50 protein-coding genes and 1 riboswitch (2 of these 51 cut by a window edge) are annotated in these 57,671 nt (G+C 69.6%); of the genes, 16 read left to right on the top strand and 34 right to left on the bottom strand.

All coding sequences use genetic code 11. The annotated features are described in order from the left end of the window. The 10 genes from tatC to ACYVDG_RS01725 form a co-directional block, all read right to left on the bottom strand. Window positions 1-305 carry the 5' portion of a twin-arginine translocase subunit TatC gene (gene tatC / locus ACYVDG_RS01770; RefSeq protein ID WP_460746259.1) on the bottom strand. It extends 535 nt beyond the left edge of the window, so only the first 305 of its 840 coding nucleotides appear in the window; the start codon lies at window positions 303-305; its stop codon lies beyond the left edge, outside the window. A 153-nt stretch (window positions 306-458) separates the two neighbouring features. Beyond that, on the bottom strand, window positions 459-794 hold the full coding sequence (gene tatA, locus ACYVDG_RS01765) for a Sec-independent protein translocase subunit TatA (RefSeq protein ID WP_460746163.1): 336 nt from the start codon (window positions 792-794) through the stop codon (window positions 459-461). A gap of 66 nt (window positions 795-860) precedes the next feature. Beyond that, window positions 861-1,046, bottom strand: coding sequence for a hypothetical protein (locus ACYVDG_RS01760; protein WP_460746161.1), 186 nt, complete (start codon window positions 1,044-1,046; stop codon window positions 861-863). 60 nt (window positions 1,047-1,106) lie between these two features. Continuing rightward, a complete protein-coding gene (locus ACYVDG_RS01755) occupies window positions 1,107-3,158 on the bottom strand; it encodes a helix-turn-helix transcriptional regulator (protein ID WP_460746158.1) in 2,052 nt (683 codons plus the stop codon). A gap of 101 nt (window positions 3,159-3,259) precedes the next feature. After that, on the bottom strand, window positions 3,260-4,345 hold the full coding sequence (locus ACYVDG_RS01750; RefSeq protein ID WP_460746156.1) for a methionyl-tRNA formyltransferase: 1,086 nt from the start codon (window positions 4,343-4,345) through the stop codon (window positions 3,260-3,262). Between the two features lie 189 nt (window positions 4,346-4,534). After that, entirely contained in the window at window positions 4,535-5,647 is a 1,113-nt protein-coding gene (locus tag ACYVDG_RS01745; RefSeq protein ID WP_460746153.1) for an FKBP-type peptidyl-prolyl cis-trans isomerase, read from the bottom strand. Between the two features lie 150 nt (window positions 5,648-5,797). Next, window positions 5,798-7,156 (bottom strand): Pup--protein ligase, encoded by a 1,359-nt coding sequence (gene pafA / locus ACYVDG_RS01740; RefSeq protein ID WP_460746150.1) that lies wholly within the window; start codon window positions 7,154-7,156, stop codon window positions 5,798-5,800. A gap of 109 nt (window positions 7,157-7,265) precedes the next feature. Beyond that, on the bottom strand, window positions 7,266-8,024 hold the full coding sequence (gene prcA, locus ACYVDG_RS01735) for a proteasome subunit alpha (RefSeq protein ID WP_460746147.1): 759 nt from the start codon (window positions 8,022-8,024) through the stop codon (window positions 7,266-7,268). A 58-nt stretch (window positions 8,025-8,082) separates the two neighbouring features. Continuing rightward, window positions 8,083-8,952: a proteasome subunit beta gene (gene prcB / locus ACYVDG_RS01730; RefSeq protein WP_460746144.1), complete on the bottom strand. Its 870-nt coding sequence runs from the start codon at window positions 8,950-8,952 to the stop codon at window positions 8,083-8,085. 162 nt (window positions 8,953-9,114) lie between these two features. Then, complete coding sequence (locus ACYVDG_RS01725; protein WP_460746143.1) at window positions 9,115-9,318, bottom strand: ubiquitin-like protein Pup; 204 nt, start codon at window positions 9,316-9,318, stop codon at window positions 9,115-9,117. Between the two features lie 676 nt (window positions 9,319-9,994). Here ACYVDG_RS01725 and ACYVDG_RS01720 point away from each other — a divergent pair. The 3 genes from ACYVDG_RS01720 to ACYVDG_RS01710 all read left to right on the top strand — a co-directional run bounded on the left by ACYVDG_RS01720 (window position 9,995) and on the right by ACYVDG_RS01710 (window position 13,639). Beyond that, a complete protein-coding gene (locus tag ACYVDG_RS01720) occupies window positions 9,995-11,146 on the top strand; it encodes a S1 family peptidase (RefSeq protein WP_460746141.1) in 1,152 nt (383 codons plus the stop codon). A gap of 480 nt (window positions 11,147-11,626) precedes the next feature. Beyond that, window positions 11,627-12,787 (top strand): S1 family peptidase, encoded by a 1,161-nt coding sequence (locus ACYVDG_RS01715; RefSeq protein WP_460746138.1) that lies wholly within the window; start codon window positions 11,627-11,629, stop codon window positions 12,785-12,787. A 201-nt stretch (window positions 12,788-12,988) separates the two neighbouring features. Continuing rightward, window positions 12,989-13,639 carry a DUF4352 domain-containing protein gene (locus ACYVDG_RS01710; protein WP_460746134.1) on the top strand — a complete coding sequence of 217 codons (651 nt, stop codon included), beginning with the start codon at window positions 12,989-12,991 and terminating at the stop codon, window positions 13,637-13,639. Window positions 13,640-13,931: 292 nt separating this feature from the next. Here the strand turns inward: ACYVDG_RS01710 and dop are convergent, their stop codons facing one another. The 4 genes from dop to ACYVDG_RS01690 form a co-directional block, all read right to left on the bottom strand. Continuing rightward, complete coding sequence (dop, locus tag ACYVDG_RS01705) at window positions 13,932-15,455, bottom strand: depupylase/deamidase Dop (RefSeq protein ID WP_460746130.1); 1,524 nt, start codon at window positions 15,453-15,455, stop codon at window positions 13,932-13,934. A 286-nt stretch (window positions 15,456-15,741) separates the two neighbouring features. Next, window positions 15,742-17,511: a proteasome ATPase gene (arc, locus tag ACYVDG_RS01700; protein ID WP_460746127.1), complete on the bottom strand. Its 1,770-nt coding sequence runs from the start codon at window positions 17,509-17,511 to the stop codon at window positions 15,742-15,744. A 207-nt stretch (window positions 17,512-17,718) separates the two neighbouring features. After that, on the bottom strand, window positions 17,719-17,949 hold the full coding sequence (locus tag ACYVDG_RS01695) for a helix-turn-helix domain-containing protein (protein ID WP_460746125.1): 231 nt from the start codon (window positions 17,947-17,949) through the stop codon (window positions 17,719-17,721). 7 nt (window positions 17,950-17,956) lie between these two features. Next, complete coding sequence (locus ACYVDG_RS01690) at window positions 17,957-18,625, bottom strand: DUF6597 domain-containing transcriptional factor (protein ID WP_460746123.1); 669 nt, start codon at window positions 18,623-18,625, stop codon at window positions 17,957-17,959. Between the two features lie 100 nt (window positions 18,626-18,725). Between ACYVDG_RS01690 and ACYVDG_RS01685 the strand changes: the two genes are divergently transcribed. After that, entirely contained in the window at window positions 18,726-19,133 is a 408-nt protein-coding gene (locus tag ACYVDG_RS01685) for a DUF1761 domain-containing protein (RefSeq protein ID WP_460746122.1), read from the top strand. An 89-nt stretch (window positions 19,134-19,222) separates the two neighbouring features. Here ACYVDG_RS01685 and ACYVDG_RS01680 read toward each other — a convergent pair whose 3' ends face one another. Further along, window positions 19,223-20,266, bottom strand: coding sequence for a tRNA (adenine-N1)-methyltransferase (locus tag ACYVDG_RS01680; protein ID WP_460746121.1), 1,044 nt, complete (start codon window positions 20,264-20,266; stop codon window positions 19,223-19,225). 196 nt (window positions 20,267-20,462) lie between these two features. Here ACYVDG_RS01680 and ppgK point away from each other — a divergent pair, with 196 nt between their 5' ends. After that, on the top strand, window positions 20,463-21,218 hold the full coding sequence (gene ppgK / locus ACYVDG_RS01675) for a polyphosphate--glucose phosphotransferase (protein ID WP_460746120.1): 756 nt from the start codon (window positions 20,463-20,465) through the stop codon (window positions 21,216-21,218). Window positions 21,219-21,590: 372 nt separating this feature from the next. Here ppgK and ACYVDG_RS01670 read toward each other — a convergent pair whose 3' ends face one another. Then, the gene (locus ACYVDG_RS01670; RefSeq protein WP_460746117.1) at window positions 21,591-22,016 is read right to left on the bottom strand and encodes a hypothetical protein; all 426 of its coding nucleotides are present in this window, start codon (window positions 22,014-22,016) and stop codon (window positions 21,591-21,593) included. 212 nt (window positions 22,017-22,228) lie between these two features. On the opposite strand from ACYVDG_RS01670, the gene ACYVDG_RS01665 reads away from it, so the two are divergent. Continuing rightward, entirely contained in the window at window positions 22,229-23,491 is a 1,263-nt protein-coding gene (locus ACYVDG_RS01665; protein ID WP_460746258.1) for a helix-turn-helix domain-containing protein, read from the top strand. 32 nt (window positions 23,492-23,523) lie between these two features. Further along, window positions 23,524-23,997 carry a hypothetical protein gene (locus ACYVDG_RS01660; protein ID WP_460746114.1) on the top strand — a complete coding sequence of 158 codons (474 nt, stop codon included), beginning with the start codon at window positions 23,524-23,526 and terminating at the stop codon, window positions 23,995-23,997. Between the two features lie 92 nt (window positions 23,998-24,089). Here the strand turns inward: ACYVDG_RS01660 and ACYVDG_RS01655 are convergent, their stop codons facing one another. Then, the gene (locus ACYVDG_RS01655; RefSeq protein ID WP_460746113.1) at window positions 24,090-25,256 is read right to left on the bottom strand and encodes a site-2 protease family protein; all 1,167 of its coding nucleotides are present in this window, start codon (window positions 25,254-25,256) and stop codon (window positions 24,090-24,092) included. A gap of 77 nt (window positions 25,257-25,333) precedes the next feature. On the opposite strand from ACYVDG_RS01655, the gene ACYVDG_RS01650 reads away from it, so the two are divergent. The 4 genes from ACYVDG_RS01650 to ACYVDG_RS01635 all read left to right on the top strand — a co-directional run bounded on the left by ACYVDG_RS01650 (window position 25,334) and on the right by ACYVDG_RS01635 (window position 28,952). After that, window positions 25,334-26,137, top strand: a complete 804-nt coding sequence (locus tag ACYVDG_RS01650) for a RecB family exonuclease (RefSeq protein WP_460746112.1) — start codon at window positions 25,334-25,336, stop codon at window positions 26,135-26,137. Window positions 26,138-26,193: 56 nt separating this feature from the next. Beyond that, the gene (locus ACYVDG_RS01645; RefSeq protein ID WP_460746110.1) at window positions 26,194-26,895 is read left to right on the top strand and encodes a response regulator; all 702 of its coding nucleotides are present in this window, start codon (window positions 26,194-26,196) and stop codon (window positions 26,893-26,895) included. Between the two features lie 231 nt (window positions 26,896-27,126). After that, on the top strand, window positions 27,127-28,560 hold the full coding sequence (locus ACYVDG_RS01640) for a threonine/serine exporter family protein (RefSeq protein WP_460746107.1): 1,434 nt from the start codon (window positions 27,127-27,129) through the stop codon (window positions 28,558-28,560). A 203-nt stretch (window positions 28,561-28,763) separates the two neighbouring features. Then, window positions 28,764-28,952 carry a DUF5999 family protein gene (locus ACYVDG_RS01635; RefSeq protein ID WP_254421345.1) on the top strand — a complete coding sequence of 63 codons (189 nt, stop codon included), beginning with the start codon at window positions 28,764-28,766 and terminating at the stop codon, window positions 28,950-28,952. 108 nt (window positions 28,953-29,060) lie between these two features. Here ACYVDG_RS01635 and ACYVDG_RS01630 read toward each other — a convergent pair whose 3' ends face one another. From ACYVDG_RS01630 to ACYVDG_RS01565, 14 genes are all read right to left on the bottom strand, one after another. Further along, complete coding sequence (locus ACYVDG_RS01630; protein ID WP_460746105.1) at window positions 29,061-30,314, bottom strand: tetratricopeptide repeat protein; 1,254 nt, start codon at window positions 30,312-30,314, stop codon at window positions 29,061-29,063. Window positions 30,315-30,610: 296 nt separating this feature from the next. Then, entirely contained in the window at window positions 30,611-33,508 is a 2,898-nt protein-coding gene (gene gcvP, locus ACYVDG_RS01625; RefSeq protein WP_460746102.1) for an aminomethyl-transferring glycine dehydrogenase, read from the bottom strand. A 91-nt stretch (window positions 33,509-33,599) separates the two neighbouring features. Continuing rightward, window positions 33,600-33,691: riboswitch (glycine riboswitch) on the bottom strand. 285 nt (window positions 33,692-33,976) lie between these two features. Beyond that, a complete protein-coding gene (locus ACYVDG_RS01620; RefSeq protein WP_460746257.1) occupies window positions 33,977-34,465 on the bottom strand; it encodes a MerR family transcriptional regulator in 489 nt (162 codons plus the stop codon). Between the two features lie 463 nt (window positions 34,466-34,928). Beyond that, complete coding sequence (locus ACYVDG_RS01615) at window positions 34,929-35,402, bottom strand: bifunctional nuclease family protein (RefSeq protein ID WP_460746099.1); 474 nt, start codon at window positions 35,400-35,402, stop codon at window positions 34,929-34,931. Window positions 35,403-35,573: 171 nt separating this feature from the next. Then, window positions 35,574-36,116 (bottom strand): FHA domain-containing protein, encoded by a 543-nt coding sequence (locus tag ACYVDG_RS01610; RefSeq protein WP_460746097.1) that lies wholly within the window; start codon window positions 36,114-36,116, stop codon window positions 35,574-35,576. A 614-nt stretch (window positions 36,117-36,730) separates the two neighbouring features. Next, entirely contained in the window at window positions 36,731-39,235 is a 2,505-nt protein-coding gene (locus ACYVDG_RS01605) for a sugar phosphate nucleotidyltransferase (RefSeq protein ID WP_460746255.1), read from the bottom strand. Between the two features lie 207 nt (window positions 39,236-39,442). Further along, window positions 39,443-40,198 carry a CDP-alcohol phosphatidyltransferase family protein gene (locus ACYVDG_RS01600; RefSeq protein ID WP_460746254.1) on the bottom strand — a complete coding sequence of 252 codons (756 nt, stop codon included), beginning with the start codon at window positions 40,196-40,198 and terminating at the stop codon, window positions 39,443-39,445. A gap of 220 nt (window positions 40,199-40,418) precedes the next feature. After that, entirely contained in the window at window positions 40,419-40,754 is a 336-nt protein-coding gene (locus ACYVDG_RS01595) for a DUF2795 domain-containing protein (protein WP_460746094.1), read from the bottom strand. 150 nt (window positions 40,755-40,904) lie between these two features. Next, window positions 40,905-42,290: a flavin monoamine oxidase family protein gene (locus ACYVDG_RS01590; protein WP_460746091.1), complete on the bottom strand. Its 1,386-nt coding sequence runs from the start codon at window positions 42,288-42,290 to the stop codon at window positions 40,905-40,907. A 160-nt stretch (window positions 42,291-42,450) separates the two neighbouring features. Further along, window positions 42,451-43,074, bottom strand: coding sequence for a DUF4352 domain-containing protein (locus tag ACYVDG_RS01585; protein WP_460746087.1), 624 nt, complete (start codon window positions 43,072-43,074; stop codon window positions 42,451-42,453). 423 nt (window positions 43,075-43,497) lie between these two features. After that, on the bottom strand, window positions 43,498-44,142 hold the full coding sequence (locus ACYVDG_RS01580; protein WP_460746083.1) for a DUF4352 domain-containing protein: 645 nt from the start codon (window positions 44,140-44,142) through the stop codon (window positions 43,498-43,500). 496 nt (window positions 44,143-44,638) lie between these two features. Beyond that, window positions 44,639-45,874: a right-handed parallel beta-helix repeat-containing protein gene (locus tag ACYVDG_RS01575; RefSeq protein ID WP_460746080.1), complete on the bottom strand. Its 1,236-nt coding sequence runs from the start codon at window positions 45,872-45,874 to the stop codon at window positions 44,639-44,641. A 157-nt stretch (window positions 45,875-46,031) separates the two neighbouring features. Beyond that, window positions 46,032-47,213 (bottom strand): amidohydrolase, encoded by a 1,182-nt coding sequence (locus ACYVDG_RS01570; protein ID WP_460746078.1) that lies wholly within the window; start codon window positions 47,211-47,213, stop codon window positions 46,032-46,034. A 55-nt stretch (window positions 47,214-47,268) separates the two neighbouring features. Then, window positions 47,269-47,667 (bottom strand): DUF4352 domain-containing protein, encoded by a 399-nt coding sequence (locus ACYVDG_RS01565; RefSeq protein WP_460746074.1) that lies wholly within the window; start codon window positions 47,665-47,667, stop codon window positions 47,269-47,271. A gap of 196 nt (window positions 47,668-47,863) precedes the next feature. On the opposite strand from ACYVDG_RS01565, the gene ACYVDG_RS01560 reads away from it, so the two are divergent. From ACYVDG_RS01560 to ACYVDG_RS01545, 4 genes are all read left to right on the top strand, one after another. Next, complete coding sequence (locus tag ACYVDG_RS01560) at window positions 47,864-48,478, top strand: hypothetical protein (RefSeq protein WP_460746072.1); 615 nt, start codon at window positions 47,864-47,866, stop codon at window positions 48,476-48,478. A 91-nt stretch (window positions 48,479-48,569) separates the two neighbouring features. Continuing rightward, window positions 48,570-48,788, top strand: a complete 219-nt coding sequence (locus ACYVDG_RS01555) for a hypothetical protein (RefSeq protein ID WP_460746069.1) — start codon at window positions 48,570-48,572, stop codon at window positions 48,786-48,788. Then, window positions 48,785-49,345: a DUF6879 family protein gene (locus tag ACYVDG_RS01550; protein WP_460746066.1), complete on the top strand. Its 561-nt coding sequence runs from the start codon at window positions 48,785-48,787 to the stop codon at window positions 49,343-49,345. The genes ACYVDG_RS01555 and ACYVDG_RS01550 overlap by 4 nt, the downstream gene beginning before the upstream one ends. Continuing rightward, complete coding sequence (locus ACYVDG_RS01545) at window positions 49,342-51,444, top strand: ATP-binding protein (RefSeq protein WP_460746065.1); 2,103 nt, start codon at window positions 49,342-49,344, stop codon at window positions 51,442-51,444. The genes ACYVDG_RS01550 and ACYVDG_RS01545 overlap by 4 nt, the downstream gene beginning before the upstream one ends. 95 nt (window positions 51,445-51,539) lie before the next feature. Here ACYVDG_RS01545 and thyX read toward each other — a convergent pair whose 3' ends face one another. The 3 genes from thyX to ACYVDG_RS01530 form a co-directional block, all read right to left on the bottom strand. Then, window positions 51,540-52,337, bottom strand: coding sequence for an FAD-dependent thymidylate synthase (gene thyX, locus ACYVDG_RS01540; RefSeq protein WP_460746063.1), 798 nt, complete (start codon window positions 52,335-52,337; stop codon window positions 51,540-51,542). A gap of 274 nt (window positions 52,338-52,611) precedes the next feature. Then, the gene (locus ACYVDG_RS01535) at window positions 52,612-52,752 is read right to left on the bottom strand and encodes a GPGG-motif small membrane protein (RefSeq protein ID WP_460746060.1); all 141 of its coding nucleotides are present in this window, start codon (window positions 52,750-52,752) and stop codon (window positions 52,612-52,614) included. A gap of 127 nt (window positions 52,753-52,879) precedes the next feature. Further along, window positions 52,880-55,144: an anthranilate synthase component I gene (locus ACYVDG_RS01530; protein WP_460746056.1), complete on the bottom strand. Its 2,265-nt coding sequence runs from the start codon at window positions 55,142-55,144 to the stop codon at window positions 52,880-52,882. A 381-nt stretch (window positions 55,145-55,525) separates the two neighbouring features. Between ACYVDG_RS01530 and ACYVDG_RS01525 the strand changes: the two genes are divergently transcribed. Next, on the top strand, window positions 55,526-57,671 hold the 5' portion of the coding sequence (locus ACYVDG_RS01525; RefSeq protein WP_460746052.1) for a HelD family protein. It continues 209 nt past the right edge of the window; 2,146 of the gene's 2,355 nt are visible here — the first part of the coding sequence; it begins with the start codon at window positions 55,526-55,528; the stop codon falls past the right edge of the window.

The raw sequence follows: 57,671 nt of genomic DNA, 5'->3' as shown, positions 1-57,671 counted from the left end.
CGGCCGTGCAGTGCGGGGGCGACGAAGGCCCACAGCTGGTAGAGCCAGAACGGCCCGGTGACCAGGGCACCGACGAGCAGCCACACCTTGAAGGCGACGAAGAACGCGTCGAAGGGCCCGGTGACGATGAGGGAGCACCCGCCGCCGTCGACGACCTGGGAGGCCGGCAGCGAACAGTAGGGCTCGGTGAGGAAGTCCCACACCTGGTCGTAGAAGATGAAGCCGACCACGGCGCCCAGGCCCAGGATGATCATCACCTTGGCCAACCGGTTGCGCAGCTCGCGCAGGTGGTCCATGAGCGGCATCCGGGCGTCCGGGTTGACCGATCGGCTTCGGGACCTCATGGTGCGGTCACTCTCTTCCCATTCGGGCCCGCGCGGGCGGCGCGGACTCCCGCTGACAACAGCCGTCCGGCGCGGCACCCCTCGGTCGGTACCGCGCCAGTCCACGTGCCAGAGCTAGTTGTTGTAGGTCTGGTTGGTGGGCTCACCGGACTCGTTGACCAGGCGCTGGCCCGCGGGCAGCTGCGGGTAACCCGGCTGCTGGTTGTTTGCGCCCGGCTGCTGCGGCTGGGAGGACGGGGACTGCTGGTCCTGCGGCTGCTCTCCCTGCGCGGCGGCCTCGTCGGAGTCCTTGGCCTCGTTGTCGTCGTCGACCAGGCCCTTGCTCTCGGCCTTGAGGATACGGGCGCTCCGCCCCAGGGAACGGGCCAGGTCCGGGAGTTTCTTGGCTCCGAACAGCAGAATGGCCAGGATCACCAGGATGGCGATGGTAGGTCCGTTGAACGGTCCCATGGTTCTACCTCTCTGTGCGGCGCGACCAAGCGCCTCTGATGGTACGCGTATTCGACCGCGGGTCCTTCATGTACCCGTTCCCGCGCCTCGAATACGCTCACGCAGGTCAGCGCTGCTCGCCTGGTACCCGCCCGCCGCCCGTGTCACCGCTTCGGACAGCACGGAAGCGTCGCGGCGCACCCTCAGGGCGAGGGCGCCGACGACGAGCACTCCGGAGCAAAACATGCCGAACAGGACAGCGAGGGCGATCACGCTCTCACCATATCCCGTTCCGGATGACCTACACCCCGCCCCCAGATGAACAGGTAAGCCTCACTCCGGCGACGAAGTGGTCTCGACCAATTTCTCGGAAGTTTGAGGTGCGCCGTAGTGCGCCAGGGCCTGACGCGCCTCGGACCGCACCTCTTCGGCGAGGTTGCCCGGGGACACCAGGCGCCCCTCCCGCCCCAGAGACAGGGCCAGCCGCGCCACCCAGGCCGGGGCCGGCGTACGCAGCGTCGCCCGCACCCCGCCACCGGGAAGCTCGGCGACCGACTCGCATACGTAGTCCTCGGTGACCCAGCGCGCGGAGGGCTCCAGGACCAGGGTCACCAGGGCATCGCGCTCAGAGCGCTCCAGCACCCCGGCCGACAGGTCGCGGCGGACCACACCCTCGGGCACCTCTGCCGCGTAGGGCAGCACCGTCAGCTCCAGGACCCGGTCCAGGCGGAACAGCCGCACGTCCTCGCGCAGACGGCAGTAACCCTCCAGGAAGGTGTGCCCGTCCTGGACCACCAGCCCCAGCGGGTCGACATCGCGCTCGGTCACCCGGTCCAGGTAGCCCGACAGGTAGCGCAGATGCAGGCGCTGCCCGGCCTCCAACGCCTCCGAACAACGGCGCTGGGTCTGCGTGACCTGCTCGTCCGACTCGACCCGGACCTGGACCGCGTCGGCCAGGTCGCTGACCACCGTGCCGGCGGCGGTACGCAGTTTCTCCCCCACCCGTTTGAGCGCGCTGTCCTCCACCCCCCGCGGTTCGGGCAGCGCCTCCAGCAGGGACAGGCCCACGACCAGGCTGGCCGCCTCGTCAGCGGTCAGCCGCAGAGGCTGGGCCAGGGTGTCGGCGTTGCCGATGATGATCTCGCCGGTCGCCTTGGCCGCGTCCAGGTCGACGTCGATCAGGTCGCCGGGGGTGTAACCCGGCAGCCCGCACATCCACAGCAGCCTGAGGTCGGCCACCACCTGGCGCTCGGTGAGCCCGAAGTGCCGCGCCACCTCGGGCACCCGCACGTCGCGCCCGAGCGCGTACGGAACCAGCATGAGGAGCCGGTGCAGCTGGTCGGCGGAGCGCGGCCCGCGAGCTGGGGCGTCCTCGCCCTCGCTCTCCCCGGTGATTTCGGGGCTGTCCCGCTCGACCGGCGCCTCAGCCGCCCCTTCCAGGTGGGAGACCATGGCCGCGCGCACCCCCTCCGGTTCCACCACGACCGCCCGCGAACCATGGGAGGCCACCTGCCGCACCAGGTCGAGCACGGAGTTGTAGGGCAGCGTGATGGTGTCCCAACCGGAGTCGGCACCCTCACGCTCACCGGGGACCACCCGCACCGCGCCGCGGCGCAGGGCGTGCGCGGCGTCGGTACGCACCCGCAGGGTCGCGGTCCGCTCCGGCTCGGCCCTCTGCTGGGAGACCACCGAACGCAGGTCCACCCCCTCGGGGACGGTCACGTCCGGGCCGGAGCGCTCGACCGTCACCTCACCCTGGATCCGGCCCAGGCGGAAGACCCTCCGTGCGTCCCGCAGCCGGTCATGGCCCACCACGTACCAGTGGCCGCGCAGGTTGACGATGCCCCACGGCTCGATCCCGCGCCGCTGGGCCTCGATCTGGCCGGGCTTGCGGTAGGCGAAGGAGATCGGGCGCCGATCGCGGACCGCCTGCCAGACCGGGCCGAAGGCGGGCTCGTCGGTACGCATCGCGGGGGTGAGTCCCGGTGCCGCTTCGGAGTCCACCGGGACCCCGGCGGAGCGGAGCTTGAACAGGGCGTCAGCGGCGGCCTTGCCCAGTGAGGCGTGCCGCCAGGCGCGGGCGGCCAGGCCCAGTACCACCGCTTCGTCGGGCAGGAGCTCGATCTCAGGCAGCTCGTAGTCCGAGCGGGAGATCCGGTACCCCTCATCGCCGCTGAACGCGTCACCGCCACCCACCTGTATGGGGATGCCGCTGTCGCGCAGCTCCCGCTTGTCGCGCTCGAACATGCGCTTGAAGGCCGACTCGGTCTCCGCCTCCGCGTAACCGTGGACCGTCGCCCGGATCTCCTGAGCGGTGAGGTGGCGCCTCGTCGACAACAGGCAGATGACCAGGTTGAGTTGCCGTTCGGTCTTCCTGCGCGACATGGTCCGCACTCCTCTTGCCCGCTGATGTTGCCCGCTGTGTTCACCCGCAGGGGTGGGTCGACCGGGCGGGGCCGCGAGGGACGCGTCCTCCCACCGCCGGTTCAGCTCCGACGGTACCGTGCCGAGCGCGATCCGACGGCGCTCACCGACGATTCAGGCCGCGCCGTCCGCTGGGCCGGGGCGGCGGGGCGGCGGTGCTCGGCGTCGCCGTTTCCCGGGACGGGGGTGCGCCGGGTGGCGGCCATCATGTGTTCGGAGGGCGGGTCGAAGCGGCTCCCGGGACGGAACATGGCCAGCGAGGCCGGTTCGGCCAGCACGCCCTCGTCCACCCTCAGGGTCTCGGGCACGAACACGCTGCCGTCCCCGCAGGTGACACCCCACTTGCGGCCCGTTCCCGCGGACACGATCTGGCCGGGGTCAGCGCCCTCGACCTCCTCGGACAGCGTTCCCGAGCACAAGGTGATCCGGGCCGCACCGAACATCGCGAAGGCACCCGGGTACGGGGCCGTGAGAGCGCGCACCATCCGGTCCACGTCCCGTCCGGCCGCGGTGAAGTCCAGGTGTCCGTCGCTGGGGCGGCGCCGCGGCCACACCGAGACGTGGCCTGTCTGCGGACGGCGGGGCGCCCGCCCTTCCAGCAGCGCCTCCAGGTTGCGGACGAGGATTTCGGACTGCAGGTGCCCGACCCGCTCGTAGAGGCCGGTCGCGTTGATGTCCGGCGCGATGTCGAACCAGGTCCGGTCCACGATGTCGCCGGCAGTCGGCTCGCTGTCGAGGTGGAAGAGGGTGACGGCGCTGGAGCGCATGTCGCGCAGGATCGTCCACGGGATCGGGGCCCGTCCGCGGCCGACCGGCAGTGGGGAGGGGTGCACGCCGACACCGCCGAGCGGAAGCGACGCCAGCACCTCGTCGTCGACCAGTTGGGACCAGCCCGAGACGACCATCAGGTCGATCCGGTGCTCCGAGAGGGCGCCGCGGACCTCGTCGGTATTGATGTCGGAGGCCCTCAGGTGCGCGATACCGTGCCGCCGGGTGACGGCGTCGAAGTCTGCGTAGCCGGAGCGGTGCGCCAGCTCTGCGGGGTAGGAGACCACCAGGCTCGGCGGCAGTCCTTGGGCGCAGAGCTCCTCGAGCGCCGGAACACCCAGGCGCAGACCCGACACGTAGCAGTACCGCTGGCCTGGCATGGCTCCCCCTCACCCATACTCACCCTGGGTGACTGACTCTACGCTCGAACCGTCCTCACGAGGGACGTCTTCGCGCACCGGGTGTGTCGGTCCCGGACCGGCCCCGGGAACGGCGAAGCCCCGCGGGGATCACGCGCCCGCGGGGCTTCTACGGAGAGTGGGTCGGTGCTCACCCCACCGGGGTGGGTCCTACTCCGACTCCTCCTCGTCCGCTTCCTCGTCGGCCTCCTCGTCAGCGCCTTCCTCAGGGGCCTCCGGGTCGCCTTCCTCGTCGAGCTCGGGCGGCGGCGGGTTGTCGTAGGCGCCGAGGACGTCGACCACGAACACCAGGGTGCCCGCGGGAGCGCCCTGCTCCTCCGCGTCGTCCCCGTAGGCCAGGTCCGGCGGCACGACCAGCATCAGGCGGCTGCCGACGTTCTCGCCGACGATGCCCTCGTCCCAGCCCTCGATGACGGCGCCGCCGCCGATGGTGGTGTCGAAGGGGACACCGCCCTGGGCCCACGAGGAGTCGAAGACCTCGTTCTCGCCGGACTCCTCCTCGGGCTCCCAGCGCACGCCCGTGTACTGGACGACGATCTGCTGCTCCTCCTCGACCTCGTCGCCCTGGCCTTCGATGAGCGGGGTCACCTCGAGCTCTTCGGGGGCATCGGTGTCGGGGACGTCGATAACGGGCTCGGAGTGGCCTTCCTGCGTCACGGTGGGCAGGTCGCCGCCGCCGTCGTCGGTCTGCTCGCCGGGCACCACGGCGCCCTGGCTGAAGCTGTCCACCATGTCCATGACCAGGACGCTCGCGCCCTCGGGCGCCGGCTGACCCATCTGCTCGGCCTGCTGCTGCTCCTCCTCGCTCAGCGGCGGGAAGACGTAGACCGCACGGCTGTCGAGCGGCTGGCTGACCAAGGTGTCGGTGATGTACTCCGGCATCTGGTCCATGCGGATGAGGTCGGGGGCCCCGCTCTCGTAGCTGGACTGGCCCTCGACCGGTTCGCCCTCGCCGGGGGCCGTCCACTGGTACTGGACGACATTGGCGACGACCAGGTCGTCCGCTGCGACCAGGTCACCCTCACCAGACCCTTGGCTGACGATCCCCGAGATCTCCTCGTCCGGAGGCTCGATGTCGGGGATGGTGATCTCGGGTTCCTCACCGACTTCGCCGGTGACGTCGGGCAGCCGCGAGTCGAGCTCGTCGTCGTCCGACTGGAGGAAGGCGGGGGTCCGCCAGTCCTCCGGGATCGATGCGCAGCTGGAGGCCACCAAGGCGATGGCGGTCATCGGCACCGCGATGGCGGCAGCACGTCGGTGCATGGGTCACAACCTCTGATTTCCGGCTCAGGACACGGTCACACTACCGAACAGTCAGAGTATGGCCACCCATTGGAGCGCTCCGGATACGACAACCCCGCGGGAAGCCGCCTTCAGCTCGCCCGCGGGGCCCGCGCACAAGCGATTCGAAGCTCACATCCCGGCGATCAGTTTCTCCACCCGCTCGTCCACGGACTTGAAGGGGTCCTTGCACAACACGGTGCGTTGTGCCTGGTCGTTGAGCTTGAGGTGGACCCAGTCGACGGTGAAGTCCCGGCGCTGCTCCTGGGCGCGGCGGATGAACTCGCCGCGCAACCTCGCCCGCGTGGTCTGCGGAGGAACCGACTTGGACTCGAAGATTTTCAGGTCGCCGACCACCCGGTCCATCTGGCCGCGGTTCTGCATCAGGTAGAACAGGCCGCGGTCGCGGTGGATGTCGTGGTAGGTGAGGTCGAGTTGGGCCACCCGCGGCGAGGAGAGCGTCAGGTCGTGCTTGTCCCGGTAGCGCTCCAGCAGCAGGAACTTGGCGACCCAGTCGATCTCCCGCTGGACCGTCTCCAGGTTCTGGGTCTCGACCGCCTCCAGGGTGCGCTGCCACAGGTCCAGGATGCGCTTACCCGAGGCATCGGTCCCGTGGCGGTCCACGTAGCTCTGCACCTTCTCCAGGTACTCGCGCTGGATCTCCAGCGCGCTGGCCTCGCGCCCGTTGGCCAGGCGCACCTTGCGGCGGCCGGTCATGTCGTGGCTGATCTCCCGGATCGCCCGGATCGGGTTCTCCAGGGTGTAGTCGCGCATGACGACCCCGGCCTCGATCATCCGCAGCACCAGGTCGGTCGAGCCCAGCTTGAGGAGGGTGGTGGTCTCACTCATGTTGGAGTCGCCCACGATGACGTGCAGTCGCCGGAACCGCTCGGCGTCGGCGTGGGGCTCGTCCCTGGTGTTGATGATGGGGCGGGACCGGGTGGTCGCCGAGGAGACGCCCTCCCAGATGTGCTCCGCGCGCTGGCTGACACAGAACAGCGCCCCCCGGGGTGTCTGCAGGACCTTGCCAGCGCCGCAGATGATCTGGCGGGTGACCAGGAAGGGGATCAGGACGTCGGCGAGACGGCCGAACTCGCCGTGTCGGCCGACCAGGTAGTTCTCGTGGCAGCCGTAGGAGTTTCCCGCCGAGTCCGTGTTGTTCTTGAACAGGTAGATGTCCCCGGCGATGCCCTCCTCGTGCAGGCGCTGCTCGGCGTCGACCTGCAGCCCTTCCAGGATCCGCTCGCCGGCCTTGTCGTGCGCGACCAGGTCCGCGAGGCTGTCGCACTCGGGGGTGGCGTACTCGGGGTGGCTGCCCACGTCCAAGTAGAGGCGGGCACCGTTGCGCAGGAACACGTTGCTGCTGCGCCCCCAGGAGACCACCCTCCGGAACAGGTAGCGGGCGACCTCGTCGGGCGACAGGCGCCGCTGTCCCCGGAAGGTGCACGTGACCCCGTACTCGTTCTCCAGCCCGAAGATCCGTCGTTCCACGCGGCCTCACCAACTTCCCGTCACCGTGGTGTGGACGACGGGGCCGCGCCGCCCACACCCACCCGGCCGGTGCGGCGCCCGTGTGGCGCCGCACCGTTGTGCTTTCAGGTCACTCGTCGGCCTGGCCCCCGTTACTGTCCCCGCCCTCGCTTTCGGAGGCCTCCTGACCGGCTTCCTTGCCCTCCGCGATGAGGGAGGCCAGGCGGTTGCCGTGGATACGCCGGAACTTGCGGTGCTGCCGGGAGCGTTCCAGGACGGCGACCTCGAGGTTGGCGGCCTCCAGTTCGCGCTCCTCACCGTTCTCGTGGGCGAGCGCGTGGGTGGCCGCGTTCAGGGCCGCGCTGAGGGGCGCGTCGGCGACGAAACGGTCCTTCAGGATCCCGGCGACGTGCTCGGAGGAGCCGCCCACCGCGACGAAGCCCTGTTCGTCGACGATGGAGCCGTCGAAGGTGATGCGGTAGATCTCGTCATCGGCCGCCGTGTCGCCGACCTCGGCGACGACGATCTCGACCTCCCAGGGTTTGAGGCTCTCGCTGAAGACGGTGCCCAGGGTCTGGGCGTAGATGTTGGCGAGCTGACGGCCGCTGACGTCGCGGCGGTCGAACTGGTAACCGCGTACATCGGCGAAACGGACGCCCATGAGGCGTAGGTTCTCGAACTCCGGGTAGCGGCCGACCGCCGCGAACCCGATGCGGTCGTAGAGTTCGCTGATCTTGTGCAGTGTGCGGGACATGTTGTCCGCCACCAACAGGATTCCGCCCTCGTACTGCAGGACGACGGCACTGCGGCCGCGCGCGATGCCCTTGCGCGCGTAGTCCGCCTTGTCCTTCATCTGCTGTTCGGGGGCGACGTAGAACGGCATCGACACCGCGGATCGTTCCTTACCTAGTAGGGAGAAGTCTGTTGTGGGGGCGGTGGTGACCGCTTCAGCTCAGCGGCGCCCTGGGGCCGTCGGGGTGGACTGCGCGCCCTTCGACCACCTGGGTCGCCAGTCGTGCGACTTCGTCGGTGGAGATCCGCCGGTGCCCGTCCTCCGTGATGACGTCGACGAGGGGGAAGATCTTGCGGTGCAGGTCGGGGCCGCCCGTGGCGGAGTCCTCGTCGGCGGCGTCGTAGAGCGACTCCAGCGCTACCTTGATCGCGCTGGTCTCGTCCAGGTCGTCCCCGTACAGCTTCTTGATGGCGCCCTTGGCGAAGACCGAACCGGAGCCGATGGAGTGGTAGTGGTGCTCCTCGTAGCGTCCGCCCACCGCGTCGTAGCTGAACACCCTCCCTAGTTCGGTGTTCTCGTCGAAGCCGACGAGGAGGGGGATGACCACGAAGCCCTGCAGGGCCATGCCGAGGTTCGAACGGACCATCTGGGCGAGTTTGTTCGCCTTACCTTCAAGGGAGAGGGAGCGGCCCTCGAGTTTCTCGTAGTGCTCCAGTTCGACTTGGTAGAGCTTGGCCATCTCGATGCCGATCCCCGCGGAGCCGGCGATGGCCACCGCGGAGAACTCGTCCGTCCGGTAGAGCTTGTCCATGTCGCGGTTGGCGATGACGTTGCCCTGGGTGGCACGCCGGTCGCCGGCCAGTAGGACGCCCCCGGAAAAGGTCAGGGCGACGATGGTCGTGGCGTCCGGGGTGAGATGTTCGGTGCCCCCGCCGCCGGAGCTGACGCCCCTGCCACCGCCGGAGCTCAGGTGCTGTCCGGGCAGCAACTCGGGGTTGACCGCCCGGAGGAACTCGGTGAAGGACGAGGTGCCCGCACTCATGAAAGCGGCTGGCATCCCCTTGCCCTCGAACCCTTCGAACACGCGACTCCCTCCACTCGCGCCCCACCCCTTATCTGGGGCGGCCAGGGCGCCTGTCATCGGTATGTCTGTCGGCCGGCAGACCTCCCGGCCGGTGAGGTTGACCCTAACCCTGCGCACTCCGGGACCGAGGGCTCCCGGATGCGCTGTCAGCGAACCCGGGGGTCACTGTCCGCCCTTCTGCACGAACTGCCGCACGAAGTCCTCGGCGTTGCTCTCCAGCACGTCGTCGATCTCGTCCAGGATGTCGTCGACGTCCTCGTCCAGCTGTTCGTTGCGCTCCTGGGTCTCCTCCGCGGACTGGGTCTCCTCGACCTCTTCGTCGCGGCGCGACGAGTGCTTCTGACCGCCGTCATCCTTCGCTGCCATCGCTCTTTACCTCCCGTTCGGGGCTCTCGCCCTTATCTTGGCCCAACGGCACCCGGCTCAACCCCCTTCCCGGGGGCCGATACTCGCTAGTTACCTCGGAATCGTCCCGTGTGTGCGCACAGGGGTGCGCACCGAGTCGGATTCGTCTCGGGCGTGTCCTCAGCGGGCCCCAACGGAGTTGTGGTCCGGGTTTGTTCCGGCGCCACGACACACCCGCTCCCCCACAGTCGCGATGCGCACACCTGTGCTTGATTCGTACATGATCTTCACCCTGGGCAGCCTTGTGACCACCCAAGTTGCGGATGCGTGTCCCTCTCGTCACGGATGGTACGACATACCAGTGTCCGCATCCGGCCACTTTGCCGGTCTTGTGTTACTGACGAGTTTGTGATCCATATACACCCCTTCACGAAAAGCAAAGGTCAGGCACTACGTCACCCAGAGTGATCGCAGTCAAGAGTCCCTTGATCCCATGATCCAGTTGACCCCTGAGTGAATTATCAGCTTCGCGGACTTTCGCTGCCCAAGATGTTCACTTATGGTTTGAAATCGTTTACTGAGTGTCTTAGTAAACGGCGAGGGTCCCGGACCATCCGTGACCCTGGGCCCGGGTTCGTCCCCCCGGACGACCCCCAAGGGCCAACCCCCACCCATTCCCCAAGGAGAGTAGGGATCAATGCGACCCTCCCCCGTTATCTCCGCTATCGGCACGGGAGCGCTGGCCTTCGGGCTGACGCTCTCCGTCGCGCCGGGATCCGGTGCCGCCACGGTGCCCGCCGAGCCCACCCCCCAGGACGGCGCCTCCACCATGGAAGAGGCGCTTGAGCGGGACCTCGGCCTCACCCCGTTCGAGGCCGAGGACCTGCTCGACGCCCAGCAGGAGGCCTTCGGGCTCGACGCCGAGGCCACCGAGGCGGCCGGAGCCGCCTACGCCGGCTCCGTGTTCGACACCGAGACCCTGGAGCTGACCGTCCTGGTGACGGACACCGCCGCGGTGTCGGACGTCGAAGCCGCCGGTGCCGAGGCCGAACTGGTCTCGCACGGCACCGAGGGCCTGGAAACGGTCATCGACGAGCTCGACGCGGCCGGTGGCCAGGCCGGCGTCGCCAGCTGGTACCCGGACGTCGCGAGCGACACGGTCGTCATCGAGGCCACCGACACCGCCAGCGCCGAGAGCTTCATCGAGGCCGCGGGCGTGGACGCCTCCACCGTCCAGGTCGAGCAGACCGACGAGATGCCGGAGCTGTACGCGGACATCGTCGGCGGTGACGCCTACTTCATGGGCGGCGGACGCTGCTCCATCGGGTTCGCGGTCACCGACAGCTCGGGCGGCGAAGGGTTCGTGACGGCCGGCCACTGCGGCACGAGCGGCACGTCCGCCGAGAGCGAGGACGGTTCCGGCTCCGGCGTCTTCGCGGAGTCCGTCTTCCCGGGTGACGACGCCGCCTACGTGGAGGCCACCTCCAACTGGGACGTCACCAACACGGTCAACATGTACGACGAGGGCGGCACCCAGACCGTCGGCGGCTCCAGCGAGGCGCCGATCGGTTCGGCCGTGTGCCGTTCCGGTTCCACCACCGGGTGGCACTGCGGGACCATCGAGGCCCGCGGTGAGACGGTGAGCTACCCCGAGGGCACCGTCACCGGCATGACCCGCACCGACGTGTGTGCCGAGCCCGGCGACTCCGGCGGTGCGTTCATCGCCGACGACCAGGCCCAGGGCATGACGTCCGGTGGCTCCGGCAGCTGCTCCGCCGGCGGCACCACGTACTACCAGGAGGTTGCTCCGGTGCTGAGCACCTGGAACCTCAGTCTCGTGACGAGCTAACCGGCTCCAGCGCAGACACCCCGCGCCCCCGTCCGCACCAGCGGGCGGGGGCGTTCGCGTGCCCGAGGAGACCCGAGGAGAACCGTGCCGAGGAAAGCACTGCGCCCGGTACCCGGCCCCCACGCCTGTGGCCACGCATGTTACGGATGCGTGGCCGGGGGAACACGGATGGCACCCAGTACCGCTGTCCGGATCCGGCCGCAAAGCCCCCCTTGCGCACCGGACCCGGCTTCGCTCCGTGACACAGCGACTCCGGTCCACCCAGGTGGGCGCCGCCACCGACACGCTCAGCGACGAGGATATGACCGACCATGGGATGAACCCATGTCGACCTGAATGCTAATCCGCATTTCCGGCCTTTCGCTCATCAAAATGTGCATCTATGTTGGTCGTTGTTTACCGAATGTCTTGGTAAGCACCCGGGAGCCGAACCCCATTCGTTTCCCGATCCCCCGTCAATCCCCCAGGAGAGTAGGGACCATGCGACCCTCCCCCGTTGTCTCCGCTATCGGCACAGGAGCCCTTGCCTTCGGCATGGCACTGGCCGCCGCCCCGGGAGCCCTGGCGGCTTCCGGCCCCCTCCCCCAGTCCCCCACCACCGACTCCGACGCGTCCTCGATGGAGGAGGCGCTCGAGCGCGACTTCGGTCTGACCTCGTCCGAGGCCGACGATCTCCTCACCGCCCAGGACACGGCCTCCGAGATCGACGAAGCCGCGGCCGAGGCCGCCGGAGACGCCTACGGCGGCTCCATTTTCGACACCGACACCCTCGAACTCACCGTTATGGTGACCGACCCCGCATCGGTCGACGCCGTGGAAGCCGTCGGCGCCGAGGCCGAACTGGTCTCCCACGGCACCGAGGGCCTCGACGCCATCGTCCAGGACCTCAACGAGGCCGCCGCGGAGCCGGGCGTGGTCGGCTGGTACCCGGACGTGGACGCCGACACGGTCGTTCTGGAGGTCCTCGACGGTTCCGGTGCCGACGTGGACGCCCTGCTGGCCGACGCGGGCGTGGACGCCTCAGCCGTCGACGTGACCACCACCAGCGAACAGCCCCGGGTCTACGCCGACATCATCGGCGGCCTCGCCTACACCATCGGTGCCGGCAGCCGCTGCTCCGTCGGCTTCGCCGCCACCAACGCCTCCGGCCAGCCCGGCTTCGTGACCGCGGGCCACTGCGGCGCCCCCGGCGCCTCGGTCTCCATCGGCAACGGCTCGGGCGTCTTCGAGAACTCGATCTTCCCGGGCAACGACGCCGCCTTCGTCCGGGGCACGGCCAACTTCACCCTCACCAACCTGGTGAGCCGCTACAACACCGGCGGCTACGCCCAGGTCACCGGGCACAGCCAGGCACCGGTCGGTTCGGCCGTGTGCCGCTCCGGTTCCACCACCGGGTGGCACTGCGGGACCATCCAGGCCCGTGGCCAGTCGGTGAGCTACCCCGAGGGCACCGTCCACGACATGACGCGCACCAACGTGTGCGCCGAGCCCGGCGACTCCGGCGGCTCCTTCATCGCCGGCAACCAGGCCCAGGGCGTCACCTCCGGCGGCTCCGGCAGCTGCGCCATCGGCGGCACCACGTACTACCAGGAGGTCAACCCCATGGTGAACTCCTGGAACCTCAATCTGACGACCAGCTAACCAACGCCACCCCACCGGGGCCGTAGCGCCCCATCCCCCGGCGTCCCCGTCCGCACCCGCGGGCGGGGACGTTCGCGTCCCGGCCCCCTGCCCCGGCACCTTCCGAAGCGCCGAAAAAGGTGTAATCTATGCCAACCACCGCGGAAAGAGCCCGCTCCTCCCACCACGGCGGATTCCGCCACGTGATTCGAGGAGCACTCAATGAACAGGACCGGTTGGATCACGGTAGCCGTCACCGCGGCATTCGCACTGATGATCGGCTTCGGCGCGGGATGGGTCTCCTACCAGACCTATCTGAGGGCCAGCCTGGAATCGGCGTTCGAGGAGACCGGGCTCGACCTCGGCGACGACGCGGACGTTGAGGAGGCCGCGGAGCCGGCCGACGAACCCGCGGAACAGCCGGAGGACGAAACCGCTTCCCAGGCCGAACCCGCCTCATGGCCCAACGCTGTCGCCATGGGCGAGAGCGCCTCGGACGGCACTTGGGACATCACGCTGACGAACGTGGAGCGGACGTCGCAGATCTCCGGCTCCTACGACAACGCGACGGCCGCGCAGGGCCGGGAGTTCGTCGTACTGGAGGCGGAACTGACCAACGACTCCACCGGGCCCCAGGCTCCCGACGCCGAGGACAGCGAGGTCGTGGACACCGAAGGAAGCCTGTACGCGTGCGACCTCGACGCACTGTGGGCCTTGAACGACGACTCCATGTACACCGACGTCAACCCCGGCGGTTCGGTGACGATCAGCGTCCCGTTCGACGTCGCTGAGGGGACCGAACTGGAGGTCGCCCTGTTGACCGGGGTCTGGGACGGGCAGGGGGCCGCGGAGCTGCTGATCGAGGAGGGCTGAGGCCCGGAGATCAGCGCTCCCGGGGGGAGCCGCCCCAGACGTCCCCGTCCGGCCCAGCGGGCGGGGACGTCCTCGTCGCATGATGGCTTCCGCACCTCTGCGAACAGGCACAACGCGCCTAGCGTGGAACAACCGACGCGGGGAATACCGGTCCCCGCAGCACGAGCACCAGCCCAGCGCGAAACCGAGGTCCCCGCGCCCGATTGAGCCAGCTTCCGACCGCGTAACCGGCGGACGACCGAGTCGGAGCACCGGGTCGGCGCACCGTTACAGGGGCGCCGCCCGGACGGGTTCAGCTCTTGCGGCCTCCCGCCAAGACCGCAACCAGGTCCGCGGCGGTCGAGGAGGCGTCCAGCAGCCCGCCCACGTGCTCCTTGGTGCCCCTGCGGGGATCCAGCGTGGGCACGCGCTGCAGGGAGTCGTAGCCCGGCAGGTCGAATATCACCGAGTCCCAGGAGGCGGCGGCCACCTCGTCGGCGTACTTGGCCAGACAGCGGCCCCGGAAGTAGGCGCGGGTGTCCTCCGGCGGCTCGGTGATGGCGCGGGTGACCGCGGACTCCTCCACGAGGCGCCGCATCCGGCCGCGTGCGGCCAACCGGTTGTACAGGCCCTTGTCGGCGCGCACGTCGGAGTACTGCAGGTCCACCAGGTGCAGACGCGGGTGGGACCACTCCAGGGCGTCCCTGCTGCGGTAGCTCTCCAGGAGCTTGAGCTTGGCGACCCAGTCGAGTTCGGTGGCCAGGCTCATCGGATCGGAGGCCAGCCGTGAAAGCACCGACTCCCAGAGGTCCAGGACGTCGGCCGTGTCGGGGTCGACGTGGGTGCCGTACCGGTCCTCGACGTACTTGCGGGCCTGGTCCAGGTACTCACCTTGCAGCTCCAAGGCGGTCATCCTGCGGCCGTCGCGCAGCCGGACCCGGTGTTCCAGGCTCGGGTCGTGCGAGATCTCCCTCAGGGCCGCCACCGGCGTCTCCAGGGACAGGTCCGAGCTGAGGAAGCCGTCCTCGATCATCGACAGCACGAGCGCGGTGGTGCCCAACTTGAGGTAGGTGGACACCTCGCTCATGTTGGCGTCACCGATGATGACGTGCAGGCGCCGGTACTGGTCGGGGTCGGCGTGGGGCTCGTCCCGTGTGTTGATGATGGGACGCTTCAAGGTGGTCTCCAACCCCACCTCCACCTCGAAGAAGTCGGACCGCTGCGAGATCTGGAAACCGCTGCCCTGGCCGTCCGAACCGATCCCGACCTTGCCCGAGCCGCACACGACCTGCCGGGACACGAAGAACGGGATCAGGTGCCGGACGATGTCGCCGAAGGGAGTCGACCGGTTCATCAGGTAGTTCTCGTGGCAGCCGTACGAGGCGCCCTTGTTGTCGGTGTTGTTCTTGTACAGCTGGATCGGCTCGATGCCGGGGGTGGCACCGGCCCGAGCGGCTGCGTCCGCCATCACCCGCTCACCCGCCTTGTCCCACAGGACCGCGTCCATCGGGTTGGTGACCTCGGGGGCCGAGTACTCGGGATGGGCGTGGTCCACGTAGAGGCGGGCCCCGTTGGTGAGGATGACGTTGGCCAGCCCCAAGTCCTCGTCGGTCAGCTGGGTGGGGTCGGCGACCTCCCGCGCCAGGTCGAACCCGCGCGCGTCACGCAGCGGGTTCTCTTCCTCGAAATCCCAGCGGGCCCTCCTGGCCCGGGCCGCCGAGGCGGCCAGGTAGGCGTTGACCACCTGGGTGGAGGTGACCATCGCGTTGGCGCCGGGGTTGCCCGGCACGGAGATCCCGTATTCGGTCTCGATACCCATAATCCGCCGCACACTCATGGTGAGAGGTTATCCGCCACGGACCTGTCTTGAACGCTTCCGCGCCAATTGTGGCCTAAGCGCCGTCTTCCCGGGCGTTTCGAAAACCCCCAGCACGCGACATCATCGCAGGTCAGGGCGGATCGGTCGGGGATTCGCAGGGGAACCGAAACCGTGCGCGGGCCGAAGTGCCGCACACGCCACTGGACCGTATTGCCTCCCCCTCTTTCGCCACGGCACCCGAACCGGCGAAGGGCCGACCGGACAAGTCCGATCGGCCCCAGCCGAGCACATCGAGCGCGTGTTCCTACAGATACTGGCCGGTATTGGCGACGGTGTCGATGGACCGACCGGAGTCGGCGCCCTTCTTGCCGGTCACCAGGGTCCGGATGTAGACGATGCGTTCGCCCTTCTTGCCCGAGATCCGGGCCCAGTCGTCCGGGTTGGTGGTGTTGGGCAGGTCCTCGTTCTCGCTGAACTCGTCGACGCAGGCCTGCAACAGGTGGGAGACCCGAAGGCCCTTGGACTGCTGGTCGATGTAATCCTTGATCGCCATCTTCTTGGCCCGGGAGACGATGTTCTCGATCATCGCGCCGGAGTTGAAGTCCTTGAAGTACAGGACCTCCTTGTCACCGTTGGCGTAGGTGACCTCCAGGAAGCGGTTCTCCTCACCCTCGGTGTACATCCGCTCCACGACCCGCTGGATCATGGCGTCCACCGTTGCCTTCGCGGACCCGCCGTGTTCGGCGAGGTCCTCGTCGTGCAGCGGCAGGTCCTCGGTGATGTACTTGGCGAAGATGTCGCGGGCGCCCTCGGCGTCGGGCCGCTCGACCTTGATCTTGACGTCCAGGCGGCCGGGCCGCAGGATCGCCGGGTCGATCATGTCCTCACGGTTGGAGGCGCCGATGACGATGACGTTCTCGAGCCCCTCGACACCGTCGATCTCACTGAGCATCTGCGGGACGATGGTGTTCTCCACGTCGGAGGACACCCCCGAGCCGCGGACGCGGAAGACCGAGTCCATCTCGTCGAAGAACACGATGACCGGTGTGCCCTCGGAGGCCTTCTCCCTGGCACGCTGGAAGACCAGTCGGATGTGCCGCTCGGTCTCCCCCACGTACTTGTTGAGGAGCTCCGGACCCTTGATGTTGAGGAAGAAGCTCTTCCCGAGGTCCTTGCCGGTGAGGTCGGCCACGCGCTTGGCCAGCGAGTTGGCGACCGCCTTGGCGATGAGGGTCTTACCGCACCCCGGGGGGCCGTAGAGCAGCACGCCCTTGGGCGGGGTGAGCTGGTGCTCCAGGAACAGGTCCTTGTAAAGGAAAGGCAGCTCGACCGCGTCGCGGATCATCTCGATCTGCCCGGACAGCCCACCGATGTCGGTGTAGGCGATGTCGGGGACCTCTTCGAGGATGAGTTCCTCGACCTCGGACTTGGGGATCCTCTCGTAGACGTACCCGGACCGGGGCTCCAGCAGCAGGGAGTCCCCCGCCCGGATGGGCTCGTCCTGCAACGGCTCCGCCAACCGGACGATCTTCTCGTCGTCGTGGTGCGAGATCACCAGCGCCCGCTCACCGTCCTCAAGGAGTTCCTTGAGCATGACGACTTCACCGACGGTCTCGAACGACTCCGCCTCGACGACGTTGAACGCCTCATTGAGCATGACCTCCTGGCCCGGCCGCAGGTCGTCCATGTCCACGGAAGGACTGACATTGACCCGCATCTTGCGGCCGTTGGTGAAGATCTCGACGGTCTCGTCGTCGCGGGACCCAAGGTAGACACCGAAACCCGACGGCGGCTGCGCGAGCCGGTCGACCTCCTCCTTGAGTGCCACGATCTGCTCGCGCGCCTCCTTCAGTGTGGAGACGAGCCTCTCGTTCTGCCCGTTCGCGGCAGCCAGGTTGGCCTGGGCTTCCCTCAACCGCTCCTCGAGCAGGCGTACATGTCGGGGCGAGTCGGCGAGCTTACGCCGAACCACGCTGAGTTCCTTTTCCATATAGGAGACCTGGGCCGTGAGTTCAGCGACTTCACGGTCCCGGTCGCTCTGACGCTCGTCTTCGCGCTCGGCCACGTCCGCCACCTCCCTATGAGAAGGACGACTACTCGGGAGCCTACCTACCCCTGCCCATTTCCTAACCTCCCAGCTGCGGGGAGTGTCTTAGACCTCATTTTTAAGCCTTGTATATGCGCAGGTCATGCTGGTAGCGGATGACCCGACGTAATGAGAAAGTAACCTCCGTGGTCGGGCCCGGGCAAGCACTGCCCAGGAGATTCGGCACCGGTCCCGCTAAACACCCCAGCTCCTGAGCGACCGCAGATAGACGCCCGGGGTGACACCGGCGACCCCCCGGAAATCGTTGGTCAAGTGCGCCTGGTCGGCATACCCCAGCTCGGCCGCCAGTGCCGCCAGCTCCACTTCGGGGCGCGTCGCCAGCACCCGGGCGACCTCCTGCAACCGCACCCTGCGGCTCACCCACTTGGGCCCGTGCCCCAGCGTCGCCCCGAACGCCCTCTGCAAGGTCCGCTCACTGACCCCGAACCGCGCCGCGAGGCTCTGCCCGGCACGCGACCGCACCCGGTCCGCCAACTCCGTCAGCGCGGCGTTGGCAAGCAGCAGGTCGGCACCGGCACGGCACCCGTCCAGGCGCCCCCCCGATCATCCCGTCGGCCAGCCGTGCACGCGCCTCGGGGGTGTCCCCCGCCGCCACCCCCGCCATCAGGGAGTGCAACCGGGGGTCCAGCTCCGGGGTCAGCACCACCGTGGCGTCGGCCACGCGCCCCGGGCGCAGGTCTCCGAGCAGGGCGAGTCCGGCCGGGCGCAGCCGGACCGCGAAGACGCTGCCCGAACCGGTGATCCGCCGCCGCCACGCCTTCCGGTGCACGCCCGTGACCACAAGTGGCCCCGGCACGTCACCCTCCTCGACGGTCAGCGTGACCGCCGGCAGGTCGATGACGCGCTGGGCGAGGGCCTCCCCGGGCGCGAGGTTCCAGCGCACGCACCAATACCGGTCGACCGCAACCCGCACATCGGGGGCGGGGTCGAACCAGGTAGCCCGGTACCGCTCCAGGTTGCGCGGTTGGAGCATGCCCGAGCGCTCGTCGGGACGGATCGGCCGTCCGGCACCCTGCCCCGGCACGTCACCTTCTGCCGACCCGTCACCCTCCTCCTGCCCCTCGGCGCGAGTCCTCGTCATGCCGTTGAACGTGCCCGCTGTCGGCTTTGTCCAAGACACCCGGCGAACCCCGGCGAAGGATCGGTGACCACACGAATCCACCTCGGCGAACGGGGAGCACATGGACACCATGGAACCGAACTGGCTCGCCGCGGCGCTGGCCGCGCTCGCGTACTACTTCCTCGGGGCACTGTGGTTCACCCCTCTGTTCGGCCGGCTCTGGGACCGCTCGATCGGCTTCGAACGGCCCAAGGGGAACCGTTTCCCCGCCCTCTACTACGTCGCGCCGCTGATCAGTGCCTGCGTGGTCAGCCTCGTGGCGGTCCTGCTCACCACCGCGCTGGGCATCGACCACCTCACCGGGGCACTACTCCTCGGCCTGGCCCTGGGCACCGGATACGCGGCGGTCTCGGTGACCAACGCCGTCACGCCGCACACCCCTAAGCCGCTCCTGCTGGGTGCGGTGACCGGCGGCTACCACCTCGTCGGCGCCGTCCTGGCCTGCACCGTCATCGTCGCCCTGACCTAGGCCCGGATGCCACGAAGCTGCTCCACCGACATGAAGGGCCCGCCCGGAAGGTTCTCCGGACGGGCCCCGCAACAGGTCGGCGAACCGGGCTACTCGTCGTCCCCGGAGACCTTCGGCTCTGTGGTCGGCGCTTCGGGAGCCGTCGCCTCCGAGGGCGTACCGGAAGTCTGCTCTGCCGATGCCGCGGCCGTCGCCTCGGGCGACTTCTCCTCGGGGGCGCGCGCCGCGGGCTTGGCCGCCTTCGCGGCGGCGTCGGCGGCAGCCTTCGCCGCCTCGTAGTCCTTGCCGTAGGCGCCCTTGGCCGGGCGGCGGCGACGCTCGGGGGCCGTGACACCGTCCGCCAGGCGTCGCGCCGTCACCAGGAAACCGGTGTGGCCGATCATCCGGTGGTCCGGGCGCACCGCCAGTCCCTCCACGTGCCAGGTGCGCAGCATGGTCTCCCACGAGCGCGGCTCGTAGAAGCGCTCGTCCTCGCGCATCTCCTCCACCACACGGGACAACTGGGTGGTGGTGGCGACGTAGACGCACACGAGGCCGCCGGGAATCAGTGCCTGGGCGACCGCGTCCAGGCACTCCCACGGCGCGAGCATGTCCAGGAAGACCCGGTCCACCTCGGTCTCGTCGAGCTCCTCGACCAGGTCGCCCACGGTGAGCTTCCAGGCCGGGTGCGGCCCGCCGTAGAACCTCTCCACGTTCTTGCGCGCGATCTCCGCGAAGTCGGCCCGGCGCTCGTAGGAGTGCACCATGCCCTGTTCACCGACCGCGCGCAGCAGCCAGTTGGACATGGCGCCGGAGCCGGCCCCGGCCTCAACCACCCGGGCACCCGGGAAGATGTCGGCCTCGACCATGATCTGGGCCGCGTCCTTCGGGTAGACGATGGTCGCCCCGCGCTTCATGGAGAGCGTGTAGTCGATGAGCAGGGGGCGCAGGGCCACGTAGGCCGTGCCGGTGTTGGAGCGCGCCACACTGCCTTCGGGCTCACCGATGAGGTCGTCGTGCGCGACCTTGCCCTTGTGCGAGTGGAAGGCTCCACCCTCACGCAGTGTGATGGTGTGCATGCGACCCTTGGGGTCGGTCAACTGCACGGTGTCGCCGTCGGTGAAAGGGCCGCGGCGGCCATGGATACCGGTCAACGTCGCTCTCGTCTTCCCGCGTCGCGTTTGGTCAGGGCAGTCGCCCAGCGTATCGGGCTTCCACCACCGCCACGAACCACCGCTTCCGAAGGCACCCGCCCGACAGCGTGCGAATCCCGGCCGCCTCGGGCAGTATCAGGCGTGTGGCAGCGCCACGCCCCCATCCACTTGACGAGGACCACGGGAGACACGACCCATGTCACAGCCGACCACGGGCCTGGGAATCGACATCGGCGGCAGCGGCATCAAGGGCGCACCGGTCGACCTGGTCTCCGGGGAGTTCGTCAGGGACCGCCGCAAGATCCTCACCCCCGACCACTCCGACCCCGCGGCGGTGGCGGCGATCGTGGGCGAGATCGCCGCCCACTTCCCCGAGGCCGAGGGCGCTCCCTTCGGTGTCACCTTCCCCGGGGTGGTGCAGAACGGAGTGGTACGCACCTCCGCGAACCTGGACAAGAGCTGGGTCGGCACGGACGCGCGGTCCCTGTTCGCCGAGGCCGCCGGCCGCCCGGCCCAGGTCCTCAACGACGCCGACGCCGCCGCGCTGGCCGAGAACCGCTACGGGGCGGCCAAGGAAGTGGACGGCACGGTCCTGCTCACCACTCTGGGAACAGGGATCGGCACCGCCCTGGTCGTGGACGGGCGCCTGGTGCCCAACACCGAGTTCGGCCACTTGGAGGTCGACGGCCACGACGCGGAGACACGCGCCTCCTCCGGGGCCAAGGAAAGGGACGGGCTCGACTACCGCGACTGGGCCAAGCAGCGGCTCCAGCGCTACTACCGCACGGTCGAGGACCTGGTGTGGCCGGACCTGATCGTGGTCGGCGGCGGGGTGAGCCGCAAGTCCCACAAGTTCCTCCACCACCTCGACATCCGCACACCGATCGTGCCGGCCGCGCTGCAGAACACCGCGGGCATCGTAGGCGCTGCCCTGTCCGCCGCACAGGGGTAGGGGTCCTCCACGACGGACAGGGGCGGAGCTAGGGCCCAGGTCATACCCTCCGGATCACTCCGCCTTCGCGGTGCCGGGCTGCCGCCCGCCTCGATGTCGGCTGCATCAACACGGGCGAAAGCACTCCGGAGAACACTCCCTCGGGGCGCTTAACGCGGGGACCAGTGCCAAGCGACCCTCCAAAAGAGGAGGCCCAACCGTCCTCCGCGCGAAGGACGGCCTCTGTTCGGGTGCCGGACGGGCCTGGGGCCCGCACAGAGGGAGACTGGGTTCCGGGACCAAACCCAGACACCGCCCTGACACCCGGGACCGTGTTTGCGGCACGACCCCGTCTTCACGCGGGTGGGCTCAGGCCACCCACGCACGTTTCATTCAGCCACCCTCCGAGGAAGTGGACAGGGCTCCCACGATCCGCAGGGCAGCGTCGGAGGTCCGAGTGGCCGGGGAGAGCGGCACCCCTGACAGCTCACGGGGAACGCCGTCCTGACTCGGCCAGCGCATCCACCACCAGAGGTCACCACGGTGGGGGCGCAGCAGAGCCCGCTGCGGACGGGCGGCCGGCCCGGCGTCCACGACACCGAACACACCGTCCTCCCGGGCCTCGACCCCGTGTGCCCGCAGTTCCGCGGCCATCCCCCGCAGAGTGAGAACGGCCAGGTCCACCTGGCACACCGGGTCCACCTGGCACACCGGCTCGGGTGCACTCTGTCCGAACCCGCTCTCCGGCTGGGCTCCCCACCCCTCGTGCCCGTCCCCGGACAGGCCGGGGTTACCCGCCGGTGGCGACTCAACGGTCACGTGGCCTCCCTTTCCTCTCCGGGTCCGGCACGTGCCTCCGGACCAGCGACTCCTTCACTCTGCCGCATGCTGAGAGGGCTCACCTACCGCTATGCGGATCACGCATCACACCTTCTTTTTCACACATAGCCACTAACGGCGGCCGGAATCCCTAATCTAAGCTCATGCCCCAACCAGACGGCCTTCCCAAAGACCTGTGGACCCGACCGCGCATGGCCGCCGCCCTGGCCACCTGTGACATGCCGACGGTCATCGAAGGCGTGCGCACCGCACGCGGATGGTCCCAAGGTGAACTCGCCCGCGCGCTCACCTACTCCCAGAGCTGGGTCTCCCGGGTCGTCAACGGCCAACAGTCGCTCACCGTCAGCCAGGTCCAAGACCTGGCCCGGCGGCTCGGCATCCCACTGCACCTGCTCCGCTTCGGCGGCACGACAGCACAGGAGCGCCCCACCCGGAAGGTGGTGGACCCCACGAAACGACGCACCTTCGGAAAAACGGTCGCCGTGAGCACTCTGATGAGCACGGCCCCGCACGCCCCGGGGGAGCACGAGGCGTACCCCAGCGTCAACGAGACCACGGCGCCCTCGCTGCGCACCATCACCGGCGGCCAGCGCCGCATGGACGCCACCTCCCCCGCCCGCCACCTGCTGCCCAGCTCGGTAGCGCACGTGCATCTGTCCGAGCAGATGCTCGGGAACGCGCGCGGGACACCCTTCCACACCGAACTCAGTGCCGCCGCGAGCGAGGCCTCGGGCTTCGCCGCCTGGCTGAGCGCCGACCTCGGCGACATGGGATCGGCCCGCATGCACTACCGCACGGCCATCGTGCGCGCCCGCCAGGCCGGGATGCGCCTGCTCGACGTGTACATGCTCGGCTCCCTCGCCGCCTTCGAGATCGAGACCGCCGAGGACCCCGAACTCGGCCTGGGCCTCGTCCAAGAGGCCGAACACGTCCTCGGCCCCTCGGCCCACCCCACCGCACGCGCCTGGCTGGCCTGTATCGGCGCGCTGGCGCACGCGGGGACCGGTGACCGCGCCGCCGCGGCCCAAGCCATCCGCCGCGCCGAACACGAGGTGGCCAGCCCCGACAACGCCCAGCCGCCCTGGCCCTGGGTGTTCGCCTTCGACCACGCCAAGGTCGCCGGATACCGCGCCCTGGTGGGGGTCCGCCTCCGCAGCCCTGAGGACGCCCTCTCCGCCTTCGCTGAGGCCGTCGCCCCCGCCCCGCACAACGTCAAGCAGTCGGCGCTGCTCAAGGTGGAACTCGCGTCGGTGCACGCCGAAGCGGGCGACAGCGACGAGGCCTTCAGGCTGGCCCAGGAAGCACTGGTCACCGGGGTGCGTTACGACTCCGAGCGCGTGGTGGGCCGGGTGCGCTCCTTCCGCAGGCGTTACCGGGGCCCGCGTTCGCACTTCGTCGACGACCTGGACCACCGGTTGTCGTCTCTGGTTACCGGCCTGCCTCTTCGTGGGTAGAAACCCGGCGAAGCGAACATCCGGGAGGTTTCGTGATTCGTATCGGTATCACCGGACACCGCGGCTTGCCCCCAAACGTGAACGGCGCCGTTACCGACATGGTCAGAGCCCACCTTGAGCCCTACGGATGCGACATGGTGGGCCTGTCCTGCCTCGCCGACGGCGCGGACGCCGTCTTCGCCGAAGCCGTGGTCTCCACCGGCGCGCCGCTGGAGGCGATCGTCCCCGCCAGCGGATACCGAGAGGCCCTGCCCGCCGAGCACCACCCGGTCTACGACCGGCTCCTGGAACAGGCGGTCCTCGTCCACGAGTTACCGCACAGCCAGTCCGACCCCAGCGCGCACATGGCCGCCGGGCGCCTCCTGGTCGAGAAGTGCGACCAGCTCCTGGCGGTCTGGGACGGCCTGCCCCCGCGCGGTCCCGGCGGCACCGCCGACGTGGTCGACTACGCCCGCTCCCTGCACCGCCCCGTCACGGTGCTGTGGCCCGAAGGTGCCCGGCGCTGAGCGCAGAGCACGCAACGCCGACCGGGCGTACTCCGATCTCCGGACCGAGCCCCGCTGTCCCCGACGTCCAGCCGCTCCCCCGGCATCCGGCCCTACTCCCCCGGTTGCCGGCCCGCCATCACGGCGTTGACGTCCACGGCCCGCAACACCCCGAACAGGGCCCCGTCTGCCTCCACCACCAGGTACTCGGGCAGCGGATAACGGGTGAGCTCCGTCAAGAGCTCCTCACCCTCCAGGTCCGCGGAAACCGTCGAGTGCGCGGTCAGCGCCCGCGACACGTCCGACACCGGAACCCAGGCCCGGCGCGCGTCGCTGATCGCCCCCGCCGCGGAGGGATGCACGACCGAGACCGGAGTGCCGTCACTGTCCGCGACCACGGCGGTGTCCACGCCCGCCTCCGACAGCCTGCGGTCCACCTGCGCCAGCGGCAGGTCCGAGGGCACCACGACGGTCGGTCTGGCGAGCGCACGCGCACGCAGGCCCGGCACCCGCGCCCGGATCCGGGCGTTGCGCAGAGCCTCGGTCGCGCCCATCCACATGAATCCGGCCAGCAGCAGCCCCCACACGACCGCCCACGGGCCCGGGGTGGTCCCCGCGCTCCAGGCGAACAGGAACGGCAGCGCCACGACCCCGAGGGCCAGCACCCGCCCGCCCCAGGCCGCGACCACACTGCCGGTGTGCGGGTTACCGCTCAGCTTCCACACGCCGGCGCGCAGCAGGCGCCCGCCGTCCAAGGGGAGCCCCGGCAGCAGGTTGAACACACCCACGAGCAAGTTGGCGATCCACAGCTGGAAGAGCAGCTCACCCGTGACGGTGAAGGGGTCGGCGAAGTATGCCAGCGCGAACGCGCCAGCCGCCAGGACCAGGGAGAGCAGTGGGCCGGAGAAGGCGATCCAGAACTCGCGCCCCGGTGTGGGCGCCTCGCGGTCGATCTCCGAGACCCCGCCCAGCACGTACAGCACGATGCGGCGCACCGGAAGCCCGTAACCGCGGGCCACCAGCGAGTGGGCCAGTTCGTGCACGAGCACGGAGGCGTAGAGGAGGATCGCGAAGACGAAGGCCAGCAGATAGGCGGAGGGGCCCAAGGCCAGCCTCGCCTGGACGATGCCCCCGTACACCAGGGTGATGATCACCGCGACGATCCACCAGGACGCGGTGACGTAGACCGGGACCCCGAAGGGTCGGCCCAGCAGTAACCCCGGCTTCTTCTTCGCACGGTCGTCGGCCCGGGAACTGGGGTGGTCGCTGCCTCTGGTCACGGAACCCAGACTATGGCCCCAGCTCGGATGGTCCTCTCGTGGGTCGAGTCCGGGGCACAAGTCATAGGGTCGGATACATGACCACCGCGCCGCTGCCGACCGCCCTCTCACCTTCCCGGGCCTCCGACTTCCTCCAGTGCCCGCTGCTCTTCCGGTTCCGCACCATCGACCGGCTCCCGGAGGCCCCCAGTGCCGCGGCCCTGCGCGGCACCCTGGTCCATGCCTGCTTGGAGCGCCTGTACGAGCTCCCCGCCCAGACCCGCACCCCGCGCACCGCGCTGAGCCTGGTCGATCCCCAGTGGGAGAAACTCCGCAAGCGCAAGCCCGAGCTGGCCGAACAGCTCTTCGACGGCGAGGAAGCCGTCCAGGAATGGCTGGAGTCGTCGCGGAAGCTGGTCAAGCGCTACTTCGACTTGGAGAACCCCGAACACCTGGAGCCGCGCGAGCGCGAGATGCGCCTGGACGTCTCCCTGCCCACCGGCCTGCGGCTGCGCGGCTACGTCGACCGGCTCGACGTGGCGCCCTCGGGCCAGATCCGGGTGGTCGACTACAAGACCGGCAAGTCGCCGCACCCCAGGTTCGAGGACAAGGCCAAGTTCCAGATCTTCTTCTACGCGGTGATGATCTGGCGCGACCTCGGTGTGGTGCCCGCCCGCCTCCAGCTCATCTACCTGGGCGATGGTTCGGTGCGCTGGTACGACCCCACCGAGGAGGAGCTGGCCGCCGCCGAGGCCGAGATCGCCGACATCTGGGCGCGGATCGAGGCGGCCGGGCGCGCGGGCGTGTGGGAGCCCAAGCGGAGCAAGCTGTGCGGCTGGTGCGAGCACCAGGCCATCTGCCCGGAGTTCGGCGGAACACCGCCCCCGCTGCCCACCGCGTGAAGGGAAAGCCACAGCCCGCGGCCCAAGGGGTTCCCGGGTGCGGGACAATCGGCCCCGTGCCTGTCTCAGTACTACTGGTCGACGACCAGCCCCTCGTCCGTGCGGGTTTCCGGCTGATCCTGGAGTCCGCCCCCAGCATGTCCGTGGTGGGTGAGGTCTCCGACGGCCGCGAGGCCGTGCGCGAGGCGCGCAGGCTCCTTCCCGACGTCGTGCTCATGGACGTGCGCATGCCGGGCATGGACGGGATACGTGCCACACAGGAGGTCGTGCAGTGGGCCCGCCCGCTCGGCCACGAGGTGCGCGTCCTCGCCCTGACCACCTTCGACCTGGACGAGTACGTCGAGGGGGTACTGCGCGCGGGTGCCTCGGGCTTCCTCCTCAAGGACGTCCCGCCGGCCGAACTCGTCTCGGCGGTCGAACTGGTCGCCGGGGGCTCCGCCGTCGTCTCCCCCGCCGTCCTGAGCCGACTTCTCGACCGCTTCGCCGCGCTACCGGCGGCCCCCGAGTCCGGTGCCGCACCGGACGAGGACGTCCTGACCGTCCGCGAACGCGAAGTCCTGCGGCTCCTCGCCAAGGGATGGTCGAACACGGAGATCGCCGACCACCTGGTGCTGGGCGCGACGACCGTCAAATCCCATGTCGGTAGCATCCTCACCAAGCTCGGCCTACGCGATCGCGTCCAGGCCGTCGTGCACGCCTACGAGACCGGGTTGGTCCACCCTGGACAGGACACGCAGCCGCCTGCGTCCCGCCCCTGAGCGTGCCGCGGACCGCCCTCGACGCCGGCCTCCAAGGCACCTGGTGACCGGCGCGTCGACGTCCGCGGGGCACACCGCGTATTGGCAGGATAAGCCAGTGACCGAACTCACGGGAGCCGCCGCACGCGCGGGGCGAACCGGGTGCGTGCGCGCGGCGTCCCCCTGCGGGTTGCCGAGGCAGTACGCCGAACAGCAGGAGTGCGGGCGACGGGGAGGGAACGGAGTACATCGATGCCGAGCAATCGTGAGCGGTCGGGTCCGCCGAGCGAGGAGCTCATGCTCAGCCGGATGCGCGACTGGCGGGCCGAGCACGAAGAGGAACTGACCCCGGAGAACCTCGGCGACGAGGACGAGGACGTCAACCTTCCCGACGCCCGGGCGATCAACCTGGCCCTGCGCGTCGGCGAGCTCATGCTGGCCAGCGGTGAGAGCACCGAGGCGGTCAGCGAGGCCATGCTCAGCCTCTCGGTCGCCTTCGACCTGCCCCGCTCGGAGGTGTCGGTCACCTTCACCACCATCTCCCTGTCCACCCACCCGGGCGGCGACCACCCCCCGATCACCGGCGAACGGGTGGTGCGCCGCCGCACCCTGGACTACTTCCGTGTCAACGAACTGCACGGCCTGGTGCAGCAGGTGGCTCTGGGCCTGCTGGAGCTGGAAGACGCCAGTGTCCGGCTGGAGCAGATCCGCCGGGCCCGCATGCCCTACCCGAACTGGATGATCGCGGCGGGCTTCGGCCTGATCGCCTCCAGCGCCAGTGTGATGATGGGCGGCGGCCCGATCGTGGCGACCGTGGCCTTCCTGGCCACCGTGCTGGGCGACCGTACCTCGGTGTTCCTGGCCAAGCGCGGGGTCGCGGAGTTCTACCAGATGGTGGCGGCGGCCGTCGTGGCGGCCACCATCGGAGTGGGGCTGCTGTGGGTGAGCACGACGCTGGACCTGGGCTTGCAGGCGGGCGCGATCATCACCGGCAACATCATTGCGCTACTCCCCGGCCGCCCGCTGGTCTCCAGCCTCCAGGACGGGATCAGCGGTAGTTACGTCTCCGCTGCGGCTCGTCTGCTGGAGACCTTCTTCACGCTGGGCGCGATCGTGACGGGTGTGGTCACCGTGGCCTACACCGGACTGCGCCTGGGCATCGACCTGGACCTGGAGAACCTGCCGACCGCCGGGACCTCCATGGCGGTGCCGGTCCTGATCGGCGCGGCCGGGATCGCGATGGCCTTCGCGATCTCCCTGGCGGTGCCCCCGAGGATGCTGCCCACCATCGGTGCTCTGGGCGTGATGATCTGGGTGATCTACGCGGGCCTGCGCTCTCTGCTGGACATCCCGCCGGTGGTGGGGACCGTCGTGGGCGCCGTAGCCGTGGGTGTGGTCGGGCACTGGCTGGCCCGGCGGACGCAGCGCCCGGTCCTGCCGTACCTGATCCCCTCGATCGCCCCGCTGCTGCCCGGCAGCATCCTCTACCGGGGGTTGATCGAGATCACGCAGGGCGCCACGGTGCCGGGCATGCTCAGCCTGGCAGAGGCGGTCGTGGTGGCGCTGGCGCTGGGTGCTGGGGTCAACCTCGGCGGTGAACTGGTCCGGGCCTTCCAGCGCGGCGGTCTGGCCGGGGCGGGCATGCGCAGCCGTCCGGCCGCCCGCCGTACGCGCGGCGGTTACTGATCCACCGGACCCGGCCCTGGCCGGACCCGGACAGGGAAAAGCCGAATCGGACCGAACCCGGGACGGGTGACGTGAGTCTCATTCATGGAGAGCGGCCAAGAACACAGCAGGGATGTTGTCGCCCAAACCGGCAGCAGCATGTGATGTCAACCACTACTGTGGGCGTCAGCTCAACGAGGAGCACCGCTAAGAAAGGCTCTGTCATGTGCAGCCATTCACCCTCCTGCCCGTCCTTCGAAGACACCGACCGCGAAGCCGCGCGTGTCCTCTCCAGCCACCCCGAACAGGGTTGGAGCCTGCTCTGCAACGGAGTCGTCCTTTTCGACGACACCGGCGAGCTTCTCCCCGACGGGGCGGTTGTCGCCCCGCACCGGCCCCGCGTCGCGGCCTGACTCGCCGACGCCTTCCCTGGCCCGCTCAGGGCCTTCTCCGGTCAACCGCCTAACAACCGCTCCCGCCCGGGCACCTCGATTCCCGGGCGGTGACGTGCGCGAGGCCCCTCATCGGCCGTCGGGCCAGCCTTCGGGCAGCACGTCCTCACCCATCGCCGCGCTGAGCCTGCGCCGGAAGTCCGCGTGCACGTCCCCACCCCAGACCAGCTCGCTCGGGGTGCGCAGGGCCTGTTCCATGGCGGCCCGCAGCGCGGCCGGACGGGCCTCGCCCTCCACCACCGGCACTGCCAGCAGGGCGTGCATCTGGGTGACGACCGCGAACAGCTCCCCGGCCAGCGCGGGCGCGCTCGCGGTGGCCACGGCCTCCTCCAGGTAGACGTCCCACCAGGGCTCCGGAGCCGCTTCGCCGTCCTCGGCCTGGGGCTGGGCGAAGGAGCGGCGCAGCCGTGCGCGTACGGCGTCGGCGGTGTCCGGATCGCGGCTGTCCAGGCCCGTGCGCCAGACCCTTTCGGCCGAGTCGGGTTCGCCCCGCAGCGCCAGCAGGCCGGCGAGCAGTTCCACCGCCGCGCCCGAGGTTCGCGGCGCCGGACTGGCGACCGCACCCTCGTCCGACGGCCGGGGGTCGACGACCGCCCCCACGTCGGCGATCGCGCGCTCCAGGTGGGTCGCGGCCCGCAGGAGCCTCAGCCCGGGGTCGTCGCCGACGGTCAGTCCGCGCTCCACGGCGGCTGCCGCGGCGCCCGGGCGTCCCCGTTCGAGGAGGCGTCCGGCCAGGTCACGTGCGGCGTCGACGACGGTCGTGGCGTGCAGTCGACTGATCGCGGCATCGTCGGGGGGTAGTTCCAGCGCCGCCTCCCAGTGTTCCTCCGCCTCGGCCTCCTCACCTCGCGCTTCGGCTTCGCGGGCCAGGCCGTACCGGGCCACCGCGGTGTAGGCGGGTCCTCCCAGGTCCAGCAGGCGGTGCCAGACACGCGCGGCCTCACCGTGGGATCCCTCCTGTTCGAGGGAGAGCGCCAGGTGGTAGGCAGCACGCGGAGCGTACCGTGCGTCCCCGGTGGCCAGGGCCCGCCGGGCCGCTTCCCTGGCCGCCGCGAGGTCTCCGCGCTGGTCCTGGACCACGGCCAGCCCGAGCAGCGCCCTGGCCTGGACCTTGGGCCGGGGGTTGGCGGACACGGCCTGCTGGTAGAGCTTGGCGGCCCGCTTGAGGTGGCCGTTCTCGGCGAGGTCCTGGGCCTGGTCGCACAGGTCGGCCGCGCCCTCGGCCGCGGGTGCGGAGGTGTCCTCCACGTCGTCGGGGTCGGTGGGTTCGGGCGGGGGGTCGGCGGGGCCAGAGCGCGCGGGAGGTCCGGACGTCGTGGTCATTCGCTCCGCTTTCCATGGGGGTGTCGGGCCCGCGCGGTGGGGAACGCGGACCGTCGGCGTCGCCGTAACTCTAACGCGCTCTCCCCCGGCGGGCAGGGGCTCGTGGTGCGGGTGTCGGTTCCCGGGTACGTGCCCTTTTCGGACCACTGCCGAACACCGCCCGGTATGGACCGCGTGAGCTTTCGGGGCGCCCACTGGCCACACCTTTACGACGTAGATCCGTCATAGGCGCGAAGACGGGGCGCCTCCCCGCGGGTCGGCGCCCCGTTTTGCTTCCGGCGGTTCGCTCCGGCGTGTCAGAGCTCGAAGGCCTCCGGCGGCGGGCAGGAGCAGACCAGGTTGCGGTCACCGTAGGCCTGGTCGATCCGGCCGACCGGCGGCCAGTACTTGTCCTGGCGCAGCGACGACAGCGGGTAGGCCGCCTCCGAACGCGTGTAACCGTGGTCCCACGTGTCCGCGGTCAGCGCCTCAGCGGTGTGCGGGGCGCCCCGCAGCGGGTTGTCGTCGGCGGTCCACTCCCCCTCGGTCACCCGGTCGATCTCGCCGCGGATGGCGATCATCGCCTGGATGAACCGCTCCAGCTCGGCAAGGTTCTCGCTCTCGGTCGGCTCGACCATCAGCGTGCCGTTGACCGGGAAGGACATGGTCGGCGCGTGGAAACCGTAGTCCATCAGGCGCTTGGCGACGTCCTCGTTGCTGATGCCGCTGGCCTTCTGGAGCGGGCGGATGTCGATGATGCACTCGTGCGCGACCAGGCCGTTGGAGCCGGTGTAGAGCACCGGGTAGTAGGCCTCCAGGCGCTTGGCGATGTAGTTGGCCGACAGCACCGCGGTCTCGGTGGCCGCGCGCAGCCCGTCACCGCCCATCATGCGCATGTACGCCCAGGAGATCGGCAGGATGCCGGCGGAGCCGAACGGCGCGGCCGAGACCGGGCCGACCCCGGTGTGCGGGCCCGCCTCGGGCTGGCCCGGGTGGTTGGGCAGGAAGCCCGCCAGGTGCGAGCGGACCGCGACCGGGCCGACACCCGGGCCACCGCCGCCGTGCGGGATGCAGAACGTCTTGTGCAGGTTCAGGTGGCTGACGTCGGCGCCGAACTCGCCCGGCTTCGCCCAGCCCAGCAGGGCGTTCAGGTTGGCGCCGTCGACGTAGACCTGGCCGCCGCCCTCGTGGACCAGGCGGCACACCTCGGTGATGGTGTCCTCGTACACCCCGGCGGTGGAGGGGTAGGTGACCATGATGGCCGCCAGGTCCTCGCTGTGCTTGGCGGTCTTGTCGCGCAGGTCGCCGAGGTCCACGTTGCCGTCGTCGTCACAGGCGACCACGGCCACGCGCATCCCGGCCATGACCGCACTGGCAGCGTTGGTGCCGTGCGCGGAGCTCGGGATGAGGCAGACGTCGCGGTGGGCCTCCCCGCGCGAGCGGTGGTAACCGCGGATCGCGAGAAGCCCGGCGAGCTCGCCCTGCGACCCGGCGTTGGGCTGCAGGGACACCGCGTCGTACCCGGTGACCTCGGCCAGCCAGGCCTCCAGGTCGCGGACGAGCGAGACGCTGCCCGCGGCCTGGTCGAGCGGAGCGAACGGGTGCAGACCCGCGAACTCCGGCCAGGTGACGGCCTCCATCTCGGCCGTGGCGTTGAGCTTCATGGTGCACGAGCCCAAGGGGATCATCGTGCGGTCCAGCGCCAGGTCGCGGTCGGCCAGGCGGCGCATGTAGCGCAGGAGGGAGGTCTCGCTGCGGTGGGTGTTGAACACCTCGTGGGTGAGGTAGTCGGTACCGCGGGCGAGGTCCGCGGGCAGGCGGTCGGCGGACTCGTCGACGGCGAGCGGACCGCGCTCCGCGCCGCGGTCGGCCTCGCCGAAGGCGGCCAGGACCTTGTCGAGAACGGCGACCGGGGTGGTCTCGTCGACGCTGAGGCCGACCGTGCGCTGGTCTACGGCGAGCAGGTTGACGCCGGACTCCAGGGCCTTCTCCACGACGCGGTCGGCGCTGGGAACCCGCACGCGCAGAGTGTCGAAGTAGGCGGAGTGGACGACCTCGAACCCGCGCTGGGTGAGCGCGTCGGCCAGGGCAACCGTGCGCCCGTGGACCTGCCGCGCGATCGCGCGCAGGCCGTCGGGGCCGTGGTAGACGCCGTACATCCCGGCCATGACGGCCAACAGCACCTGTGCGGTGCAGATGTTGCTGGTGGCCTTCTCCCGGCGGATGTGCTGCTCACGGGTCTGCAGGGCCAGGCGGTAGGCTGGCTTGCCCACGTTGTCGACCGAGACGCCGACCAGACGGCCGGGCAGCTGGCGGCGCAGCTTCTCGCCGACGGACATGTAACCGGCGTGCGGGCCGCCGAAACCGAGCGGGACACCGAAGCGCTGGGTGGAGCCCACCGCGATGTCGGCGCCCAGGTCACCGGGGCTGCGCAGCAGTGTGAGGGCGAGGATGTCGGCGGCGACCACCGCGAGCGCGCCGCGCTCCTGCGCCTGGGCGATGACGGCGCTGGGGTCGCGCACCGCACCGCTGGAGGCCGGGTACTGCACCAGGACACCGAAGGTCTCGCCCTCGGGCAGCCCCTGCTTCAGATCGGCGACGACGACCTCGATACCAAGGGGCTCGGCACGGGTGCGCAGGACCTGGAGGGTCTGCGGGAAGATGTCGGAGTCGACCACGAAGGCGTTGCTCTTGACCTTGGAGGCCCGCCGGGCCAAAGTCATCGCCTCGGCGGCCGCGGTGGACTCGTCCAGCAGGGAGGCGCCGGTGATGGGCAGACCGGTCAGGTCGGAGACCATGGTCTGGAAGTTGAGGAGGGCCTCGAGCCGACCCTGGGAGATCTCCGGCTGGTAGGGGGTGTAGGCCGTGTACCAGGCCGGGTTCTCCATGATGTTGCGCATGATGACCGGCGGGGTGAGCGTGTCGTAGTAGCCCAGGCCGATCAGCGAGGTGTTGACCTCGTTGCGCTCGGCCCGGTCGCGGAGCTCGGCCAGGGCCTCGGCCTCGCCGATCGCCTCCGGCAGGTTGAGGGGGGCGCTCTGGCCGGGTCCGGACAGGATGGACTCGGGCACGGCGGCGGTCATGAGCTCGGTGCTGGAGTCGTAGCCGACCGTCTTCAGCATCTCTGCGGTCTCGGCCGGAGTGGGGCCGATGTGGCGGTCGGCGAACACCCGGGCCGGGGTGCCCGGGGCGGGGTCGTTCGACGGGTCAGTCACGGAGACCTCCTGGTGACAGGGCCGATCGGGTCGGCGGTGTTCCTCACGGTCTCCCCCTCTGTCACCGGGCGCACCCAGGCTTCAGAGTGGCCTCCTCCGCGCGGTCCATGGTGCCTGAGAGGTTACTGGGGAGTATTGCCCCGTCGGCGCCCCGTCAACCGAGGTCTCTCCCGCGCGGTATCAACAGCCTGCTGACGCTCTGTACATGTAGGCAAGCAGGGATAATGTCGGTTTTCATCCCAGTTGCGCCTACGACCGTACTCGATCACCACCGGAACCACCGAGCCCGGGCACACCTTTTTCGGCGAATCCCACGGCCTTCCGGCTGGTCCGGCAGCGGCAGCCCCCAGCTGCGCGACCGCGCCCGCGGGGACGGCCTTCATGTGTGCGGACACCGAAGATGTGTGCGGAAATCGCCCGCCAGATCCCCACCCAGGGTAATACCGCAGGGGCGGTTCCGCGGGGGGTTCACCCGGTGCGCCGCTCCCGGCGCCTCCGGGCCAGCTCGTCCACGGGCTGGGGAGCCGGGGTCGGCAGATCCGTGCGCTCCTCCGCGGGGACCACGCCCAGAGCTTCCTCCAGCTCGCGGGAGACATTGGCCAGAGCCAGGCCGAACATGCCCTGGCCGCGCTGCATCAGGTCGACGACCTCGTCCGGCGAGGTGCACTCGTAGACGCTGACGCCGTCGCTCATGAGGGTGATGCGGGACAGCTCAGCGGCGGGCCGGCCACGCAGGTGGTCGACCGCGGTGCGGATCTGCTGCAGGGAGATCCCGGTGTCCAGGAACCGTTTGGCCACCTTGAGCATCAGGATGTCAGGAAGGCTGTACAGGGCGGCGTTGTGGGCACCCGTGCGCACGCTCGGCTCCACCAGGCCGGTCCTGGCCCAGTAGTCGAGCTGTCGATAGGTGATCCCCGCGGCCGTACACGCCGCTGGGCCCCGGTACCCGACGTCCATAGGCAGCGCCACCACGTCCTCTTCGCACAGTAGGCCCTGCTGCCCTGCTAGCCGCAGCGCGGACCGCCTGTCATGGGGATCCTGCTTGCTGCTCGCTACTGCCACGCCGACCTCCGGCTCCTCGTCCCGCGGCGGCATCGACAGGGGAGAGTCCACTCAGGGAAAAGGCGCGCCGCGGGTTTCACAGCACTGACCGTAGGACGGCCGCAAGGCAGCGTCAACGAAGCCACTCGGCGCGTCGCCAAGTACGCGCTGTGGCCCAGGGACGGTCACCGTCCCGGCGGGACCGGCTGCGGGTCCGACGACTTTTCGGCTGCACCCACCACGACCATTCCCTCGTCCCAATCTATCACCGGTCTGCCTCACAAAGCCGCAGGTCACTGCGGCATTTTCACGCGGCGGGAACGTCCCGCCCCGGTACACAACTCGGGACCCGCGATATGCGGGCCCCGTCAGGTGTCTGTCACGTGCTCCGTCGGCCGAAGTCATCGGGCGAGATGTTGTCCAGGAACTCCCGGAACGCCTCGACCTGATCTTCCTGCTCGTCCGGGATGGGCATCCCGGCCTCCTCGATCACGTCCTCGTGCGCGTAGATCGGCGTACCGGTTCGTAATGCCAGCGCGATCGAGTCGGAGGGGCGCGCACTGACCTCCACACCGTTGCTGAAAACCAGCTCGGCGTAGAAGATGCCGTCGCTCAGGCCCGTGATGTTCACCGTCTCGAGCCCGGTGTCCAAGGCGTCCAGGACGTCTCGGAACAGGTCGTGGGTGAGCGGCCGTGCGGGCGCGACCCCCTGTTGGGCGAGCGCGATCGCGGTGGCCTCCACGCCGCCGATCCAGATCGGCAGGTAGCGGTCTCCCTCGGATTCCTTGAGCAGGACAATCGGTTGGTTCGAGGGCATCTCAACCCGGACGCCGACGACCTCCATGTGCTTCACAGCGGCTCCGTCCCACGAGTCGTCATGCCGGATGGGCGCGCTCGTTCCCTGCTCCCCCGCGAAAACAGGATCCCGAGGGCAAAGGCACCCTTCGTTACAAAGCTCTCCGGAGGCGGGGGGCCGCAAACCTCTTGGGCCCTCCCACCCCCGTCGACCGTGGTCAGCGCACCGTCACCGGCGCGGTTTAGTCAGCAGAACCATGCGGAACTTGCCGATCTGGATCTCGTCCCCTCCACCCAGCTCGGCCTCGTCCACCGGCTCGCGGTTGACGTAGGTGCCGTTGAGGCTACCGACGTCGCGGACGCCGAACCCGTTGCCCCGGCGGAAGAACTCCACGTGGCGTCGGGAAACGGTGACATCGTCAAGGAAAATGTCGCTGTTGGGATGGCGGCCCGCGGTGGTGACGTCGCTGTCCAGAAGGAAGCGGCTCCCGGCGTTGGGACCCCGCCGCACCACCAGCAGAGCGGTTCCGGGCGGTAGTGCGTCGGCGCTGGCGGGATCGTCACCGCCGAGCTCATCCCCCGATTCCTCCTCTTCCAAGGCCTGTATTCCGGAGATGGAGATGGTCGAAGTGACATCCCCACCTGAGTCCCCCGCCGCGGCAGGCTGTGGACTCTGCTGTTCGGCCCTGCGGACTGGAGTTCCACAGTGGGAGCAGAAACGGGCATCATCCGCAACGGCGTGACCGCACTGCGTGCAGTAAACGCTCGACATAGGTCGGCTCGGCCTCCTACCGCACGGGGCGGTGCTTGATTCGGCTGATCGGTGGCGCGTCCCGGGCGTCGAGCGGGCGCCGTGCCCGCACTCCGTCCGGAACACCGTGAGACGGCCCGTTGACGCGGCAACGGTACGGCTCACAGGTTCGGTCGCTAGGTCTCATCCCCCATGTTGTACTCCTTGTCACCCCCACTAGGTGTCCGCCGTTGCCGGGATCCCCGGGGCGGGTGGTGACGCGGCGCTTCAGGGAACACTCGACTTTAAACCATATCCCTGTCCAGACAGGGTTTTGCTCCCCCTAGGCCCGCCGTGGACCCCTTGACAAGGTCCGCGGCGTGGACCTGGCCGAACCCGGCACCCGGGGCGCCGCTTCGACCGGTGTGGGCCCGCAGGGAACCCAACACCTGTTATGGGGCTGATGCCCGGACCGGGCGTTTGGTTCTCCCGATGGCGGGGTGGATTTTACCGAACGGCCCCCAGTCTGCCTTGACCTGCCCTTATGCCCGTGCTTCCGGGGGTTGTCATCGGCCGGGGAGGGTTCCGGGGCACCCGGCCGCGGGCGAACCGTGCGGGTGCGGACGGCGCCCCGTCCGCACCCGCACGGTGTCCGGCTAACCCTCGGCCCGTTCCACCACGGCCGCCCATTCGTCGAGCAACCGCTGAGCAGTGTCCGAGTCAGGACCTTCGGCCCAAAGATGGGTCACGGCTTCGGCCGTGTCCGGCAGGACCAGCGCCCAGCTGCCGTCGGCCTCGATCGCGCGGACGCCGTCCGTGGTGTCGAGTTCCCGGTCCCCCGCGGCCTCCACGACCGCGCGCATGACGCTCCCCTTGACCGCCCACGGGGTGGGCACCGAACGGCGCAGGAGATGCGCTTGAGGGATCGCACGGTCGATCTGGCCGAGCGAGCGCCGGGTCCGCGCCACCAGACCCAGCAGCCGCACGAAAGCCGCGATGCCGTCGCTCGTGGGGCTGAACTCGGGGACGACGAAGCCGCCCCGGCCGTCTCCGGCGAAGACGATGGTGTCGCCCTCAGAGCGCACGGCCTTGGTCAGCTCGTCGGTGGCGGTCGCCGTCCAGTGGACCTCGGCCCCGTGGGACCGGGCCACCTGCTCGGCCACCCGGGTCGTGGTCACCGGAAGCGCCGCACTGCCGCCGCCGCGTTCGGCCGCGACCAGGTCCAGGACCACCAGCAGTGCGCGGTCGCCGTCCACCAGCTCGCCGTTCTCGTCCACGATGGACAGACGCTCGGCCACCGGGTCGAACCGCACGCCGAAGTCGGCCCCGGAGTTGGCGACCAGTTCGCCCAGACGCTCCAGGTCGCGCATCTTCTTGGCGACCGTGTCCGTGGGTGAAGCCTCGTCCAGCCGGTTGTTGACCGTGAGCACGTCCACGCCGATCCGGCCCAGCAACGAGGGCAGGATCAGCGAGCCCGTACCGCCCGCGCAGTCGACCACGACCTTCAGCTCCGCCTCGGCCACCCCGGAGGTGTCCACGGCGCGCAGGAGCTCGTGTGAGTAGTTCTCCACGTTGCGCGAGGGGATGGACAGTTCACCGATCTCACCGGGGAAGGCGCGCCGGTACTCGGCCCGGGAGAAGACCCGGTCGAGCTTGCGCTGGGCGCCCGGAGAGAGGTCGGCGCCCTCACCGTCCAGGAAGAGGATGTCCACGGACTCGGGGTCGCCCGGGCTGGTGCGCACGGCGATGCCGCCGCTGATCCCGCTCTGGGACGTGTGGAAGCGCGCCACCGGCAACGGGACCACCTCGAGGTCGCGCACCTCGATGGCGGCCGCCGTGAGCGCGCTGATGACCGCCCGTTTGAGCGTGCGCGCCGCCCTGGACACGTCACGGGACGTCGTGACGATCGCGCCCTTCTTGAGGGTGGTCGCGTAGGCGTTGGCCAGCCGGACCGCGAGCTCAGGGGTGATCTCGACGTTGATCAGCCCGGACACGCCGCGCGGGCCGAACAGCGAGCGCTGCCCGCGTGACTCCCAGACGACGTTGGTGCTGACCACCGTTCCGGCCTCGATGGTCTTGAAGGGGTAGACCTTGACGTCGTTGTGCACGTAGGCCTCGGACTCGATGACGCAGTCCTCGCCCACGACCGCGCCCTCCTCGATCCGGACGGCGGCCATGATGTCGGTGTTCTTACCGACCACGCAGCCGCGCAGGTTCGCGCCGCGGCCGATGAACACGTTGTCGTGCAAGACCGTGCGGTGGCAGAAGGCCTCCGCGCGCACGACGGCGTTGCTGCCCAGCACCGTGTACTCGCGCAGCTCCGCACCGGCCTCCACCTTGGCGTAGTCACCGATGTAGAGGGGGCCCTTCAGGACCGCGGTGGTGTCGACCTCCGCGCCCTCGCCGATCCAGACCCCCGGCGACACCTCGAAACCGTCGATCTCGACGTCGACCTTGCCCGAGAGGACGTCGGCCTGGGCGCTCAGGTAGCTCTCGTGCGTGCCGACGTCCTCCCAGTAACCGTCGGCGACGTACCCGTAGAGGGGCTCGCCCTCCTCCAGCAGCTCGGGGAAGACGTCACCGGACCAGTCGACGACCTCGCCGGCGGCGACGCGTTCGAGGACCTCCGGCTCCATGATGTAGATGCCCGTGTTGACGGTGTCGGAGAAGACCTGGCCCCAGGTGGGTTTCTCCAGGAAGCGCTGGATCCGCCCCTCGTCGTCCACGATGATGATGCCGAACTCCAGCGGGTTGGGGACCCGCTTGAGGGCGATGGTGACCTTGGCGCCGCGCTCCTTGTGGAAGCGGACCATGTCGGTGAGGTCGATGTCGGTGAGCGCGTCGCCGGAGATGACGATGAAAGGCTCTCCGCGCAGGTGTTCCTCGGCGTTCTTGACGCTGCCAGCGGTGCCGAGCGGGACTTCCTCGGCGACGTAGTGGAGCTTCATGCCGAGCTCCTCGCCGTCACCGAAGTAGTTGCGGATGAGGGTGGCCAGGAACTGCACGGTGACCACGGTCTCGGTGAAACCGTGCTTGCGCAGGAGGTGCAGCACGTGCTCCATGATGGGCTTGTTGACCACCGGGAGGAGCGGTTTGGGCTGGTTGGCGGTCATGGGCCGCAGTCGCGTGCCCTCACCGCCCGCCATAACGACGGCCTTCATGGGGACTGCCGGTGCGGCTTCGGTCGTATGTTCGCTCGTCATCGTCGCGACCTCCGAACGGCTGTGCCGTCAGGTGGCGCGGCGGAGGGAAGGTGTTCGGAGCGCGCGCCGTGGCGCGCGGTGGGACATGTTCTCATTGCGGAGATGACACTCCCTTTCGATCCGACAGGACTCTTGGTGAGCCGGCCCGCCGGTTCGCTCAGTGGATCAGGGCCCGGTCCTGCCCTGATCCGGTAGGCCCGGTCCCTCCGGGCCTTCGGGTGCCGCACCGGGATTGCCGTCAGCGGTCGCCGGTGCGATCGGATCGGGTCGATCCGCGCTGTGGCCGCGCGTGGGGTCGCTGCCGGGAACACCGGTCCGGGTGCCCGCGCGATCAGCGCCTTCGTCGCGGCGGGTCTGGTCGATCAGGCGCAGGCCCTGTACGGCGTAGAGCAGTCCGGCCCACCAGTACAGAGCCGTTCCCCACAGGGCGAAGGCCCAACCTATAATCCGGGCCACATCTCCGATGATCGAGGCGTATCCGCCGATGAACAGCAGCGGGAACGAGTAGAGCAGGCAGAGTGTGGCGGCCTTGCCGGCGAAGTTGGCCGGCAGCGGACCGTAGCCGAAGTGGCGCAGCAGCGGCAGGGCACCGATGATGAGGACGTCGCGCAGCACCAGGATGGCCATCAGCCACCACGGGACGATGCCGCGCACGACCAGCCCGAGCAGGGCCGCGAAGATGTAGAGGCGGTCGGCGAGCGGGTCGAGGATCTGCCCCAGTTTGGACATCTGGTTCCAGGCCCGCGCGATCTTGCCGTCCAGCCAGTCGCTGAGCCCGGCGAAGACGAGCACGAGGAGCGCCCACCAGTCGGCCTGTGGCACCAGAATGAGCCAGAGGAACAGCGGAACACCCAACAACCGGAGCATGCTCAACAGGTTGGGAACCGTCCAGATGCGGTCACTGACCACCGGGCTGGCCACGTCGCCCCTCGCCTCGTGTCTGCCTTCGTCCGCGGATCGCCCCATGGTGCCAACGATAACGGGCGGGACCGTCGCTTCCCGCCACCATGGCTCCCGCCGGCCCCGACTGGTCTCCGGTGGACTACCGCGCCCCAATCGTACCGTGTACGGACTTCCCCCGTGGCCGAGGTGCCGCCACTGAGACCTCAGCGGACGCGCGGGAGGGTGTGGTCGCCCCTCCTCAGGACTTGCGGTTCTCGCCGAGCTCCTCCTCGATGGGGTTGACCGGGCCGGTCTCCTTCATGGTCTCGGCCTGCCCGGGCTTGGTGTGGTGCCTGCGCTGCTGAGCCTGCTGGGACTCCGTCCGCTCGCCCCCGTCCGACTCGTCCAGGGCCACGGAGCGCATGACGTCGTCCGGCTGGTCGTAACCGACCGGAGGCATCGCTCGCAGCGCTCCCAGAAGCTCACTGTCGGCGCCCAGGGCCGAAGCCCGCTCCACGATCTGCTCCTTGTCGGCGGGAAAACTCACCTGCCCCAGGATCCTCTTCAGCCCCGCGACTCCGTGTTCAGTACTCATCGTCACAACCTCCCGGTTGACTGGTAGCGCCCTCGTCTCGGGCGTTCTGAAGCCCCTGGCCTGGTTCACGGCCTCAAGGGCTGGTGAAAGGGGCCGCACGCGCGCACTACCCGAGTACGGTCGCACCGAATCAGGCCGCACGCTCTGTGCTCAGCCCAGAGCGAGGATGCGTTCGGCCTCGCGCCGGCCCGAGAGCAGCGCCCCGTGAACGGTGGCGGTGTGCTCGATCTCGGTGGCCTCACCCGCGAAGAACACGCGGTCCCCGACCGGGTCGCCGAGGATCGTGCGGTCACCGTCGCCGGAGCCGACGGCGGTGAAGGAGAAGCCGCCCCGGGCGAAGGGGTCGTCCATCCAGTGGGTCAGGTAGTGGTCGGCCGGGTCGGGCGCCTTCTTGAACATGCCGCGGAGGGACGCCATGGCGTGTTCGACCACCTGCGCCTCGTCCATCCGGGCGAGGAAGCGCGCCGCGTTCCCACCGTTGCGGCTGACGAGGATGGGCTGGCCGAAGACGTTCTGGCCCGCGTACCAGTGGAACCACGCGCCCTCCTCGGTCCCCAGGTGGACGATCACCTCCGCGTCGCCCCAGAAGACTTCGTCGAACCGCAGGAAGAGCTTCTCCAGCCGACCGTTGCCCAGCCGCTCCAGCGCGTCCTGCTTGTCCACGGGAAGAGCCGGTTCAAAATCCACCTGCCCGGCCTTGAGGACCCCGACGGGAAGCGTGACCACGACCCGGTCCGCGGTCAGGGTCTCCTCCCCCTCAGGGGTTTCGACCCGCACACTGGCGCTCCGGTCGTTGTGGGAGACGGACAGGACCACGTGCTCCAGGCGCACGTCCAGCCCTCGGGCGAGGTAGTCGGTGACCTGCCCCATCCCCTCGGGGAACACGACGTCGTCGCCGCTGAACTCGTGCAGGGCCGCTACCGCGGAGAAGGCGACCTCCTCGGCATCGGCCCCGTGGTCGGCCTCGGCGAGCCGGTGGACGATCTCGGTGGCGTCTCTGGCCCGGGAGCGCACGAGGTTGACGTCGTAGAGGGCGTGGTTGATGCCCTCTTCCATGGACTCCTCGGGGCTCGCGCCGACCGTGGCCCAGTACATGTGTTCGTGGAGGAGGCTGACGTCCTCCAGGTTGCGGCGGTGCCGGTCGAACAGGAGCCGACGGCCCTTGGGGTCGTAGGCGGTCTCGGTAGAGCGGTTGAACACGGCAGTGCGGGCGCCCACCTCCGCCACCAGCCTGGACAGCGGGTTGTTCTCCTCGCCGCGCATCCAAGACGCCCCGACGTCCAGGGTCGCGCCGTCCCAGGTGCGCACCGAGTGGATGCGGCCCCCGATCCGGTCCCGGGCCTCGAGCACGGTGACGCGTTCGCCCTGGTCGGCGAGCCGGTCCGCGGCGGCCAGCCCGGCCATGCCCGCGCCCAGGACGATGGTGTGGCCCCGGCCGGGACCGGCCTCGCGTCCGCGCGGTTCGGGTTCGGTGCTTGCCCCGCCGCGCTGCTCCACCCCGTCCCCGGTGTTCTCGCCGCTCACGTCCTCGGTCATCGCGCTCCCCCTCCGTGTCGACGGACGACAAGGGCGACCCTAAGCGGACGAACCACTCCGACCAGGGAGGACACACGGAAAGGGCCGGGGCGGGGACCGGCCTCAGGCCTGGATCCCCGCCCCGGACCGCTGTGAACCGAGACCGGTCAGCCCGTGACCGCTACTCCAGGCTCATGTTGGCCGAGGGGCCGGTGCCGTCGTCCGTGACCTCGAGGTAGTACGGCTCGGCGTCCTCCGGGATGTCGAAGACGACCTCGACGAGGCCGCCGTCCCCGGGTTCCATGTTGTGGGAGAAACCGCCCAGGTCGCGGAGCTCAGTGGTCTCTTCGGTGGAGGACGAGTACTCGACGCCATCGGTGTCCACCAGAGTGACGCCAGCGTGGAAGTACATGACCATGTCGTCGCCGAGGTTCTCCACCTCGAACGCGACGATAACGTACCTGTCACTCGCGGTGAACTCGCCTCGGGTCGCCTCGATCGCGTCCACGTCGGTGTCCAGCGACTCGAAGGTGAACTCCAGGTCCCCGGGCTGAACGGTGCTGCCCTCGGGGCTGTCGCTCGCGGCGTCTTCGTCCTCGTCATCGTCGAGGAAATCGTCGTCGAGCGGGTCGTCGTCCTCGCCCATGCCCTCGGGTGTTTCCAGCGTGGCATCCCACTCCGGGGGCTCCGCCCCGGAGGCGGAGTCATCGGCGCCGGAGGAGCCGCGGTTGATGAGCGCGACGGCTCCGACCGCGACCACGGTCAGCAGGAGGAGGGCGCCCCCGACACAGGCGACCACGACCATGGGCGAGACCCCTCCGCGGGACTGCCCGGGAGGGGGCCCGCCAGGGGGTTGGTGCGGGGGCATCCCGCCGGGGGGTTGGTGCGGGGGCATCCCGCCGGGGGGTTGGTGCGGGGGCATTCCACCGGGGGGCTGCTGGGGCGGGGCCCGCCGGGGGGCTGGTTACCGTAGGCCATCGAGTATTGAATCTTTCAACTAGGGGATCAGCGGGAGTCAAGTCCGGAGTCCGGGTGTCATCATCCCCCACTCTCGGGCCGTCCGCCCTGTTCACGGGTGTTGAGACGACCCGAGTCCGGAATCGGTTCCCGCCGGGATGGGTCGAATCCGACCCGCCTTGACCCACCGCACCGGCCAATCGGGGTACGAACGGTGACCAACCCTTGTGCCCGGCGTTTCGCGGCACGTCGAACCTGCGGCAGGCAGGGCTCAGTGCAGGTCGAGGTTGGCCTGGTCGTCGTCGTGACCCATGTCCGAGACGAGCAGGTGGCTCGGCTCCTCGTCCGCGGGGATGTCGTACAGGGCCAGGAAATAGCCGTCGTCGCCCGGCTCCAGGTTCGCGGAGACCCCGCTGGTGCTGGCGTAGTTGTCCTTGCTGGAGACCGTCGCTTCGATGTGGTGCTCGTATTCGATCCCCTGGCTGTCCACCATTCGTGTCGGCACGGCGGAGAACGAGATCAACTCGCTGCCGTGGTTCTCGACCACCATCTTGACGAGGACGAACTGCCCGTCGGGCTCGATGATGGGGCCCTGGTAGCTCTCGACGCTGCCGTAGTCCGTGGTCATGGAGTAGAAGGTGTAGCTCAGGTCACCGGGCTGCACGGTGCTTCCGTCACCGCCGCCGTTGCCCGCGTCGCCGTCTTCTTCGGTGCCCTCGTCTTCGGTGTCGCCGTCGTCCCCGGAGGTGTCACCGTCGTCAGCCTCCGCAGCGACAGAGCTGTCGGAGCCCAGGCGGTCACCGAAGAACACGTAGCCGCCCACGGCGACGGCGATCATCAGGATGGCGGCGATGCCGATGCAGCCGAGCACGGCGAGGGGGGAGGTCCTGCTTCCCGAATTATTACCGTAAGTCATGGTTGTTTCCACGTCCTTGTGTGGGGGTGGCAGAGGGGTGGAGATGGAATTCGGGCGCGTGAACCCCCTCTATCTGGTTCCTCAGCGCCGTTCACGTGTGGTCCGACGGCTGACTGCCCGGGGAGGTTCAGCGGACTCGTGGCCGCATCGGGCCAGAACTTTTCCGACAAGGGCAGCATGATCAGCGACAGAGAGTCATAACCTCGTGCACGAGGCATCTCCGGATACGGGTGCCGTGCTCTCAGGTATTGGTAGTGGGGGAAGGGTCCGGCTCGAACAGGGACCGGGGGAGGCGGTCGGCGCTCTCCACCCGACCGCCACCCCGCCGACCCGGGCGGCCCCGTCCTGACCGCCCGGCCCAGCAGGGCGCGCTGCGCGCACCCTCCGCTCTCACCTACCCATGAAAGCTAGTGCGCAAGGCTTTCAGATTTCTTCTGGCGGGGTACCCGGCACCGGAACGAACGGAAAACCCACCGGGTACCCCGGAACGGGCTGGTCAGCAGCTGTTGTCCTGGCTGTCCTGCCACGTGATGTCGCGGACGACGGTGCCTTCGGCACACGGTTCCTCGTTGACCGCCGAGTCGACCACGGTCAGGTTCTCCAGGGTCACGTCCGACGTGTTGGCGAACTCGTCCCGGGCGGCGATCCGGATGTCGCCCGGGCCCTCGACCGTTCCGCCCTCCTCGGCGATGGTCACGTTGTGGCAGTTCTCGATCAGGACCGCGTTGCCTCCGGTCCCGGCGATGTCCACGTTCTCGATGACGGCGCCGCCGCTCTCGGACACGCAGAAGATCCCGCGGCCGCCGCCGCGGGCACGCACTTCGCCGACCCGGATGTTGGTGGGGTGTGCGTCCCCGACCATGCCGTTCCTGTTGGCCATGCGGAAGGCCGCGTACCCGGTGTCGGCGCCCGCGTTCTCGGCGTCGACGAGCCCGACGTCGGCGTTCTCGGTGTCGTTGAGCAGCAGGCCCGAGTAGGCGGTGTCCCTGGCGGTGACGGTGCCCACGGTGAAGCCGTCGACGCTGTAGGTCTCCACGCCGTGGTTGTCGGTGCCCGAGACGTAGACGTCGTCGATGCTGATGTCGCGGGCCTGGCGGCCGTCGTCGTTGTCCCGGCTGTCGATGCGCATGCCGTGGCCGCCGGACATCCTGAGGTCGACTTGACCGAAGTGCACGCTCTCCGCGCTCTGCACGAACACCCCGAAGTACGGGGATCCGGTGAGGGACAGGTGGGGCACGGTGACGTCCTCGGCGTGGCGGATGCGCACGGCGGCGTGGTCCGCGCTCACCTCGCCGGTGACGTCGATGGTGCCGCACACCTCCAGCGACGTGTGGCTCGGCAGGTCCAACGACTCGTCGCCGGGGACGGAGCCGGAGCCGCGGACGACCACGCTCTCCTGGGACGTGCGCCCGTCGTCGAGGCTGTCGACCGCCTCGCGCATGGCGGTGAGCATGTCGTCGCCCTCGTGGACGACGTCGTCGCCGCTGCGCACGGTCCAGGTGGAGCCGTCCAGTTCGGCTTCGGCGTCGAAGCTTCCCTCGCCGCACTCGGCCGCCGCGGTCTCGGCCGTTGCGCCGGAGCCCTGGAGTTCGGTGCCGGAGGGCTGGTCGGCGGGGGCGAGCGTGGCGGCCGCCACGCCCAGCCCGGCGAGTACGGCCAGGCCGGCGGTGGGCAGTGCCCAGCGCGGATGTGAGCGGCGCGGGCGTGATCGGCGTCGGGGTTCGGAACGCATACAAGCTCCTCGTGTGCGGGCCCAGTGGGGGCAAGGGGGTCACGAACGCGGTGGGGATCCGTCCCCGCCGCGGGGTCGGAAGCTAGCACGGAAAGCGTTTTCCCGATACCGGTGCGATCACGGACCAAGGGCAAGCGGGCCGTGCCGGCCACGCGGCTCAGACCAAGTGGCCCTCACGCGCGACGGTCCGGCCGGCCCGCACGACGGCGTGCCGCGGCGGCAGGTCCACCACGACCTGGGGCAGGCACTCGCCCTCGACCAGGAAGAAGTCCGCTGGGGCGCCGACGGTGAAGTCGGCCGCGGGCAGGTCGGCCAGGACGGCCCCGTCGTACGCGGCGGTGCGGAAGGCGTCGGAGAGCTGCTCGTCGAGCCGCGCCTTGAGCGCGCTCGCCAACAGGTGGGCGCGGTGCAGCATGTCGGCGTCACCGAACGGGCTCCATGCGTCTCGGACCCCGTCCGAACCCGCGCCGACCCGTACCCCGTGCTCGCGCAGGCGGGCGACGGGCAGCACCCGGGACGGGTCCGGGGCCACGGTGGTCAGGGCGATTCCGGCGTCGCCGAGGGCCGCGGCCAGGCTGTCGAACTCCTCCCCCGCCTGAGCCACCCCGAAGGCGTGGCTGACCGTGACGTTGTCCCGCATGTCCAAGGCACGGGTGCGCTCGATGATCGCCCACAGCGTCCGCGAGCCCGCGGGGCCGCTGTCGTGCAGGTGGATGTCGATCCCCACCCGGTACCGGTCGGCCAGGCCGAAGACCAGGTCGAGCTGACCGTCGAGGTCGTCGTCGAAACCTTCGGGGTCGATGCCGCCGACCAGGTCGGCCACCCCGGTGCGCAGCGCCTCTTCCAGCAGGGCATCGGTCCCTGGCGCCCGCCGGACCCCGTGCTGCGGGAAGGCGACCACGCGCACGTCCAGGGCGTGGGCGAGGTTCTTCGCGGCCGCCTTGATCCCTTCCAGGCCCTCAAGTCCGTAGGAGGGGGCGATGTCGGCGTGGGCGCGCATCGCCCGCGTGCCCCGGGTGACGGCGTGCCCCATCAGGCGTTCGGCCCGCACCGCGACCGGGGTGGGTGTGTTGCGGAAGACCTCGGCGTCCTGCTCCCCCAGCTCGGCGATGCCCCGGGCTGCGCGGCGCGAGTACCAGGGCTCACCCCAGGTGGTCTTGTCCGGGTGGATGTGCGCGTCGACCAGTGTGGGGAGGGCGATCCTTCCCCCGCCGTCGACGACCTCCGCCGACCCCGCCGGTTCGGCGGCCACCCGCCCGTCGACGACCACCAGGTCGACGTGGTCACCGCCCATGGGCCGCACGTTCCGGAAGATCGTGGTGCGCGGCTGTTCGTTCAAGGCGGGACTCCCTCTCCGCTGGAACTGCGACCCACAGAGAATGCCAGGCAATGGTTCAGACCACGAACTGGACGCTGCGGCGGCGGGAGCGGTTGTAGGTGTCGCACAACAGGATCTGCAGGGGTTCGACCCATTCAGGGAGGTCGTAGACCAGGGCGGTGTCACCCGCCTCGCCGGGCTTCAGGGAGTCGAGAACGGTCTCCACCAGGGCGGTCGCCACGGGGTCGATCATGTGCTCGGCACCCTCCGTGTCGACGAGGCGCTGCGCACCGGTGTAGAAGGACGCCTTCTGCTCTCCGGTGTTCAGCACGTACAGCTCGACCACGGTGAACTTCCCCTCCGGTTCACGGACACTCCCCCGGTCTCCCTCGACCGTTTGGATCCCCGAGCGCACAGAACGGACCGTGAACCGGAGGTTGCCGACGACGACGGACGCGGAGGGGGTCGGTGCCATGGGGGCCTCCCTGATGTGCCTCTGGTCACTGGCGAACCTGATACAGATCTTCCCCATCAGACCCCGATAAGTCAGTAAAACGCACCCCTGGCGGACAGTGCGCCGACGCCCCCGGGGAACGGGACGCGACCCCGCACAGCGATACGCGGTGCGGATACGCTGGAACACCCCTGAGGAACCCCGAACAGGAGCAGGATTGGCAGTCGTCTCGCATGTCTTCCCCGCACCGCCGGTAGCGGTCTGGCAGGCCCTGCCGGCCGGGACGTGGGCCCTCAGGGGCGAGTTCCCCCGTTACGACCAGTACGGCGGCACCCTGGAGTACCGCACGGGCGTCACTTTCCTGTCGTGGGGCCAGGTCATCCGGGTGCGGCTCGAACCCGTCCCCGAAGGGACCGGGGTGACGGTCAGTACGTCCATGAAGTTCGGCCTCTTCGACTGGGGCGAGGGCAAGTCCCTGTGCCACAGCTTCCTGAGCGCGGTCGACCGCCACCTGAGACAGGCACCCCCCGCAGCACTACTGATCCGGCAGGGTGCCGTCTGCCGCTCATCTCCCGTAGCCGGCCGAACCGGGCGCCTGGTACAAGCACCCTCAGGGCAAAGAAGCCGGAAGCTCCCCCGTGGCCGCCGGGTGTGTGGTGTGCTGGAAGACATGGAGCAAGATGGGGACGGCGACGGCCCTGAGGGGTCCGTACGGGGCCAAGCGTTGTCTGACGCGCTCGCCGCAGCGGACGTCAAGAGGCTCGTGCTCGCGTCGCGTGAGGGTGATGGGGACGAAGCGGAACGGATCCGCCGAAGGTACCTGGAGGGCTAGGCCGCTGGTGGCCAGAAGCCTTACGGGGCAGGGGTTCCCGTGTTAGTTTCAGGGCCTTGGGTTCGTACTTTCGAGGCCTGATCGGAGATCCGTGGACCTGGAACTTCTCGCCAAAGATGACAAGTCTGGCCACAAGGGCTGCCCATCCGTCTACATCAGTGACACCGGAGAGTTCGTTGTCCAGGGAGTCGGCCTCGATGACGCTGACTTCGCCAAGCTCGCCGACCCGCTACCTGGTGAGACCGCTGTGCGCATCTCCCCCGAGATCGTGCTCGCCGCCGTCGAGCAGTACCGGCGGAGGGGCACGTGACTGCTCCGCGAGCCGGTTCTCGTCCGGTCGGCGAAGAAGAGTTCGATCGCTTCTTCGAGGAGTGCCGCTACACCGCATTCCGGTTGGAGACCCTCCAGATATACGACGTCGGCTATGAGGAAGAGGCGTACCGCCGATTCCTGGCCGACGGGGAAGTGATCACCACTTCCTCCCACCAGGACTGGGCCCGCCTCGTCGGCAGCGGGCGACGCTTTCGCCGAGTTCACGTGGTCACAGAGCCCCTCACGGACTACCTGCGGTTCGAGTGTGTGTGGGCCTACCGCTCCAATGTCAAGGCGGGTGAGGACGTCAAGATCCTGCCCGTCGAGGAGGGCTACTGGCCCGAGGGCATCCCTCGATCCGACTACTGGTTGTTCGACTCAGAGCGTCTGGTGTGCATGGACTACGCCCCTGACGGCACCATGCTCACCCCCGCATTGGTGACCGAGCCCGACGAGATCGTGCGTGCCAACGCTGTACGTGACCGTGCCCTGCACCTGGCCACCCCTTTCAGCGAATACGAGAAGCACTTCGACGCCAACATGCGCCCCCTGTGACAGACAGCGAGAACCGTCGGACCACCAACACTGTGCACGGCAGCCCAGAAGCACTCGTGCAGACGGGGGCAGTACACGGTGATGTCCACATCGCCGCCGAACCCTCCCGAGCATCCCCTGTTCCGCGGCAGCTACCGCTACCCGCCCGGGGATTCGTGGACCGCGAGGCCTTACAACGTCGGCTGGACACACTGACGGTGCAGGGGGCGGGTGTACCGGTCGCGGTCCTTGCCGGGCCGCCCGGCGTTGGCAAGACCGCGTTGGCTGTGCGCTGGGCCCATCATGCACGCAGTCGCTTCCCGGACGGGGACCTCTACATCAGCATGCACGGCCATGCCCCCGGACTGCGGGCGCAAGCTTCCCAGGCACTCGACACCATCCTGAGGACACTCGGGGTCGCCTCTGACCGCATTCCCCTGGACGTGGACGGCCGCTCGGCTCTCTACCGCTCTGAAGTGCACGGCAAGCGCCTTCTGGTCGTCATCGACGACGTACTCGCCCCAGCCCAGGTGCGGCCTCTCCTTCCTGCCTCATCCGGCAGCATGGTCGTGGTGACCAGTCGAAGCACACTCCCCGGGCTGGTCGCACGCGACGGCGCCGAGCGCCTGCATCTGGGGGTCCTTCCCCTCGCTGACTCCGTGGACCTGCTGCGAGTTGCGGTCGGCGCCCGTGTGGACTCCGAACGGGAAGCCGCATGCAGCCTGGCCGAGCACTGCGCACGCCTACCGCTGGCTCTCAGAGTGGCGGCGGAGCGGCTCATCGACCGGCCGGACACGGCTCTGGCAGATCTGGTGGACGAGCTGGCCGCCGAGGAGTCCCGCCTGGACTCTCTCGCGGAGGAGGACGAGTTGAGTGACCTTCGTGCCGTGATGACTGCCTCCTATCAGAGCCTGGACACCGAGGCTGCCCGGTTCTTCCGGCGTCTGGGACTGCACCCCGGACCGGAGTTCTCCATCGCGGCCGCATCGGCGCTCGCCGACGTCTCAGGCAAAGAGGCTCGCAGGCTTCTGGAGCGCTTGGGTCGCGCCAACCTCGTGGAGCGCCCGCACGTAGACCGCTACCGTCTGCACGACCTGGTGCGCCTGTATGTCGTGGAACGGGTTCGTGTAGAGGACGGGGACGACACGGTGCCCGAAATCATCGGTCGGCTCGCATGGTGGTACGCACACGCCGCGTCCCGGGCTCAGCTCGCCGATCAGCCGCATTTTCCCGTGGTCCCCGGGGGCGAACCGCCGCACGAGCTACCCGACTTCACCGCTCTCCAGGACGCCCTCTCATGGTTCGAGACCGAGCGTACAAACCTCGTCGCCGTGACGGAAGCCGCCCAGGAGTACGGTCACCACGACACCGCCTGGCGCCTGCCCGCCAGCGTCTACCCTCTGTTCGAGGCACACCGGCACTGGCATGCGTGGGTGGACTTGCACAGGGTGGGATTGAGGGCGGCGGAGCACGCCGAGGATCCCTTCGGTCTGGCCCGCAACCACCTTGGGATGGGCGACGCCCTGTGGTTACAGGAAGACCTCGAAGCGGCCGAGCACCACTACCGGGCGGCTCTGGAAAGCAGTGATGCCTGGGTTAAGGGGTTCGCGCATCGGCAACTGAGCCTGGTGTCCTGGCAGCGCGGTGAACGTGGTCCCGACGTCGTGCGGCGCGTGGAGCGTTCCCGCGCAATCTTCCGGGAGGTAGGCGAGCGGCGGGGCGAAGCGATGTCCCTGATCAGCATGGCCGATTTCCAAGCCGACGCGGGCAGGTGGGAGGAGGCCCTCATCCACTGTCGCGAGGCGATGGACATCTTCGAGGAGGTCGGCGCCGAGTGGAGCGTGGCTTGGGCGCGCTGTTCCCTGGGTCGCATCCTCACCGGCACGGGCCACGCCTCAGACGCCGCTCTGGAGTACCGAGCAGCCATCACGGTCTTCGACCAGTACGAGGACGCCGACAGCCGAGCGGTGGCGCTGCTCGGCCTGGGTGATGCCCGAGCTGAGCTGAAAGAGCCGCAGCGGGCGCGCGAAGCCTGGAGTGCTGCCTTGGACTACCTCCGGGACCACGATGACCCGCGCACCCGTGAGGTGGAGGAGCGCCTGAGAGCACTGGATTCCTGAGAGGAAGCGGAGCGCCCGCCCCTGGAAGTCAGGGGCGGGCGCCGCAATGTTCGGTTCGGTCGGGGTCAGTGGGTCAGGGGCTCAGCGCGCCGGGGTCAGACCTTGCGCCACTGGGGGACCCAGGCGCCGTCCTCGACGTCGTAGTCGCCGAAGAGTGCGGGGGCCTCCTCCTTCAGGGCCTCGCCGATGCGGTGGAACAGCAGCCGGATCTCCTCTTCGGCGCCGGGGGCGGTGCGGGCCTCCAGGGTGTGGCGCAGGGTGCGCACATTGGCGGTCCACACCAGACCGGTCGCCACGCCCTCGGGGGCGAAGCGGCGCATGAAGGACGTCTTGTGCTTCTTCTCCGCGAACTTCACGCCCTCGTCGTCGAGCCCGAAGTGCTCGGCCATCCAGAACTGGAAGTCCTCCATCTGCTGCAGCATCGCCGAAGCGCGCTCCATCAGCTCCGGGTCCTCCTCGGCCCAGTCGGGGAACCAGAACGGCAGGTCGGTGAGGCGCACGAAGCGCAGCGACTCCTGCGAGACGGCCACGCCGGGCCGGTGCCGGATGAGCTCGTGGGTGAGCACCCGCGAGACGTTGTGCAGCACGAAGCTGAAGCTGATGTGCTCCAGCACCGAGCCGTGCAGGCTGGCCAGCAGGTTGCCCAGGTACTGGTCCTGGTCCTTGCGCACCCGGGTGACGTTCGGGTTCAGGCCCGGCTCCCAGGAGCGGTAGCACAGCCGGCCGGCGAACTCGGCGAGGTTCTGGGGGTCGTTGAGGTGGGCGTCGAGCTCACCGCGGTCGAACCGCTCCAGCCACGCCTCTCCGCCGACCTCCTCGAGGTAGTCGGTGATCGCGTCGTAGTCCACCTGCGGACGTGCAACCAGGCGGACCTGTGGCTCGACCTTCTTCACGGCACCCTCTCCCTAGCGACTCCCCGCCCCGAGGCACGCGTCAGGGCCATGACCAGGGTTTCCGGGGCACGGGAGCGTGTGTGGGGCGGGGCCGATTGACCTCCCCCGAGGGTACACGTCCGACGCGGGCGCTAGGCCGGGCCCGGGGCGCGACCCGGGACGGAAGCGGGCGGAAAGGCGAACGGGGCCGGGTGTCCGACGCTCAGTCGGGCACCCGGCCCCGTACCGGTGCCGGTAACTCTCTCCTGGGTTTCGCGGGAGGGAGGTTCATCCGTTAGATGCCGTAGAAGTATCCGGGAGCGATGAACAGCCCGATGACGATGGCGATGATGCCCCAGAGGAGCTGGCCGCGGAGCACGCCCAGCACGCCGGAGACGATGATGATGATCCCGAGAATTGATAGCAAAATACCCATACGCGACCCCTGTCCGCTAACGGGTTGATCAAACAGCGTTAACAGGCGGGTTTCGGGAAACTCTTGTCCCCGTGCAGGTGGGCGGAGGTCCGCGCGCGACGAATCTCTCGCACGCGGACCCTCCGGCTCAGCGTTTGGCCAGCTCTAGGGCGCGCGACACGATTCCCTCGCCGACCGGGGCGGTGAGGATCGACTCCGGGTGGAACTGGACGGCGGACCAGCGGGCCGCCGGATCCTCGATCGCCATCACCACGGACTCCTCACCGGGCGCACCGTCCAGGACCGCGGTCACCTCGTAGTTCTTCACCAGGCCCGGCGTGCAGTAGGTGGAGTGGTAGCGGGCCGCGGGGAAGGCGCCGCCCTCGCCCAGCCCCGCCAAGAGCTTTCCGCCGGAGACCCGCACGCGGCCGGGCTTGCCGTGTACCGGCTCGTCGAGGGTCCGCAGTTCTCCCCCGGCGTGCTCGACCATGCCCTGCAGCCCGAGGCACACCCCGAAGACCGGCAGGTCGCGGGCGGCGAGGGCGTCCAGCAGCTCCGACATCGCGAAGTCCACGGGCAGGCCGGGGCCGGGCGACAGGACCACGAGGTCGGGGGCGATCCGGTCCAGCAGCGAGGGGTCGAAGCCGTAGCGGACGGTGGTGACCTCGGCGCCGTGGCGGCGCACGTAGTCCGCCAGCGTGTTGACGAACGAGTCCTCGTGGTCCACCAGGAGGACGCGCATACCCGCACCGGGCATCTCGGCCGGGTCGGGAGCGGTGTCGGCGGCGCCGCCGGTTCCGGCGGCCGTCCCAGCGCTGTCCGGCTCCCCCTGCGGGGCAGCCTCGGCGGCCGCGGCCTCCTCGCCTTGGGCAAGGGTTTCCAGCAGGGCGCGGGCCTTGAGGAAGGTCTCCTTCTCCTCCGCCTCGGGGTCGGAGTCGTACAGCAGGGTAGCGCCCGCGCGCACCGCCGCCACCCCGTCCCGGATGTGGGCGGTACGCAGGGTGAGGCCGGTGTTCATGGAGCCGTCGAAGTTGATCACCCCGACGGCCCCGCCGTACCAGCGGCGGGGGCTGGCCTCGTGCTGCTCGATGAAGCGCATCGCCCAGGTCTTGGGCGCACCCGTCACGGTGACCGCCCACATGTGGGTGAGGAAGGCGTCCATGGCGTCGAAGTCGCGGCGCAGCGTGCCCTCGATGTGGTCCACGGTGTGGATCAGCCGCGAGTACATCTCGATCTGCCTGCGGCCGATCACCTTGACGCTGCCCGGCTCGCACACGCGCGACTTGTCGTTGCGGTCCACGTCGGTGCACATGGTGAGTTCGGACTTCTCCTTCACCGAGGAGAGCAGTTCCTGGATGTTCTCGGCGTCGCCGAGCGCGTCCTCCCCGCGTCGGATGGTGCCGGAGATGGGGCAGGTCTCGACCCGCTGTCCGGTCCCGGGCTCACCGCTGACCCGCACGAACATCTCCGGGGAGGCGCCGACCAGGTATTCGCCCTCTCCCAGGTTGAAGAAGAACTCGTAGGGCGCGGGGTTGCGTTCGCGGAGCATCTCGTAGAAGCGGGCGGGCGAGGAGCAGCGCGCGTAGATGCGGTGGCCGGGGACGACCTCGAACAGGTCGCCGCGGCGGAACTTCTTCTTGGCCTCGGCGACCACCTCCGCGTAGGAACCGGGCACGGGGCCGGGCGGGACCTCGGTGGCGACCACCGGCGGGGTCGGTTCGGTCTCCCGGGGCAGGCCGTCGGTGCTGGCTTCCGGGCGGTCGCCGTCGGCGGGGACGGTGAACTCGTAGGTGTAGCGCACGCACGTCTCGCGCTTGCGGTCGCGGACGATAACGGCGTCGGGCAGATGCAGGACCAGGTCGCGATCGGTGGGGTCGCGGTCGATGTGCCGTTCGACGGGCTCGAACTGGAAGGCGAGGTCGTAGCCGAAGGCGCCGTAGAGGCCGAGATTGGAGTCCTCGGGGCTGCGCAGGGCGGCGACCACGGAGCGCACGGCGGTGAAGACGCTGGGGCGGCGGCTGCGCTCCTCTTCGGTGAAGAAGGCGTCCGGGTCGGGCTCGGGCACGGTGATCGCGACGTGGTCGGCGCCCTGGTCGCGGTCGGTGGCGCCGTCCACGGCGTCGAGGGCGTCTGCCAGGACCGGGAGTAGGACGCTGCCGCGGGCGTTGAGCGCGGTGGCGGTGACCCGGCGCCCGCGGGTGCTGACCTCGAGGCAGGGGTCGACGTAGCCCAGGTGCCAGCGGTCGTAGCGGCCCGGATACTCCATCCCTGAGGAGAGCACGCCGCCGCGCCGGAACTCGACCGAGTTGACGAGGTCGGTGAGGACCTCGGGGTCGCAGGGCGTGGCACTGCGGTGGACGGTCACACCGCTCGGCGTGCGGTACGTGGTGGTCTGTGCGTCGCTGGGGTTCACGGCCGGTCCTTTTGGCGCTGCGGTCGGGTTGGTCGTCACCGGCCGGGGCCGCCAAAAGCAGAAACGACCGCCGGTCCGGGGCGGTCGCTGAGGTGTTCGGGGATGCGAACTGTCGGTGCGCCGCCTAGAAGCGGCGCCACCACTGTCCCTGAAGGGTCGACGGGTTTCGCATGGGGCCGAGTGTAGCGGGTGCGGGGCACCGTGTGGGCCCGGACACGGAAAAACCCTCGCCCGAACCGGGAGAGGGAAAAGCAGCGGGAGGCGTGAGAGGGCATCCGGCCGCACGCACTGGCGGGAGGACCGCGGACTCTGCTAGTCTTCGGTACTCCATTCCAACAACGAGCTATCACAAGCCTTTCTCGTCGCAAGGATAGCAATTACATGAGTTCCTGTCAATCAGGCAGTTCCTCCCCCTCCGCCGAGGAGGCCGCTATCGCGGTCGAACAGGCACGGGTCAGCGCCATGTACGAGCGTCTGGACACCCTTCGGAACCACACCGACCACCAGCTCGCCTCCGCCCACCTGCAGGAGCGCGCGGGCTACGCCGCCCTAATGGAACGCGAGGCACGCTCCTACGAACAGGCCCGGCGCAAGGCCCAGCTGGGCTCCGTCGAGGAGGGCCTCTGTTTCGGCAGGATCGACATCAACCACGGCCCCGAGGACGCCGAGGCCCGCTATGTGGGCCGGATCGGGCTGCGTGACTCCGAGCACGAGACCATCCTCGTCGACTGGCGCGCCCCGGCCGCCCGCCCCTTCTACGCGGCCACGCCCAGCGACCCCGAAGGGATCACCCGCCGACGCCACCTGAGGGTGCGGCGGCGCAGGGTGGTGGGTCTGGACGACGAGGTGTTCGACGCCGACGGCCTCACCGACGGCGACCGCCGCCAGCTGGTCGGCGAGGCCGCCTTGCTGGCCTCCCTGCAGCGCGGCCGCACCGGCCGCATGCACGACATCGTCGCCACCATCCAGGCCGAACAGGACCGGGTCATCCGCGCCCGGCTCGCCGGGGTCCTGGTCGTCCAGGGCGGCCCGGGCACCGGGAAGACCGTCGCCGCCCTGCACCGCGCCGCCTTCCTGCTCTACACGCACCGCCGGGTCCTCGAGCGCCGGGGTGTCCTGGTGGTGGGGCCCAACCCGGCCTTCCTGCGCTACGTCGGCGACGTCCTCCCCTCGCTCGGCGAGACCGACGTGGTCATGCGCACGGTCGGCGAGCTCTTCCCCGCAGTGGCGGCGACAGCGCACGATACGCCTGGGACCGCGCTGATCAAGGGCGCACCCGAGATGGTCGAACTGGTCGCGGCCGCGCTCAGGGACCGGCAGCGCACGCCGCGGCGGGCCTTCGGCGAGGGCGACCTCCGCGTGGAGACCGACACGGGCCTCCTGGTCGTGCCCGAAGACGTGTGCGCACAGGTGTTGGAGACCACTCGGAAGCTGCGGCTGCCGCACAACGCCGCGCGCAAGTACCTGGTGAACACGCTTCTCACCGAACTCGCCCGTGCCGAGTCGCTGCTGCTCGGCCGCCCCGTCGTGGACGAGGACCTGCCGCACGTGGGCGCACGGCTGTGGCACGAAGATCCCGTCCGGGCTGCGATCGACGCCCTGTGGCCCCACCTCACCGCCCAGGACCTGCTAGGCGACCTGTACTCCGATCCGGAGGCCCTGGCCCGGGTGGGAGCCGAAGCGGGGGTGGCTCAGGCCCCTGCGCTGGCCCGTTCTTTGGACGCGCCGTGGACGGTGGAGGACGTCCCGCTGCTGGACGAGGCCGCCGAACTCCTCGGGGAGGACGACAGTGCCGAACGGGCGCGCCAGCGCCGGGAACAGGAAGAGCGCGAAGAGGAGGAGCGCTACGCCCAGGGCGTGCTGGAGTTCACCGGCCTGTCTGAGGACCCGGACCTGGGCCTGGACGCAGCGGCCCTCGCCGAGCGCCACCGCGACACCGGACCGGACCTGACCACCGCCGACCGTGCCGCGGCTGACCGCACGTGGGCCTACGGGCACGTGATCGTGGACGAAGCCCAGGAACTGTCTCCCATGGCATGGCGCACCGTCATGCGCCGCGTCCCCACGCGCTCGCTCACCGTCGTCGGAGACGTGGCCCAGACCGGCAACGCCGCAGGCACCGGCTCGTGGCTGGCGGCCCTGAGCCCGTACGCCCGCGACAAGGTGCACGTGGAGCACCTGCGGGTCAACTACCGGACCCCGGCCCCGATCATGGCCGTGGCCGCCGACGTCCTGCGCGAGGCCGCCCCGGACCAGGAAGTGCCCGAGTCGGTCCGCGAGGAGGGCGATCCGCCCCGGGCGGTGCGGCTTACCGGCCTGCGGGGTCTGCCCGACCTGGTGGCCGAGGAGAGGGAGGCCGTCGGGGAGGGCCGGATCGCGGTGATCACCTCCGACATCTCACTGTCCGAGGTGGCGGCCGCGCTTCCGGAGGCGGGACGCCCGGGAGCGGGTTCGGGAGGGGATCGGGAAGCGGGTTCGGGAGGGGAACCGGAAGCGGGTTCGAGAGGGGAACCGGAAGCGGGTTCAG

Source organism: Nocardiopsis oceani (assembly GCF_054777395.1).
This window is presented reverse-complemented; position numbering and strand designations above follow the sequence as displayed.

Bases quoted from the DNA above. Each gene is read 5' to 3' on its own strand.
- tatA (WP_460746163.1), bottom strand. From the start codon at position 794: ATGGGACCGTTCAACGGACCTACCATCGCCATCCTGGTGATCCTGGCC.
- ACYVDG_RS01755 (WP_460746158.1), bottom strand. From the start codon at position 3,158: ATGTCGCGCAGGAAGACCGAACGGCAACTCAACCTGGTCATCTGCCTG.
- ACYVDG_RS01750 (WP_460746156.1), bottom strand. From the start codon at position 4,345: ATGCCAGGCCAGCGGTACTGCTACGTGTCGGGTCTGCGCCTGGGTGTT.
- ACYVDG_RS01745 (WP_460746153.1), bottom strand. From the start codon at position 5,647: ATGCACCGACGTGCTGCCGCCATCGCGGTGCCGATGACCGCCATCGCC.
- ACYVDG_RS01725 (WP_460746143.1), bottom strand. From the start codon at position 9,318: ATGGCAGCGAAGGATGACGGCGGTCAGAAGCACTCGTCGCGCCGCGAC.
- ACYVDG_RS01720 (WP_460746141.1), top strand. From the start codon at position 9,995: ATGCGACCCTCCCCCGTTATCTCCGCTATCGGCACGGGAGCGCTGGCC.
- ACYVDG_RS01715 (WP_460746138.1), top strand. From the start codon at position 11,627: ATGCGACCCTCCCCCGTTGTCTCCGCTATCGGCACAGGAGCCCTTGCC.
- ACYVDG_RS01710 (WP_460746134.1), top strand. From the start codon at position 12,989: ATGAACAGGACCGGTTGGATCACGGTAGCCGTCACCGCGGCATTCGCA.
- dop (WP_460746130.1), bottom strand. From the start codon at position 15,455: ATGAGTGTGCGGCGGATTATGGGTATCGAGACCGAATACGGGATCTCC.
- ACYVDG_RS01690 (WP_460746123.1), bottom strand. From the start codon at position 18,625: ATGACGAGGACTCGCGCCGAGGGGCAGGAGGAGGGTGACGGGTCGGCA.
- ACYVDG_RS01685 (WP_460746122.1), top strand. From the start codon at position 18,726: ATGGACACCATGGAACCGAACTGGCTCGCCGCGGCGCTGGCCGCGCTC.
- ppgK (WP_460746120.1), top strand. From the start codon at position 20,463: ATGTCACAGCCGACCACGGGCCTGGGAATCGACATCGGCGGCAGCGGC.
- ACYVDG_RS01665 (WP_460746258.1), top strand. From the start codon at position 22,229: ATGGCCGCCGCCCTGGCCACCTGTGACATGCCGACGGTCATCGAAGGC.
- ACYVDG_RS01650 (WP_460746112.1), top strand. From the start codon at position 25,334: ATGACCACCGCGCCGCTGCCGACCGCCCTCTCACCTTCCCGGGCCTCC.
- ACYVDG_RS01640 (WP_460746107.1), top strand. From the start codon at position 27,127: ATGCCGAGCAATCGTGAGCGGTCGGGTCCGCCGAGCGAGGAGCTCATG.
- ACYVDG_RS01635 (WP_254421345.1), top strand. From the start codon at position 28,764: ATGTGCAGCCATTCACCCTCCTGCCCGTCCTTCGAAGACACCGACCGC.
- ACYVDG_RS01630 (WP_460746105.1), bottom strand. From the start codon at position 30,314: ATGACCACGACGTCCGGACCTCCCGCGCGCTCTGGCCCCGCCGACCCC.
- ACYVDG_RS01620 (WP_460746257.1), bottom strand. From the start codon at position 34,465: ATGGACGTCGGGTACCGGGGCCCAGCGGCGTGTACGGCCGCGGGGATC.
- ACYVDG_RS01610 (WP_460746097.1), bottom strand. From the start codon at position 36,116: ATGTCGAGCGTTTACTGCACGCAGTGCGGTCACGCCGTTGCGGATGAT.
- ACYVDG_RS01605 (WP_460746255.1), bottom strand. From the start codon at position 39,235: ATGAAGGCCGTCGTTATGGCGGGCGGTGAGGGCACGCGACTGCGGCCC.
- ACYVDG_RS01595 (WP_460746094.1), bottom strand. From the start codon at position 40,754: ATGAGTACTGAACACGGAGTCGCGGGGCTGAAGAGGATCCTGGGGCAG.
- ACYVDG_RS01590 (WP_460746091.1), bottom strand. From the start codon at position 42,290: ATGACCGAGGACGTGAGCGGCGAGAACACCGGGGACGGGGTGGAGCAG.
- ACYVDG_RS01585 (WP_460746087.1), bottom strand. From the start codon at position 43,074: ATGGTCGTGGTCGCCTGTGTCGGGGGCGCCCTCCTCCTGCTGACCGTG.
- ACYVDG_RS01580 (WP_460746083.1), bottom strand. From the start codon at position 44,142: ATGACTTACGGTAATAATTCGGGAAGCAGGACCTCCCCCCTCGCCGTG.
- ACYVDG_RS01575 (WP_460746080.1), bottom strand. From the start codon at position 45,874: ATGCGTTCCGAACCCCGACGCCGATCACGCCCGCGCCGCTCACATCCG.
- ACYVDG_RS01565 (WP_460746074.1), bottom strand. From the start codon at position 47,667: ATGGCACCGACCCCCTCCGCGTCCGTCGTCGTCGGCAACCTCCGGTTC.
- ACYVDG_RS01535 (WP_460746060.1), bottom strand. From the start codon at position 52,752: ATGGGTATTTTGCTATCAATTCTCGGGATCATCATCATCGTCTCCGGC.